The sequence below is a fragment of the Mycolicibacterium houstonense genome (assembly GCF_900078665.2).
Taxonomy (GTDB): domain Bacteria; phylum Actinomycetota; class Actinomycetes; order Mycobacteriales; family Mycobacteriaceae; genus Mycobacterium; species Mycobacterium houstonense.
Genome location: NZ_LT546207.1, coordinates 2,326,024 through 2,383,694 on the forward strand (window position 1 = coordinate 2,326,024; position 57,671 = coordinate 2,383,694).

Here is a 57,671-nt window from a genome sequence, read left to right on the forward strand (position 1 = left end):
GGCGGCGCGTAGACCGTCCAGCAGCAGGGCAATCTGGCGGCGGGCGACGGCAGCGGCGTCCGGGCCGCCATGGTCGGCCAGGCAGGCGTTGAGCCAAAGTGCGGTGAACAGATCATCGACGGTGATGTCGGCGCGCAGCGAACCGTCGGCCTGAGCTTCGGTGATCAATCGCGAGCCGAGTTCCAGGCTGGCCTGGCAGATCTGCTCGATCGCCGGCGAGGCGTACTGCGTGGTGCACATGGCATCGCTGAAGGCATGATCGCCGGCCTGCAGATCACACAATCCGAATACGAAGGTGGCGAAGCGATCCCACGCCGAGTCAGCGGACAGCGCGCGTTCGGACAGGTCCTCGAATGTCTGCGCCAGCAAGGCAGGCAACGTTGCGTCGATGAGTTCCTCGCGAGTCGCGAATCGGTTGTAGAGCGTCCCGATGCTGACCTCGGCGCGCACCGCGATGGCCTCCAGCGGAGCGCCGAGCCCGCGCTCCTGAAACTCGATTCGCGCGGCTTCGAGCAGTTTCTCGCGATTGCGGCGCGCATCGGCGCGTAACGCGCGTTGTGCCGGCATCGCACCTCCAGAACTAAGTTGACACGCACCCTCAATATAGCGCTAGGCTGGCTTGTGTAACTTGAGCCAAACCCTCAACTTGGAGCAATCGTGAAGCTGCCCTGGTACATCAAGCCCGGCAACAAGGCGATCGTCGCGCTGTCCCGGCTCGGATTCCGCTTCGGCCCAAAGGGACCCGTGATCCTCACGGTCACCGGACGCAAATCCGGGCAACCCCGCGCGACACCGGTCACACCGATGTTTGTCGACGGCAAGCAATATGTCGCAGCCGCACCGGAGGCGGCGTGGATCGCAAACGTGCGGGCCGACCAGGCCGCGACGCTGAGCCGGGGGCGCCGGGTCGAGCAGGTACGGGTGGTCGAGCTTTCCGACGAAGACGCCAGACCACTACTTCGTCTACTGCCCAGCCTGATTCCCGGTTGGGTCGGCTTTCTTCGCCAGGGCGGACTCGTGACCGACGGTGACCCCGACGAGTTCGAGGCGCTCCTGGGGCGGATGCCGATCTTCCGGATGGATCCCGCGTAGGTCGCGGCGCAGCCGGAGCCGCCTCACGCGTGGCGGCTGGTCACTCCCCCGTCCACCACCAATTGCGTGCCCGTGATGAACGACGCCTTGGCTGACATCAGGAACGACACGGCCGCCCCCACCTCGCCGGGCTGACCGAGCCGACCCAACGGCGCGGCCTGCTCGAAACCCGCGCGGATCTCATCGACGTCCAAGGCGATCTGCAGCATCGGGGTGTGGATGAAGCCCGGGCACACCGCGTTGACGCGAATACCCAACGGCCCCAACTGCGCAGCCATCGACCGCGTCATGCCGAGCAGTCCGGCCTTCGAGGCGCAGTAGGCCGGGATGAAGGGGTTGGCTGCCAGGCCCTCGATACTGGAGATGCCCACCACCGCGGGCGACCCACCGTCGCGGGCCGACTTCTCCAGGTGCGGTAGCAGCAGCTGCACCAACAACGCCTGCGCACGCAGGTTCACGTCGAGCACCGCATCCCAGGATTCCTCGGTGTAGGCGCCGACCGGTTCGGCGATCACCCGGCCCGCGGCGTGCACCAGGCCGTCGATGCCGTCGAGCGCCTGCGCCGTAACCTCAACCGCTGCCGCCAATGCCCCGGTGTCGCACACATCGATCACCGTCGAGGGCATACCCAGCCCCTCGGCCACCGCCTTCACCTCAGGCGCGATGTCCCACAACGCAACCCGTCGGCCGTCCGCGATGAGCGCCTCCGCGCTGGCCCGGCCGATCCCCGATGCTGCACCCGTCACCACCACACCTGTCATGCCGGACAGGGTAGGTGCCGCACCGCCACGCGGGGGCGATTTTGGTTATATCGGCTAATCGACGAGATCAGCCAGCGCCTGTGCGGTCTGCAGGTCTTCGTACGCCGCCGAATACCGCTGCGCCAGGGCCAGCGCGATGTCGGGGCGCTGCCACAACTCCCCCGCGCTGACGGTCGCGAGCCAGGTCATCAGACCATGCGCCACCGACGCCCGGTAACGCAGCCAGATCTCGTCGGGCGACGGAAGCTCGTCGGCCGGCAACCCGAGCGCGTCCCGGTATTCCTCGAGCAACTCACGCTCGGCCACTCGACGGTCCTCGGTGGTCAGCGCGCCCTGCAGGAAATAGCCCAGATCCAGCGAGAAGTTGCCGCGCCGGGCCACTTGCCAATCCAGGAAACCGACGTCGCCGTCACGCAGCACGTAGGTGTTGCCGATGTGCGGATCACCATGCAGCAGCGTCTGCGAGGAGCCCGACGAGGTGAGGGTCTGAATGAAGGGTTTCCAGATCCCTTCCACCAGACGGTCGATGGTCAGTGCATGAACCGANGGGCCAGCCCACGCACCCCGTGCGCGGCCTGTTCCACGGTCAGCGGCCGGGTGGCATCCCGCGGGTCAGCCGAGCGGGCCGTGAGGTCTTCCATGACCAAGACGAAGTCTTCGTCGCCCTCATCGATCGGCGCCGCGTACACCAATGGATGTTCCAGCGGCAGTTCGACTTTCGAGTTGAACAACCGCGGCTCGTGCAGCAGACCGCTGGTGTACCTGATCATCTCCTTGTGGCCGGGATCGACGGCCTTGGCGAACACCGTGGCGGGCCCCGACCCCGAGGAGTAGGTAACCGACAGCCGTGCACGCCGATTGGTGCCGTCGTCGCGCATGTCGACGGTAACGCGGTCCACCACCGCCTCGGGGTGGTGATCCGCCAGCGCCACCGTCATCCACTCGGGCGTGATCTGCGTCCAATCCTCAGGGACGGTCAGCACGGCGGTCATCGAATGAAGGCCGGCATCGAATCCCAGCCGCGCACCGTCGAGGTCGGCGACAACTCGGCGTTGTCGAGATCGACGTCCCACTCCGGGAACCGCTTGAGCATCTCCTCCAACGCGATCCGGCCCTCCAGCCGAGCCAACGCCGAACCCAGGCAGTAGTGGGTGCCCACGCTGAACGCCAGGTGCTGGCGCTGTTCGCGGTGGATGTCGAAAACCTCACCGTCGGGCGGGAACTGGCGGCTGTCGCGCACCGCCGCGCCGATCAGCATCATCATCACGCTGCCTTCGGGAACGGTCCGGCCGTGGAACTCGACGTCGCGGGTGACGTAGCGGGCCACATGCGGCGCCGGCGGTTCGAACCGCAGGAGCTCCTCGATCGCTTGCGGGATGAGGCCGGGGTTCTGCACCAACTGGCGCCGCTGATCCGGATGCTCGGCGAGCACCTTTGCCGCCCAACCGATCAACCGTGTCGTGGTCTCGTTGCCCGCTCCCGCGACCACGTTGATGTAGATGAGCAGCTCCTCGCGGGTGAGCTTGCGAGTGACGCCGTGCTCATCGGTGAACTCCACGTTGAGTAGATCGGTCATGATGTCGTCGGACGGATTGTTCTTGCGCCAGTCGATGTAGGTCTCGAAGATCGAGCCGTCGACCAGACCCTCCTGCGCCGCCTTCATCGGCTTGCCCGCCTCGGTGCGCAACTGGTCGTTGCCGTGGTCGCGGATCATCTCCTGGTCGTCCTCGGGGATGCCCAGCAGGGCACTGATCACCCGCATCGGCATGATCGCGCCGAAATCCTTGATGAAGTCGATCTTTCCGGCGCCGACCAGTGGGTCCAGCGACTGCGCGCAGAACTCCCGGATCTTGGGCTCGAGCGCATTGATCTTGCGCGGGGTGAACATCCGGGCCAGCAACTTGCGGTGCACGGTGTGGATCGGCGGATCCTCGAAGATCAGGGCTCCGGAGGGGATGTCGATGTTGGCCTTGATCAGTTCGATGATCGCGCCGCGGGCCGAGCTGAACGTCTCGTGGTCGACCAGGCCCTTGTTGACGTCGGCGAACCGACTCAACGCGTAGAAGTCGTGCTGCTCGTTGTAGTACAGCGGCGATTCCTCGCGCAGCCGGGCGAACGTCGGATAGGGGTTGGCGTTGATCTCGACGTCGTAGGGGTCGAAGTACACCTTCTGAGTCGCGCTGGCTGTCACCGGAAATCCACCTCTCTGTGTCCGAGAGCGGAGTTTACACAGCGTTGGTTATGCGCGTAAGTAGATCGCCGACAAACACCGGAGCATCGGCAAAGCCGATGGTCAGGTGGACGCGCGCTGGATCAGCCTGGCCACCTCGGCGCTGCTCGGCTCGGCCTCGGCCGGATACCCGAGTTCCGACATCATCGCGGCCACCGCGACGTCGACGATCGCCTTGGCGTCGAACGCCACCGAGGTCAGCGGCGGCGCACTCACGGCACCCAGGTCGATCGCGTTGACACCCATCACCGCCATGTCTCCCGGGCACCTCAGCCCCGCCTCTCGCAGCCCGTGCAGCACCACGAATGCGGTCTCGTCGCTCTGCGCGCAGATCGCCGTCACCCCGTCGGCCGCCGAGCGCCCGACGATCCCGGCGGCGTTGGACCCGTCGGCCGCGAAACTGGCCACCGCGATCTCGGGGAGCCCACGCCGTTCGGCCGCGGCCCGCAGCCCCACCAACCAATAGTCGCCGAGCGGACGGAGTTCTTCCTCGGTCGTGTAGGCGAACGCCAGCCGGCTGTGGCCGCGCCCCGCGAGGTGATCCACCCGCATCTCGCCGATACTCGCGTCGAGCGAGCCGATCGCATGCAACTGCGAGCTGCCCAGATGAATCTGCGGGATGCCGGCCGAGTTCGCCGCCGCCAGCGCAATACCGGTCAGCGGGAACGTGCTGGTGACCGCCATCGGATTCAGGTCTGCGATCGCGTCGACGACGTTGCGGTCGTCGTCGGTTTCGAACTGCAGGGACAGTACGACGCCGTGCCGCGCAAGCGCCGTGGTGAGCCGACTGCCGACCTCGATGGGCAGGTTTCCCAGCGAGAGCCGGCCGACGATGTAGAGCACCACACCGCTGCCGCCGACCGCGAGGTTGCGGGCCGCCAGGTTGGGCCGGTAGCCGAGGTCGGCCGCCGCTTTGCGCACCGCCGCCTGCGTCTGTTCCGAGATACGTTGCCCTTGAACATTGTTGAGGACGTAGCTGACGGTAGCCGTGGAGACGTTGGCCAGCCTGGCTACGTCGGCTTTCGTGGGGCGGGCCGTCGGTTTGGTGCTGCTCACGGTGACATCGTGACACGTTGCTGATCGGTGGGGTCGGCTATGCCACGCAGCGGCCGTCCGGCACTCTCCCGCAAGGTCAGCACGGTGAGTACCGAGACGACGCCTGCGGCAACGAGATACAGCGCCGGCGCCAGATTGTTATATGTGGCGGTGGTGAGCCAGGTGACCACATACGGCGTGGTGCCGCCGAACAACGCCACCGCGATGTTGTAGCCGATCGAGAAGCCGCTGTAGCGCACCCGGGTGGTGAACAGCTCGACGCCGGCGGTCACCGCGGTCGCCACGTAGACCGATTCGATCGCGGCCAGCAGGCAGTGGCCGATGGTCGCCGCGGCCACCGATCCCGAATTCATCAGCAGGAAAAGCGGATACGCGCACACGACGAAACCCGCCGACCCGGCCAGCAGCAGCGACTTGCGTCCGATGCGGTCCGACAGTGCGGCCAGCGGCAGGATCAGGATCAGGGCAACCAGGCTGGCCAGCGTGATCGAGACGAACGCCTGGGTCTTGCTGAAATGCAGCGCCTTGATGAAGTACGTCGGCAGGAACGTGAAGACGACGTAGTAACCGACGTTGAACACGATGAACAGACCGATGACCTGCAGGATGGCCCGCCGCGCCGTGCCCACCGCTTCGCGCAACGGCGAGTCGGCGACCCGGTCGGCCTTGTCGAGCTCGGCGAATTCGGGAGTGTCGTCGAGCCGCAACCGGATGTAGAGGCCGACGAGTCCGAGCGGGGCGGCCACCAGGAACGGGATGCGCCAGCCGTAGCTCTCCATCGCCTCCGGTGGCAGCAGGGCCTGCAGGAGGGTGACGGTGACCGACCCCAGCAGGAAGCCCAGCACTCCCGACCAGGCGATGAAGGTGACGGTGAGCCCACGCCATCGGGTACCTGCGTATTCAGCCAGATAGACGGCGCCGCCGCCGTATTCACCACCCGCCGAGAAACCCTGGAGGCAGCGCAGTAGGAGCAGAAGCAGCGGTGCGGCCACCCCGATCGTGGCCTAGGTGGGAAGCAGGCCGATGCCGAGGGTGGCCGCCGACATCAGCAGGATCACCACGGCGAGCACTCGCTGACGGCCCAACCTGTCGCCCAGCGGACCGAACACGAATCCGCCGAGCGGCCGCATGAAGAACGCCGCGGCGAAAATGGCGAAAGTGTTGAGCAGGGCCGCGGTTTCGTTTCCGGCCGGGAAGAAGTTGGCCGCGATGTAGGTCGCCAGGAAGCCGTAGATGGCGAAGTCGAACCACTCCACCGCGTTGCCGATGGACGCGCCGGTGACAGCCTTGCGCACCGGGGAATTCACTCGGGTGTCTCGCTTGGTTGCCATCAACAGAAAACTCGCCTCTCGGATCGCGAGAGGCGAGTTTATCCGTTTGGTTATGCGCGTAAGCCAATTTCCTCGAACACCCAGATGGCGCCGCCGGTGGCACCCAGTTGAACGGCGTGCCGTGCCGAACGTCGCCGGGAGCAGGTAGAACTGGCTGGGGTGAATCGCACGAAAGGCGGCTCAAGTGGCGAGGCTTCGCTGGTGGCTCGGTCTGGCCTGTTGCGCGATGGTGTTGGCCGGGTGCGCGGATGCCACGGTCGTCGGGGGCCGGGCGACGTCGATGCTGTTCCTGCCCGACCGCGTGGGCGGGCTGCCGGTGACCGACGGCCACAGCGGAATCCGGCCCGGCGCACCCGCGCCGACCCGGCAGGCCGAGAACACCGACGGCGGTCAGATCGACGACCTGGTTCTGCTGGCCGTCGACGACATCGAGGATTTCTGGTCCGACCACTACACCGGCGGCTCCCTGCCCGGAACGTTCACCCCCGTCTCGCGTCTGGTGTCGTTCAACTCCGATGCATCCCCCGGGCTCGACCTGTGCGGTGAGAACACGGCCGGGCTGACCAATGCCTTCTACTGCTTGACCAGTGACGTGATGGCGTGGGACCGCGGCGTGGCGATACCCGTCGCGGCACAGTACTTCGGACAGATGGGTGTCGTCGGCGTCATGGCCCACGAGTACGGCCACGCCGTCCAGCAGCAGGCCCGGCTGATCAACGAGAGCACTCCCGTGCTGGTGGCCGAACAGCAGGCCGATTGCCTTGCCGGCGTCTACCTGCGCTGGGTGGCCGCGGGCGAATCGCCCCGCTTCGAGTTGAGCACCGGCGACGGGCTCAATCACGTTCTGGCCGGCCTGATCTACATCCGCGATCCGCTGATGACCCGAATCGACGCGGCCCTCACCGGCAACGAACACGGCTCGGCCCTGGACCGGGTCAGCGCGTTCCAGATCGGCTTCAGCGGCAACATCGACCAATGCGCGGCGATGGACTCCGACGAGATCAAGAAGCGCCGCGGGGACCTCCCCAAGTTCCTCGATTTCTTCGGCGTCGACCAGACCGGCAACAGCACCATCACCGCCGACCTGCTGGACCAGACCATGCAATCGCTACAGCATGTGTACGCGCCCAGCAATCCACCGACCCTGAGCACCGAACCCAGCGGCTGCCCGGACGCCGGACCGTCGCCTCCGGCGTCCTACTGCCCGGCGACCAACACCATCGTGGTCGATCTGGACGGGATGAAAGCGTTGGGCGAAGCCAGGAACGAAAACGACGAGCAGGAGCTGCTGCAGGGCGACAACTCGGCGATCTCGGTGTTGACGTCCCGCTACGCGCTGGCCATCCAACACGAGAAAGGCCTCACACTGGACACCCCCGTGGCCGCCATGCGCACCGGCTGCCTGACCGGTGTGGGGCAGGCCCGGATGGCCGAACCCGGTCAGCCGATCACGCTGTCGGCCGGTGACACCGACGAGGCGATCAGTGGCCTGCTCACCAATGGACTGGCGGCCAGCGATGTCAACGGCAGGGTGCTGCCGGCCGGGTTCACCCGCATCCTGGCCTACCGTTCCGGNGCGCCGATGTCGCCGGCACTCAGCTCGACGTCCGGCAGGCCGAGGCCGGCGTGGCCGAAATCCTGTCTGACCCCATCCACGGCTACGGGGCCAACCGCGTCGTGGCGGTGGCATGCAACAACGGCGACAACCCCGTCGTACGGACGGGGGCGACGTTCACGTGCGCGGTCGAGATCAACGGAACGCTGCGTAGGGTGGTCGTGGAGTTCACCGACAGTAACGGGACTTATGCAGTTGACGGGCCGCGATAGCGAGACGCACGACACAATTGCGGCGGCGCGTGAGAACACCCACCCGACCAGGCTGCCAGGCATAATTAGGGGCGCTATTAGTCTTACGGCATGGGTCGGGATCCCTTAGCAACCAGTGCTGTTGATTCGTCGACGTCGAACATCGAGAACTACGTTCGCGACGACGGCACCATCGTTGTACCCGACGGCGTCACACTGACGTCGTTCCTCGATCGCAACCGGTTCACCTTCGGGGACGAGCCGTCCTACCGATTCCTCGACTACTCCACCGATCCCGACGGCCGCGCCGTCGAGCTCAGCTGGAATGCGCTGTGGGCACAGGTGTGCGCGGTCGGCGCCCGCTTGCAGCAGGTTTCCGCGCCCGGAGACCGGGTGGCGATCCTGGCTCCCCAGGGTGTGGAGTACGTCGCCGCGTTCTTCGCGGCCATCCACGCGGGCAACGTCGCGGTGCCGCTGTTCGCCCCGAGCCTGGCGGGGCACGCCGAGCGGCTCGCGGCGGTGCTGGCCGACGCCAAGCCCACCGTGGTGCTGACCACAAGCGCGGCGTCGGAGTCGGTGCGGAACTTCCTGCGCACCCTGCCCGCCGCGGAGCGCCCACGGCTGATCGCGGTGGACGCCGTCCCGGACACGCTGGCATCGATGTTCCAGGCGCCGACGGTCGACACCGATGACATCGCCTACCTGCAGTACACGTCGGGATCGACCCGCACCCCGGCCGGCGTGGAGATCACCCACCGCAACGTGTGTACCAATGTGCTGCAGATGATCCTGGCCGGCGATCTGAGCATGGGCATCCGCAGCGTCAGCTGGCTGCCGCTGTACCACGACATGGGCCTGATCATGATCATGTTCCCGGCGCTGTGCGGCAGCCACATCACGTTGATGGATCCGATGGCCTTCGTCCGCCGGCCCTACCGGTGGATCAAGCAGCTCGGCGTCGAGGCCGCCCACGGCCGCACCCTGGCCGCCGCGCCGAACTTCGCCTTCGAGCTGGCCGCCGAGCGGGGCCTGCCGCCGGCCGGCGAGGCGCTGGACCTGACCAACGTGGTCACGCTGCTCAACGGATCCGAGCCGGTGACCATGGCCGCCGTCGAGAAGTTCACCGCGGCGTTCGCCCCGTACGGACTGCCCGCCACCGCCGTCAAGCCGTCCTACGGCATGGCCGAGGCCACCCTCTCGGTGGCCAGCATCGCCCCGAGCGCCGCCGCCAGCGCGGTCTACCTCGACCGTGATCAGCTCAGCGCCGGACGCGCGGTGATCGTGGAGCCCACCGACGAGGGGGCCGTGGCCCACGTGTCATGCGGTCAACCGATCCCGAACCAGTGGGCGGTGATCGCCAGCCCCGACGGCACCGAGGCACCTGACTGCACCGTCGGGGAAATCTGGCTGCACGGCAACAATGTCGGCCGCGGCTACTTCGGCCGACCCGACGAGAGCGAGCGGGTGTTCGGCAACAAGCTGCAGACCCGCCTCACGACCGGCAGCCACGCCGAGGGCGCGCCGGACAACGGCTACTGGCTGGCCACCGGAGACCTCGGGGTCTACATCGACGGCGAGCTGTACCTGACCGGCCGCATCAAGGACATGATCCTGATCGACGNCGGCGCCGGCCGCGCCGAGCCAGGGCCGATCGTCGACGCGATCCGCGCGGCCGTGTCACGTCAACACCAGATCCGGGTCGCCGACGTGCGGATGGTCGCCGCCGGGGTGATCCCCCGCACGACCAGCGGCAAACTGGCCCGAAATGCCTGCCGCGCCGAGTATCTGAGCGGCAAGTTCAACAAGTAGGGCTTGGTTGGCGCTGCGCCTTCGCAGTTCCGAGTACGACGCTATGGTCGTTTCGCGTTACCCGACACGACGTTTGCGTTGCGCTCGCGGAGCTAGTTGACGACCGCTGGGCGTGGAGGCGCCCACTTCGTCAGAATGTCATTGACCGCAACGCGATTGAACCCGAAGAAGTCGTGGGTGGTCTTGCCGGCCGGCTGCCAGTCACCGGTCACGACCTGGCCGTTGTATTCGTAGAAGGCGAATTCCCCGATATTGGCGCCGAACGCCTTCCGGAAGTCGGGTTCGGCAGCCGGATCTCTCGCTTCGAACGTGATCCGGGCCGGACCTTCGCTGTCGGTGACGGTGTACTTCAACGGATTGTGCAACTCGGTGGCCCCGACGTTCATGATGAATATGCCCTTGCCGTCCGGCCCCAGTTGAATGCGGGCGGTACCGGAGGCGTTGGTGAACTGACCGCCGTTCCCGGTAGCTTCGGCAAGTGTCGTTGCCACCGTGGTGCATTCAGCGGACGGTGTGCCACAGGCCTGGACGGGACGCACCTTGGGTGCGGCATTGCGCTGCGGAATGCGGTCGAGCGTGAACTCCGGGTCGACGGCGGTGTGCGCCATATCGAACGCGACGGCGCCGGCACTGAAGGTGGCGGCGGTGACCGGCTCGGGGAGCACCGCTCCTTCACTCATCGCCCGTTTCAGGCCGTCGGGCAACGGTGCACCACTCAGATCGGTCCGGTACAGCGTGTAGAACCCGGTGCCGGACGCGCCGACGGATTCGACGGTCGGCCAACCGCTGCCACCCTGAGGTCCCGCGGACACGGTGAAGCTGCGATCGGATTCCACCCACTCGCCCTTGCTCGGCGAAAAGATAAGCTGCGACACATCTTTCGGTTGCCATGATCCGTCGGCGAAAATGAACGTGCTGGTCTTGAGCGAATCTCCGGTGGCGATCAGCGACTGATAACCGCCGATTTCGGCCGGGGTGGCCCTGGCATCACGCGTCACCATGAAGACGCCGTCGGCCAGCGCCGTCAACGGATCGGTCTCCGCTACGGCCCCGTGTTCGGGCGCGGGCTGGTCGAGCGTTGCCGACGGCGCGGACTCTGGCGGTGCCGAGGTTTGCTTCATAGGGCCATGCTCCGCAGATTCGCCACCGCCGCAGGCCGTCACCAGAGCAAACACACCAACAACGCCCATGACTCGAAACTTCATGATTGCTACCCCCTCGCGGGCAATATATCTCGCCCGTTGCTAGGTCGGCAGCGGATTAGCTCAGGCTGCGGCCCATTCCTTTGCCGCATCGAGATCCCCGAGGCCAAATACCTTGAGTTCGCCGGGGATCATCCACGCGAACGCGTGCATGGCGTGGGCGACCCACTCAAGGTCGGAAACGACAGCGATCCGCTTGAACACAGAGTGATGGCTCAGCAATACACCGAGTCCGAGCTTCAGATCCTCGACCAGCCCGCCGGGCCCGAAGCCTTCGTAGTCCGGTGAGATCACCTCGACGATGCGGATCTCACCGGTCCTGAGCAGTTCGTCCATCGTCGGCCGGAATTCGCGCAGGTCGTCACCGCGCACGCGACCGGACACTCGGATCCCGAACACGCCCTTGGGCATATCGGGAAGGACATCGATCATCGTTCTCCTCCTGCCTACTGTTCGATGGCACCAGTGTGCCTCTGCCAGACGCATCTACTGCCAGGGTTGCGAAGTCAATTCCGCGACCATGCCGCACACTTTGTGACGTGACGACGCGCCTCGATAGCTGGGAACACCGCGCCGAGTGGCCACTTGCCGCGGTCGCGGCGGTCTTCCTGGCCGCCTACACCGTCGAAGTCCTCGTGCAGCCGCGCGGCCTGGGCGCACACGCGATCACCCTGGCCACCTGGTTGTCCTGGGCCGTATTCAGCGCCGACTACGCCGCCCGCCTGTACCTCGCCCCCGACCGCAGGCAGTGGTTCGTGCGTCATCTCGCTGACCTGGCGATCGTGCTACTGCCGCTGCTGCGACCGTTACGGTTGCTACGACTGGTCGTGTTGATCGGTGTTTTTCAGAAAGCCATCGGCAACGCCATCCGCGGCAAGGTGATCCTCTACACGATCTCGGGTGCGGTCCTGCTGGTCTACGTCGCCTCATTGGCCGTGCTGCAGGCCGAGCGCGGCCACCCCGACGCCCACATCACCGATTTCGGCGATGCCGTCTGGTGGGCGATCACCACGATCACCACCGTCGGTTACGGCGACATGTTCCCGGTCACCACCACCGGGCGAGTCATCGCCGCGCTCTTGATGATCGGCGGGATCAGCCTGGTCGGCTCGATCACCGCGACGATCGCGTCCTGGATCGTGCAGAGCGTGACCGTCGACGACGCCGCCACCGCGGCGGCCACGGCGGCGCACATCAACGAACTGCGCGCCGAGATCGCGTCGCTGCGCGAGGAGTTGCGGCAGGTACCTGCCGCCGAGGGCTCGGGAACCGACCACGGACCGTACAACTGATAGCGCAAATAGAGTGCGGGCGGTGGGACTCGAACCCACACGCTCTTTCGAACACGGGCACCTAAAGCCCGGGCGTCTGCCAGTTCCGCCACGCCCGCAGTGCCCCGATCGTACAGCTCGCATCGCAGCGAACACGAAGGTGCCCGAGGAGTCCGCCCCGGGGCTGATTCGACGCAGGCGGCACCGAGTCGTTGCCGACGATCGCGGTCGCTTGGACACGCCCGGCAAGCACGACGTCGCCGTGCAGCGCAAGGCCACCACCGCGCGCTCGGCGAGCTCGTCGGACTCAAGATCTAGTGCCGTGAGCTGGCCCGAAGCACCGCGCCGTACCATGGACGAATGTCCACTACACGGCGTAGGAGACCAGCGCTCATCGCGCTGGTGATTCTCGGCGCCGCCGGCTGCCTGGCGCTGGCGTGGTGGCAGTGGACCCGCTACGAATCGGCCTCGGGCACCTTCCAGAACCTGGGCTATGCCCTGCAGTGGCCGATGTTCGCGGGATTCTGCTTCTACGCGTATTACAAGTTCGTCCGCTACGAAGATGCGCCGCCGGAGCGCCCCAGCGATGAGCTCACTGAGATCCCCGCAGGCCTGCTGCCCGAGCGGCCCAAGTCCGCGCCCCCGGACGCCGGCGACCACGAACTCTCCGAGTACAACGCCTACCTTGCCGAGCTGGCCAAGTCCGACGCCCAGTCCGAGAAGAAAGACAGGACCGATAGATGACCGAACCGCAAGCCGAGGTCACGCCGCCGGTTTCGACTCCCAAGGAGACAATCCGCAAGGCATTGCTGGGCTACCGGGTGTTCGCGTGGGCAACCGGCCTCTGGCTGATCGCCCTGTGCTACGAGATGGTGCTCAAGTACATCGTGCAGGTCGACAATCCCCCGGGCTGGATCGGTGTGGTGCACGGCTGGGTGTACTTCATCTACCTGATGTTCACCGCCAACCTCGCGGTCAAGATCCGCTGGCCCATCGGCAAGGCGATCGGCGTTCTGCTGGCCGGCACCATCCCGCTGCTGGGCATCATCGTCGAGCACTTCAACACCCGCGATATCAAGAAGCGCTTCGAGCTGTAAAGCCGGGCTGCGCTCTTACCCCATCGAAGCCAGTCGCTGAAGCAGCGGCGCGGCTTTGATCAATGCCGCCACCTCCTCGTCGGTCATCTGCGCCAACTGCTCGCCCACGCCACCGGCCCACGCCGCGTCGATCATCTTCTTGTGCTCGGCGGCCTTGGCCGTTAGGCGCAACCGAATGCAGCGGCGGTCGCGTGCGTCGGGCGCGCGGTCGATCAAGCCACGCTCGACCAGTTTCCGCACGGTGGTGCTGACGTTGCTGGGCTGCAACGCGAGGACATGGGCGGTCTCCGACACGCTGATCCCCGGATGGTCGCTCACGGTGCGGATGACTTCGAATTCCGAGTGCGGCAACGGTTCCAGACCGACCTGTTTTTCACCGAACCGCCGCAGCGACCACACCAGCGTCCGCACGGCGGTGGCGATGTCGCGCACATCACGTGCCGGGGTGGGCACTCGAGGGGGCGTCATGTCGGCTATATTACCTATATATTTATATATAAATCCATGACTTAAGGCCTGAATGAGCACGCGAACCACCACCACCGAGCACACCTCCCAGGCACCGGCGCTGCCATTGAGCTGGCTCGGGGTGCTCGCCCTGTTGACCGCCGTCGCGCCACTGTCGATCGACATGTACCTGCCCGCCTTCCCGGCGATGGCCCAGGAGTTCGGCACGTCGGCCTCGGCCGTGCAGTTCACGCTGACCTCGTTCATGGTGGGCCTGGCCAGCGGCCAGTTGATCATCGGACCGCTCTCGGACCGATTCGGCAGACGCCCTCTGCTGCTGGCGGGCACCGTTGTCTGTGTACTGGCCGGCGTCGCCTGCGCGATGGCGCCAAATATCGCGGCGCTGACGGCGTTCCGCTTCGTGCAAGGGTTCAGCGGCGCCGCAGGTGTCGTGCTGAGCCGCGCCGTGGTGGCCGATCGCGTGCACGGCCCCCTGGCCGCGCGGGCTTTCAGTCTGATGATGATCATCAACGGTGCCGCACCGGTGCTGGCCCCGCTGATCGGTGGATCGCTGATGGGCGTGATCGGCTGGCGTGGCATCTTCTGGATCCTGACGGGACTTGCCGTCGCCATGTTCGTCGGTGTCGTCGTCGTTCTCCCGGAGACCCACCCGAAAGACCACCGCCACACGGGCGGCGTGACCGCGATGCTGCGCGACGCCCGGTCAGTGCTCACCAACCGCGGTTACCTCGGCTACACGCTGGCCTTCGCCTTCGGCTTCACCGTGATGTTCGCCTACATCTCGGCGTCCCCGTTCGTGCTCCAGAATGTGCTCGGGCTGTCCCCACTGCACTACTCGTTCGCATTCGCCGCGAATGCCGCGGGCATCGTGATCGTGAACGCCCTCAACGCCAGGATCGTGGGGCGGTTCGGCCAGCGTCGACTGCTGCACCTGGGCATCGGTCTACTGGTCTTCTTCTCGGTTCTGCTGCTGGTGGATGCCCTACTCGGCCCGGTGCTGTGGGCGTCGCTGGTCCTGTTGTGGGGCGCCGTCGCGAGCCTCGGCCTGGTGGCGGCCAACGCAACCTCGTTGGCGCTCGACAAGGTTCGCCATGCGGCCGGCACCGGATCTGCGGTGTTGGGCGCCTTGCAGTTCGGTCTGGCCGCGGCGGTGTCACCGCTGGTCGGGCTCGGCGGGGACCACACCGCCCTACCGATGGCCATCGCCATGGTGGTCAGCGCCGGCATCAGCGCGGCCGCACTGTTGCTGACCCGGGGCGAGCGGTCTGCCGATTGACGCGTTGTCACGCCAGAGTGACGCTGGAGCGCCGACGCCACTCCAGCGTGACAATGGCTGGACCGCAACCAATTCCGCGCACGCCAGCGTGACGCTCGAGGTCGACGGCCACGCTAGCGTGACAACGTGGGCAGCGACAACGTGGGCAGCGTGACAACGCGGGCAGCACGACAAACACCGGCGAACACGGCACCGGCCGGAGACAGCCGACGACCCCTACGACGCCGCCAACTCCCGCAGCGCGGGCACCAACAGCGCCAAGGCCCGGCCGCGGTGCGATGCGGCGTCTTTCTCGGCGGGCGTCAGCTCGGCGGCGGTGCGATCGAACCCTTCAGGCAGGAAGACCGGGTCATACCCGAACCCGCCCTCGCCCCGGGGCGAACGGGTGACGGTCCCGGGCCACTCCCCCCGCACCACGGTGTGACCCGACGCAGAAACCAAGGCGCACGCCGACACGAAGGCCGCTCCGCGCCGCTCGTCGGGCACGTCGGCCAACTGGCCCAGCAGCAGGGCGGTATTGGCGGCGTCGTCCCCGTGCCGCCCGGACCAGCGCGCCGACAGAACGCCCGGCATCCCGTTCAGGGCAGCGACCGAGATCCCCGAATCGTCTGCTACACAAGCCAATCCGGTGGCCCGAAAGCCGTCGGTGGCTTTGGCCAGGGCGTTCTCCTCGAACGTCGCACCGGTCTCGGGTGCCTCGTCGTACGCGGGCACGTCGGCCAGCGACACCAACTCCAGGCCGACTATCCCGGCGGCGTCCAGCACCCGCCGGAGCTCGGCCAGCTTCTTGGGGTTACGGCTGGCGACAAGTAGCGAAGGCACTCAGCTTCCAAACGCCTTCTTGGGTGCCGGCCCTTCCGGCAGCACGCCCGGATACGGCAGTTCCAGCGCCTCACGCTGGATCACGAACAGCTGCTCGCAGGCGCCCAGCGCGGCGTCGAGCATCTTGTCCAGCGTGGAGCGTGGGAAGGTGGCGCCCTCGCCGGTGCCCTGGATCTCCACCAGAGTGCCGGTGTCGGTGGCGACGACGTTCATGTCGACCTCGGCGCGCGAATCCTCGACATAAGGCAGGTCGACGCGGACGCGTCCGTCGACCACGCCCACCGAGACCGCGGCGATCGCGCACGACAGCGGTCGCGGATCGGAAAGCCGGCCGGCCGCAGCGAGATACGTGACGGCATCGGACAGGGCCACGTAGGCCCCGGTGATGGCGGCGGTGCGGGTGCCGCCGTCGGCCTGCAGAACATCGCAGTCGATCGCGATGGTGTTCTCCCCCAGCGCGCCGAGGTCGATGCACGCCCGCAGCGAGCGTCCGACCAGTCTGCTGATCTCCTGGGTGCGCCCGCCCACGCGGCCCTTCACCGATTCACGGTCGGAGCGATCGTGGGTGGCGGCGGGCAGCATGGCGTACTCGGCGGTCAGCCAGCCCTGCCCCGAACCCTTACGCCAGCGCGGCACCCCTTCGGTGACCGAGGCGGTGCACATGACGCGGGTCTGGCCGAACTCCACCAGCACCGAGCCGGCGGGGTGCGTCGTGAATCCGCGGGTGATGGTTACCGGACGCAGCTCGTCATCGAGACGGCCGTCTTCTCGCTTGGACACCCGGCCAACCCTAGCGGAGTCAGCCGCGGGTGACGTCGAACGTCTCGCCGCACACCACGGCGTGTACCGGGCCGTCGAACTCGGCCTTGGCTTCGCTGATCACATCCTCGCGGGAGGTCCACGGCGGAATGTGGGTCAGCAGCAGTTCGCCGACCCCGGCCGCGGCGGCGGCCCGGCCGGCCTCGGTACCGGACAGGTGAAGCTTGGGCGGACGCGACGGATCGTGTGTCCACGACGCCTCGCACAGGAAGACGTCAGCGCCGCGAGCCAGTTCGACGAGCGCATCGCAGTATCCGGTGTCGCCGCTGTAGACGAGCGTCGCGCCGGAGGGATCGGTGAAACGCATGCCGTAGGACTCGGTCGGATGACACACCAGGCGCGGGGTCACGTTGAGCGTGCCCAACTGCACCGGGGAGCCGTCCACCCACTGCTTCACCTCGAAGATGTCGGTGAAATCGTCGATCTCACCACCCTCGGGCGACGACGCCGCACCCAGCCGGGCCCAGGTGTTGGCCGGCCCGTACATGAGCCCACGCTCGGTGGCCGGAATGGGGTGATACCGGCGCCACACGAACAGGCCGGGCAGATCGAGGCAGTGGTCGGCATGTAGGTGCGACAGCAACACGTTGACCGTGTTCGGGTCGGCGTAGCGCTGCAGCGCACCCAGTACGCCGCCGCCGAAATCGACGACCATCGGAACCGTGTCCGGTGCGGTGACCAGATAACCAGAGGCTGCCGAATCCGGGCCGACAACGCTGCCGGAGCATCCCAGGATGGTCAATCGCACAGTGTCTAGCTTGCCATGCCTGCTGCGCGCGTTGCCAAGACATCGCCGGTTTGGGCGATGGAGATCATTTTCCGACGCCGGCGTGACGCCGGACCTGACGCGCGCCGTCCAAGCCCGGCCCCAGGAAACGGGCGGCCAGCGCGGTGAAAGCCTCCGGATCTCCGGTGGCCTCGAATGCCCGTCGGGCCGGACCGGATTCGTGCGGTTTGAGCAAATCGAGTTCGGTCAGTACCCGGAGCAGGTCCTTGGCGGTCTCTTCGGCCGAGGACACCAGCGTCACGTTGTCGCCCATCGCCAACTGGATGAGCCCGGACAGCATCGGGTAGTGCGTGCACCCCAGCACCAGGGTGTCCACCTCGGCCCGCTGCAAGGGCTCGAGGTAGCCCTCGGCCAACCCGAGGACCTGACGTCCGCTCGTCACCCCGCGCTCGACGAAGTCGACGAACCGCGGGCAGGCCACGCCGATCACCTCGGTGTCGCGGGCCGCGGCGAAGGCGTCCTGATAGGCACCGGAGGCGATGGTGGCCGCAGTGCCGATCACCCCGATCCGCCCGTTGCGGGTGGCGGCCACCGCACGCCGCACCGCGGGCAGGATCACCTCGACCACCGGCACGGGCGAGTAGCGTTCACGCGCGTCGCGCAGGCAGGCCGACGACGCGGTGTTGCAGGCGATCACCAGGGCCTTGACGCCGCGGGCGACGAGGTCGTCGCCGATGGCCAGCGAGTGCGCCCGGATCTCGGGGATGGTCAACGGGCCGTACGGGCCGTTGCCGGTGTCGCCGACATAGATGATGTCCTCGTCGGGCAACTGGTCGATGATCGCGCGGGCGACGGTCAGGCCACCGACGCCGGAGTCGAAGATGCCGACGGGTGCGAGTGCGTTGTTCATGAGGTGAGCTGGTTGGGGCGCCTGCGCGCTTCCCGTGCCTTGCGCTCCGGGCCCGACAGCAGGTACGCCGCGATCAGGCCGGCGACGGCCCCGCTCAGGTGGCCCTGCCACGACACCCCTGCATTACCCGGCAACACACCGAACAGCACGCCGCCGTACACGAACAGCACGACGACGCCGATGACGATCTCCCACGCATTGCGGGTGAAGAAGCCGAACACGATCAGGAAGGCCAACCAGCCGAAGATCAGACCGGATGCGCCGATGTGAGTGCTCGTGCACTGCACCGTCACGTACGGACAATGCAGGCCGATATTGCCGATCACCCAGGTGCCGAACCCGCCGAGAATCCAGATGATCGCGGTCGCGGCGATGAACCGACCCATCCCCGCCAGCGTCATGAGAAACCCGAGCACCAGCGCGGGCACGGTGTTGGCGATCAGATGCGCCCAACCGCCGTGCAGCAGCGGCGCCCACAGGATGCCCCACAGCCCGTCGGTCTGCAGCGGCCGGATCCCGTCCTGGTCGAGCCGGTGGCCCATCGCGGTGTCGACGATCTCGATGACCCACAGCAGCACGACGAAGCTGATGATCGTCAGGCCGCCGACCAGCCATGCGGGTCGTTTCTTCGGCGCGGTCGAAGGAAGGTTGGTCATACCCGCCCGCTCACGCCCATAGCTGCCCTTCCAACGCGTCCTCGGCGTCATCCAGGCTACCGGCGTAGGCGCCCGTCGACAGATACTTCCAACCGGCGTCGGCCACCACGAACGCGATGTCGGCCCGCTCGCCGGCCTTGATCGCCTTGGCCGCCATCCCCAGCGCGGCGTGCAGCACCGCGCCGGTGGAGATGCCGGCGAAAATGCCTTCGCGGGTGACCAGATCGCGGGTGCGCTTGACGGCGTCGTAGGAGCCCACCGAGAACCGGGTGGTCAGCACGTCGGCGTCGTACAGCTCGGGGATGAAGCCCTCGTCGATGTTCCGCAGCGCGTACACACCCTCGCCGTACCGCGGTTCGGCGGCCACGATCTGGACGCCGGGCACGTGCTCGCGCAGAAACCGGCCGGTGCCCATCAGGGTCCCGGTGGTGCCCAGCCCGGCGACGAAATGCGTGATCTCGGGCAGGTCGGCCAGCAGCTCCGGGCCGGTGCCGTAGTAGTGCGCGTCGGTGTTGGCCGGGTTGCCGTACTGGTACAGCATCACCCACGACGGATTCTCCGCAGCGAGTTCCTTCGCGGTGGCCACCGCGGTGTTGGACCCACCCTCGGCCGGGCTGAAGATGATCTTGGCGCCGTAGAGCTCGAGGATCTGACGCCGCTCGATGGAGGTGTTCTCGGGCATCACGCAGATCATGTTGTAGCCCTTGAGCAGCGCCGCCATGGCCAGCGAGATCCCGGTGTTGCCGCTGGTCGGTTCCAGGATGGTGGCACCCGGGCTCAGCAGCCCGTCGCGTTCGGCCTGCTCGATCATGCGCAGGGCCGGCCGGTCCTTGATCGACCCGGTCGGGTTGCGGTCCTCGAGCTTGGCCCACAGCCGCACATGTGGCCCGTCCGGACCGTCCTCCCACCGCGGCGACAGGTGCTGCAACCCGACCAGCGGGGTGTTGCCGAGGGCCTGCAGCAGCGAGTCGTATCTGGTCATGGAGCGCCGGGCCTATCCGCCCGCGACGGCAGGCAGGATCGTCACCGAATCGCCGTTGGCGATGGTGGTGTCCAGGCCGCCGGAGAACCGTACGTCCTCGTCGTTGACGTAGATGTTGACGAAGCGGTGCAGCTTGCCGTCATCGACCAGCCGGTCGGAGATCCCGGCGTAGTTGGCCTCCAGATCACTGATCACCGCCGCGAGCGTGGCACCCGAGGCGCTGACGCGCTTCTGCCCGCCGGTGTGCGGACGCAGGATGGTCGGGATGGAGACGGTGACGGAAATGGGCTCGGTCATGCGGACGCCTTTCTAATACTGCTCGACGATGTTGACGGGTTCCTCGGTGACGACGCCGTCGATGATTCGGTAGCTGCGCAGCTCGTGCTCCTCCGGGTCTCGGGTGGAGACCAGCACGTAGTGCGCGTCGGGTTCCTGGGCCAGCGAGATGTCCGTGCGGCTCGGGTACGCCTCGGTCGCGGTGTGCGAGTGGTAGATGACAATCGGAGCGTCGCCTGCCTCTTCTAAGCCGCGCCACACCTTGAGTTGCTCGCCGGAGTCGAAACGGTAGAAGGTCGGCGAGCGCTCGGCGTTGACCATCGCGATGAACCGCTCGGGACGGTCGGAGCCCTCCGGTCCGGCGATCACCCCACATGCCTCGTCGGGGTGGTCGGCGCGGGCATGCGCCACCATCGCCTCGACGAGATCCCGGCGGATCACCAGCACGTCACAACTCCTTCATTCGGTGTCCTCACCGCGAAACTGTATTCCGGCAGGAAGACGTCGAGTCGACCCAGCCTGGAATGCGGTTTCGGCGGAGCGCCGATTTCATTCGAACGCTCCCGGCAACATGTCACGGTAGGTCGGTATTCCGGCAACCGACTCGGCGGCCAGCAGCCCGACCATCACCGCCCGGGCCAGACAGTCCGCGGCGGCGGCCCCGACGCGGGTGACAAGCGCTGTCTCCGGTGACATCGCCACCGGGGTCTTCTCGTCCGGCTCGACGGTGATCGCACCGGTCGCCAGCGCGAACACCGTATCGCCGTCCAACGGGGTGTGGCACGGCGAGATGGTGCGGGCCAGCCCGTCGTGCGCGGCGACCGCCATCCGGCGACAGCCGGCCGGGCTGAGCGCGGCGTCGGTGGCGACAACGGCGATGGTGGTGTTGAGCGGACCCAGTTCCCGGTGCAGGTCGGCATAGCCGGCCAGCTCGGCGGCCGGCGGCGCGATCAGCCCGAACTCCTCGATCAACTGGGCCATCCAGGGCAACCCGGTCGCCGGGTCCACGACGTCGCCTGCGGCATTGAGCACCACCAGGGCACCCACGGTGACCCCGCAGTCCAGCACCACCGAGGCGGTGCCGACACCGCCCTTGAGCACACCGGCCCGGGCACCGACGCCGCCACCGACGGTCCCGAGCGCGAACTGCGGGCCTGCCGCGGCGGCGGCCGCGTAGCCGAACTCGGCGGTCGGACGGTTGCCCCAGCCCCCCACGGGCAGGTCGAAGATCACCGCGGCGGGCACGATCGGCACCACGCCGCCGTCCATCGCCACGCCCCGGCCCTGCTCCTCCAGCCAGGTCATCACCCCATCGGCGGCGGCCAGACCGTAGGCACTTCCTCCGGTCAGCACCACGGCGTCGACGTGGCGCACGGTGTTGATCGGGTCGAGCAGATCGGTCTCGCGGGTACCCGGTGCGCCCCCGCGCCCGTCCACGGCGCCGACGGTCCCGGGCGGGGTGAGCACCACTGTCGAACCCGACGCCCACCCCGAGCCCAGCGACACGTCCGGGTCGATGCGGTGGTGGTGGCCGACCAGGATGCCGCCCACGTCGGTGATCGAGCCGGTCACCGACTCACCTCCCCATGAGTCCGAGCACGAGGTACTCCTGCAGCACGGTCAGCCACTGATAGACGTCGAGGTGCCCGGCCATCGGATGCTCGGTGGGCAACTGGTCGGGGCCCTGCGGACCGATGTCCAGCATGGTCCCCAGTGCGAGCCGGATGTCGTTGACCGCCGCCGCCCAGGCCTCGGCGTCGTCCTCGGTGAGCTCGAACTTTCCGCCGCCGTGCGGCAGGGTGTCCAACAGTCGTTGGGCGGCTTGACGTTTGGCATCGATGATGCCCGGCTCGTGCAGGCCGCGCAGCGCGCTGTTGAGGCTCTCGGCCGTTCCCGATCCGGCAGGATGCTCGGTCTGCGGCCGGAAGAAATCCGGGAGCAGACGCTTCATCGTGGCGTCCTCGGGCGGCTGCGGATTGCCGGTCTTCATGCCGGTGATCATCTCGAGTTCGTCTGTGGGTCCAGATGATCCGCGCTCCTCGAGCATCCCGAGCATCGACGTGCTCAGGCTGGACAGCAGCGTGACCTCGTGTGCCTCCAATGCCGAGCGGAACCGCACACCACGGGCGGTCTCGACCCGTTTCCATTTGCGCACAGTCGATCAGCGGTCCTGTTGCATGGTGGCCCACAACCCGGCGGCGTGCAGTTTCGACACGTCAGTCTCCATCGACTCACGACTTCCCGCCGACACCACCGCCTTGCCCTCGTTGTGCACCTGCAGCATGAGCTTGGTGGCGTGCGGCTCGCTGTACCCGAACAGTTTCTGGAAGACGTAGGTGACGTAGGTCATCAGGTTGACCGGATCGTCCCAGACGATGGTCACCCAGGGGCTTTCGGTGGCCCCGACTTCCTCGACCTCACGCTCCTCACGGGTCCCCGGTCGGGCCTTCGCCGGTGTAACCATGGGCCCACAATACCGGCAGGGGAGCCTCGATATTAAAGCAGCTGCGAACAGCTACGGTTGCTGATGTGACCGTCGCGCTGCTGACCGACAAGTACGAGCTCACCATGCTCGCCGCCGCGCTCCGCGATGGCACGGCGCACCGCCGCACCACATTCGAGGTCTTCGCCCGCCGACTGCCGGAAGGCCGCCGCTACGGCGTGGTCGCCGGCACCGGACGGTTCGTTGAAGCGTTGGCACAGTTCACCTTCTCCCCGGAGGAGCTGGAGTCGCTGTCGGAGTTCTTGGACCCGGCGACACTGGATTTCCTGGCCGGCTACCGGTTCGGCGGGGACGTCGACGGCTACCCCGAGGGCGAGCTCTATTTCCCGGGTTCTCCGGTGCTTTCGGTGCACGGAACCTNCGGCGTCCCAGTCGAAGGACACCACCCGGCCGACGATCTGGCCGCCGCACGGGAGCGGGTCGCCGCGGGGCTGCACAGCCTGCCGTGGGACGGCCTCAAACTCTCGCGCGGCGAGCCTGCGGTCCCCACCCGCGTCGTGCCACCCGTGCAGGACCGTTAGTTCTCCGACATGGCAAGCCCGACCAAGCCATCCCGCGAGGTGGCGAATGTGGTGACCAACCTCCTCAAGATCGCGGTCAAGGGACTCGGCGGCGCGAGCCGTCCGGGGCAGGTCGAGATGGCCGAGGCGGTGGCGCACGCCTTCGAGTCCGGCGAGCATCTGGCCGTGCAGGCCGGCACCGGCACCGGCAAGTCGCTGGCCTACCTCGTACCATCGATCGCCCGGGCACTGCAGACCGAACAACCGGTGGTGGTCTCGACGGCCACGATCGCCCTGCAACGTCAGCTCGTCGACCGCGACCTGCCCCGGCTGGTGAACTCACTGGCCGACGCCCTGCCCCGCAAACCCACCTTCGCCTTGTTGAAAGGGCGAGGAAACTATCTGTGCCTCAACAAGATCCACAACGGCGCCGCGGAGGAGCCGGCGGACCGGCCACAAGAAGAGCTGTTCTCCCCCATGGCGGTCAGCGCGATGGGTCGCGATGTGCAGCGGCTGACCGAATGGTCGTCGGACACCGAGACCGGTGACCGCGACGAGCTGACCCCCGGGGTACCGGACCGGTCCTGGTCCCAGGTCAGCGTGTCCGCACGGGAGTGCATCGGAGTGTCGCGATGCCAGTTCGGTACCGACTGCTTCGCCGAGCGGGCGCGGGAGAAGGCCGGTGCGGCCGATGTCGTGGTGACCAATCACGCGCTGCTGGCCATCGACGCGCTCTCCGATTTCGCGGTGCTGCCCGAGTACGAGCTGCTGGTGGTCGACGAGGCGCACGAACTGGCCGACCGCGTCACCGGGGTGGCCACCGCGGAGTTGTCGGCGACGTCCATGGCCGTGGCGCACCGCCGGATGGCGCGGTTGGTGGATGACGAACTGGCACAACGGTTCGAGGCCGCGGTCGCGACGCTGTCATCGATGCTGCACGAGACCGAGGCAGGCCNGGTGTATAAGAGACAGGCCCGCAGCTGGGCGCGGTGCGCATCGACTCGGGTGACCTGGGCGTGCTGGCTCGTCAGGTGCGCCAGCAGCTCGACGATCTGGGCGCCACCGGCACCCAGATCGTGGTCTCCGGAGACCTCGACGAGTTCGCCATCGCCGCGCTGCGCGCCGAGCCGGTCGACAGCTACGGCGTCGGCACCTCGGTGGTCACCGGTTCCGGCGCCCCGACCGCGGGCATGGTCTACAAGCTGGTCGAGGTCGACGGGATGCCGGTGGCCAAGCGCAGCAGCCACAAGGAATCCCACGGCGGACGCAAGCAGGCGCTTCGGCTGGCCAANCGCGCTGCGTGACGCGGCCAACGCGGCGCGGACGGCGATCGACACCTCCCCCAGCGATCCGCAGGCCGCCTCGGCCCGCACCGAGGCCGTCACCGCGCTGAACGACGTCAGCGACACCGCCACCCGCATCCTCACCTCGTTCGTGCCGCCCATCCCCGACCGCGTCGACGTGGTCTGGGTGGAACAGTCCGAACCGCCCAACGCCGGCAATGCGGCCGCGCCGCGAACCGGAGGCCGAACCCTGCTGCGGGTGGCGCCGATGTCGGTGGCGGGACTGTTGCGCACCAGATTGTTCGCCCACACCACGGCGGTACTGACCTCGGCCACCCTCACCTTGGGCGGGAATTTCGATGCGATGGCGCGCAACTGGGGATTGGGCGGTTTCGACACCGGTGACTCCGGCGAGCCGGCCAAACCGGGCGGGACCGGCGAGTCCGCCAAACGGGGCTGGCGTGGGCTCGATGTCGGCTCCCCGTTCGACCACGCGAAGTCGGCGATCCTCTACGTCGCCAAGCACCTACCGCCGCCGGGGCGCGACGGCACCGACACCCGGACGCTCGATGAGATCGAGGGCCTGATCACCGCGGCAGGTGGCCGCACCCTCGGGCTCTTCTCGTCGATGCGCGCGGCCAAGGCCGCCGCCGAGGTCATGCGCGGGCGGCTGGCCACCCCAGTGCTGTGCCAGGGTGAGGACACCACTTCGGCTCTGGTACAACAGTTCTCCGACGATCCGGAGACCTCGTTGTTCGGCACCCTGTCGCTGTGGCAGGGCGTCGACGTGCCCGGCCCGTCGCTGTCGCTGGTGCTGATCGACCGCATTCCGTTTCCCCGCCCGGACGATCCGCTGCTGACTGCCCGTCAACGGGCCATCAGTGCGCACGGCGGCAACGGTTTCATGGCGGTGGCCGCCAACCATGCCGCGCTGCTGCTCGCCCAGGGCACCGGAAGATTGCTGCGCCACACCGACGATCGCGGGGTGATCGCCGTACTGGACTCCCGGCTGGCAACCGCCCGCTACGGCGGCTACCTGCGCTCGTCGTTGCCACCGTTCTGGTCCACCACCGACCCCGACCGGGTGCGTCAATCGCTGAAGCGGCTTCGCGGCGCGGGCTGATAACGCCACCCGGTGCACGCTGAGTTAACTAGTGTGTGCGGCAATTACCCGTGCGGGCGATTGCGGCCGCCTGAGTACAGCGGAAGGCGACAACATGAGCCGACGTACCCGGTTCGGCATCGCTGTCGCGGCGTGCGCGGTCGCGTCACTCACCGCGTGCTCGTCTCTGGTCGGCGGCACGGCGGTTTCGGTGTTCAGCGATCCTTTCTCGGTGGCCGGCATGCGGGCCACCGACGGCCCCAGTGGGCTGCGGCCGGATGCGGCCGAACCCACCCGCAAGGTCAACCACACCGACGGCGGCGCGATCGACAATCTGGCCGCCAGCGCGGTCAGCGACCTCGAAGAGTTCTGGTCGGGCACCTACTCGGAGGTGTTCGAGGGTGATTTCCAGCCCGTGCGCGCGCTGATCTCGTGGGACGCCGAGAGTTTCGACGGTGAGTTCTGCGGGATGGAGACGTACGGACTGGTCAACGCCGCGTTCTGCAAACCGGACCGGACCATCGGCTGGGACCGTGGCGTGCTGATGCCCGGGCTGCGCCAGCACAACGGCGACATGGGCGCCGTGATGGTGCTGGCCCACGAGTACGGCCACGCGATCCAGCAGCAGTCCGGTCTGGTGAACCGCAAGACGCCCACCCTGGTCGCCGAGCAGCAGGCCGACTGCCTGGCGGGCACCTACATGCGGTGGGTGGCCGAGGGCGATTCGCCGAGGTTCTCGCTCAGCACGGGCGACGGGCTCAACAACCTGCTGGCGGCGGTGATCGCGTTCCGGGACCCGCTGCTGACCGAGGCCGAGGCCCGGTACGGGATCGACGAGCACGGCTCGGCGTTCGAGCGGGTGTCGGCCTTCCAGTTCGGATTCACCGACGGTCCCGCAGCCTGCGCCGCGATCGACGTCCAGGAGATCAACCAACGCCGCGGCGAACTGCCGGTCTTGTTGCCGGAGAACGAAAGTGGCGATCTCGAGATCACCGAACGCTGGGTCCGCTCGATCGTCGATGCGCTCAACACGCTGTTCAAGCCGGCCGATCCCCCGAAGCTGAGCTTCCGGCCCGACAGCGCGGTCGACTGCCCGAGCGCGCGGCCCAGCCCGCCGGCCTCGTACTGCCCCGATACCAATGCCATCGTGGTCGACCTGCCCGAACTGCAGGTGCTGGCGACGCCTCCGGATGACTTCGCCGTCGGCGGCCTGGCCGGTGGCGACAACAACGCCTTCTCGGTATTGATCTCGCGCTACATGCTGGCGTTGCAGCACGCGCGTGGGCTGGTGCTCGACAACGCCGCGGCGGCGCTGCGGACGGCGTGCCTGACCGGGGTGGCGACGGCCAAGATGACCAAGCCGGTGACCTTGCCCAGCGGCGACACGATTCTGCTGACCGCAGGCGACGTCGACGAGGCGGTGTCGGGCATCCTCACCAACGGGCTGGCGGCCAGTGACGTCAACGGCGAATCGGTGCCGTCGGGCTTCGCCCGCATCGACGCCTTCCGGGTCGGCATCCTCGGTGACGAGCAGCGCTGCCTCAAACGGTTCGCCTGACGCGCCGGCTCACACCACCTTCGTGGTCCCGTACCACGCCAGCACCGCCTCGGATTCGTCGGTCGAGCGGGTGAGCACCGCGTAGGACCGGATGAAGGACTGGCCCACGCAGCCGTCGATCTTGACCCGGAAGTTGCTGATCATCACCCATGGCTCGGTGCCCTTGAATTCCTTCTCCGCCACGGGGATGAGGTTGATGATGCCGGGCTTGAGGCCGATGGTGATGCCGCCGCCGATATTGGAGCCGACACCAGGCAGGATCCCCTCGGGCCAGGGCGTGACCACGTCGGTGCCGAGAATCCCAACGGACGAGTTGAGGCCGACAGTGCCGGTCAGCGCGACGCCGTTGGAGGTGCTCATATCGATGCCGCAACCGATCTGAAATCCGGCCTCCAAAGTGCCACCCGGTTCGTCACCCGCGTCGGGACCCACCATCGAACCGCGGTACGTGCCGCCGACCACATATTCGCGGGAAGAGATCGCGGTGGTCAGCGGCTCCACTGCGGCCTGGGTCTCATCACTGGCCGACACCGTCAGGTTCCAGCCGTCCGGGGTCGTGAGGTGGGCCGGCGGGGTCGACTCGACCCGGTCGGCGGCGGCCGGTTCCCCCGGTGCCGGCACCACGTCGGCGACGACCTCGACGTTGGGCGGGACGGCGGGATCGGCCCATGCCGGTGACACGGATGCCGCGCCTGCCAGGCACACGGCGGTGAGCAGTCCGAACGAGCGAATCAACACGGGCGGCCTCTCGTTACGGTTCCCTTCGGGAACGTATCGCCACGTTCCTGGAGGGAACAAGACTGCCTATGTCTTTACCCGACCGTTATCCCCGGCCGGCACTCAGGTGGGCATTTTGAGGACGAACCCGGATTCCAGCGCCACCCAGCAGGCGCCGTCCGGGCCGATCGCGAGCCCGTGCGGTTCGCTGCCCGCGGGCAGGTCGATGGTCACCACGTCGCCGTCGCCGGTGACCCTGGCGATCTGGTCGGCACCCCACAGGCTGACCCAAACCCCGTCGTCCGGATCGGCGACCACGGCGTGCGGTTTGCCCGGCAGGTCCAGCTCCTGGATGGCGTCGTCAACCGGAATCCGGCCGATCTTGCCGGCACGGATCTCGGTGAACCACACCGCGTCGTCATGTGTCGCTGCGATGCCGACCGGACCGGCTGCGGCAGTGGGCAATTCGCGCAATGTGAGGCTTCCGTCGACGGTCAGCCGGCCCACCGCGCCGGTCTCGTTGAGGGTGAACCACAACGCATCGTCGGGCCCCTTGGTGATCATCGACGGCATCCCGCCGACCGCGGCCACACTGGTGACCTCCCCGTCTGCGCCGATGCGGCCGATCGTCCCGGACGACATCGTGGTGAACCACATCGCGTCGTCGGGACCCGCGGTGATCCCGAACGGCGAACTGCCCTCGGGCAATTCGAACGTACGCAGCTCACCGGCCGTGGTGATCCGACCGATCCGGTCGTCGCCGGACCGGGTGAACCACAGGGCCCCATCCGACCCGGCCGCGATGATCGAGGGACGCGAGCACTCGCCGACCGGGAACCTGGTGACCTCACCGGTCACCGACACCCGGGCGACCTCGCCGCTGTGTACCAGCGTCACCCACATCGCGCCGTCGCCGCCTGCGGCCAGCGCGTACGGCCCACCGTCGAGCTGAACTTTGAGCGCTTTACTCAAGCCAGCGTCACCAGGCCCAGTTCGTTGTCCGCCGTGAGCAACCGGTGGTGCGGCAGCACCCGCACGGTGTAGCCCACCGGCCCGGCCACCGGCAGCGGCGTACTGGTCGAGAACACATCGGCACCCCCGTCGGCCGAGCCGGTGTGGGTCATCGGCACGGTCACCGGGTTCACGATCACGTCACTGGCATCCACCCGACCCAGGACGGCCTGCACGGTGACCTCGTCGGGGCGCAGGCCCGCCAACTGCACGGTGGCGCACAGGGTCAGCTCTGAGCCCAGCAACGGGGTGTCGGGCAGGCCGTAGCTGTCCACGTCGGTGACCTGGATCTTCGGCCAGGCCTCCTGTGCCCTCCGCCGGTAGTCGGCCAGTTCGCGGGCGGCGCCGAACGGCTCGCCCGAGGTGGCCTCGACGGTCTGGCGCAACGAGAGCGCGGCAGGCAGGTAGTACTGCTCGGTGTAGTCCCGCACCATGCGCGAGGCCAGCACCTTGGGCCCGAGCACCTGCAGGGTGTGACGCACCATCTCGACCCACCGGGTCGGGACCCCGTGCTCGTCGCGCTCGTAGAACTTCGGCGTCACCGCATGTTCGAGCAGGTCGTACAGGGCCGCGGCCTCCAGATCGTCGCGCCGTGCCTCGTCGTCGACACCGTCGGCGGTCGGGATCTCCCAACCGTTCTCGCCGTCGTACCACTCGTCCCACCAGCCGTCGCGGATCGACAGGTTCAGCCCGCCGTTGAGCGCACTCTTCATCCCCGACGTGCCGCAGGCTTCCAACGGGCGCAGCGGATTGTTGAGCCAGACGTCGCAACCCCAGTACAGCAGGCGGGCCATCGACATGTCGTAATCCGGCAGGAACGCGATGCGGTGGCGTACCTCCGGCCGGTCGGCGAACCGCACGATCTGCTGGATCAGCGCCTTGCCGCCGTCGTCGGCCGGGTGCGACTTGCCCGCCACGATCAGCTGCACCGGGCGCTTCTCGTCGAGCAGCAGCTTCTCCAGCCGCTCCGGATCCCGCAGCATCAAGGTCAGGCGCTTGTAGGTGGGCACCCGCCGGGCGAAACCGACAGTCAGCACCGAGGGATCGAAAGCCGTTGCGATCCAGCCCAGTTCGGCCTCGGATGCACCGCGCTCCAGCCAGGAGCGCCGCAACCGGTCACGGACGTCGGCGATCAGCGTCTCGCGCAGCTGCGAACGGATCCACCACATGTGCCCCGGGTCGACCTCCTGCAGGCGCTCCCACACCGCCGGTTCTGCGGCCTCCGACCCGATCAGCTCGCGGCCAAGGGCCAGCCATTGCGGGGCCGCCCAGGTCGGGGCGTGCACCCCGTTGGTGATCGACCCGATCGGCACCTCGGCGCGGTCGAATCCCGGCCACAGGTCGTTGAACATGGCCCGGCTGACCCGACCGTGCAGCAGCGACACCCCGTTGGCCCGCTGCGCCAACCGAAGGCCCATGTGCGCCATGTTGAACTTCGACGGATCGTCCTCGGCACCGAACGCGATCACCCGATCCAGCGGCACCCCCGGCAGCAGCCGACTGTCGGCCGGACCGCCAGGTGGGCTGCCGAAATAGCGCCGGATCATCTCGACGGGGAACCGGTCGATCCCGGCGGGCACCGGGGTGTGCGTGGTGAACACCGTAGAGGACCGCACGACGGTCAATGCGGTGTCGAAGTCCAGCCCGGCGGCGACGAGTTCGCGGATACGTTCCACGCCGAGGAAGCCTGCGTGGCCCTCGTTCATGTGGAACACCTCAGGGGCGGGCAGGTTTTCGATCTCGGTGAACGCGCGGACCGCGCGGATACCGCCGATACCGGCCAGGATCTCCTGCTTGATGCGGTGTTCCTGATCGCCGCCGTAGAGCCGGTCGGTGACCCCGCGCAGCTCGTGCTCGTTCTCCGGGACATCGGAATCGAGCAGGAGCAACGGGATCCGGCCCACCTGCGCGACCCACACCCGGGCCCGCAGTTCGCGGGCGTCCGGAAGCGCCAGCGTCACCAGCACCGGCGCTCCGGACGCGTCCGTGAGCAGGCGCAACGGCAACCCTTGGGGGTCCAGCGACGGATAGGTCTCGTGCTGCCAGCCATCGGCGGTCAGGGACTGCCGGAAGTAACCCGAGCGGTAGTACAGGCCGACCGCGATCAGCGGCAGGCCCAGATCCGAAGCTGATTTCAGATGGTCGCCGGCCAGGATGCCCAGCCCGCCCGAGTAGTTGGGCAGCACCTCGGCGACGCCGAACTCCATCGAGAAGTACGCGATCCCCTTGGGCATCGCGACGCCGTCGGCGATCTGCTGCTGGTACCACAGCGGCCGCTCGAGGTAGTTGTCCAGATCACCGGCAAGCTCGTCGAGGCGATTCAGGAACGACTCGTCACCGGCGAGTTCGTCGAGCCGTTGCGGACTCACCGCCCCGAGCAACGCCACCGGGTCGCCACTGGTCTGCTGCCACAGCCCGGAATCGACCTCAGCAAACAGATCCTGGGTCGGCTTGTGCCATGACCAGCGCAGGTTGATCGACAGTCGTTCCAGCGCCGCCAACCGCTCGGGAAGGTGCGTGCGGACAGTGAACCTTCTCAGGGCTTTCACGCGAACCAACCTTACTGACAATTCCGGTTCGCGCAGCCGGGAGCGACGCCCGTACAGACGGTGTTAATCCGGACGAGCGGCGGTCACCTTGCGCTTAGCGCCCGCGAGATTGGGCAGCCCACTACGGTGGGTATCAGACGCGACGAGGCGAGTGAACCAGAGGCAGCCGCTTGACCGTTGACGACGTGAGGAGTGGATGGGTGGCCGGTCGTATCGGAATCGACGATGTCGCGCCAGTGGTTCTCGGCGGACAGTTCCCGGCAAAAGCCGTCGTCGGCGAGGTGGTGCCGGTGCGGGCGACGGTCTGGCGGGAAGGGCATGACGCGGTGTCGGCCACCCTGGTGGTCCGTTACCTCGGCACGGACTATCCGCGACTGGCCACCGGTCCGGGCACCGCATCGGTGCCGGTGCCCATCGATACGGTCGTGCAGCCGGCCCCGCGGATCAAACCGCAGGCGTTGCCGATGGCACAAGGCGAAGTCCCTGATGTTTTTCATGGCCAGTTCACCCCCGACAGCGTGGGGTTGTGGACCTACCGGGTCGACGGCTGGGGCGACCCGCTGGCCACCTGGCGGCACGCGGTCGAGGCCAAGCTCGGCGCCGGCCAGAGCGAGGCCGAGCTGTCGAACGACCTGCTGGTCGGCGCGCGCCTACTGGAGCGCGCCGCCGCCGGGGTCCCCCGCAAACTGCGCGATCCGCTGATCGAGGCGGCCGCGGCGCTGCGCACCCCCGGTGACCCGTTCCTGCGGGCAGGCGCAGCGCTGTCGGAGGAGGTCACCGAGCTGCTGGAGCAGTATCCGCTGCGCGAGTTGGTCACCCGCGGTGAGCAATACGGGGTCTGGGTGGACCGGCCCCTGGCCCGGTTCTCGGCGTGGTACGAGATGTTCCCGCGATCCACCGGCGGCTGGGACAAGGCCGGCCATCCCGTCCACGGCACGTTCGCCACCGCCGCCGAGCAACTGCCCCGGATCGCCCGGATGGGTTTCAACATCGTCTACCTGCCGCCCATCCACCCGATCGGCAAGGTGCACCGCAAGGGCCGCAACAACGCCGTCACCGCCGGGCCCGGCGATGTCGGGTCACCGTGGGCCATCGGCAGCGACGAGGGCGGCCACGACGCCGTGCACCCGGCGCTGGGCACCATCGAGGATTTTGACGCCTTCGTGTCGGCGGCCCGCGCCCAAGGCGTCGAGGTGGCGCTGGACCTCGCCCTGCAGTGCGCGCCGGATCACCCATGGGCCGCAGCACATCCGGAGTGGTTCACGGTCCTGCCCGACGGCACCATCGCTTACGCCGAGAACCCGCCGAAGAAATACCAGGACATCTACCCCCTGAACTTCGACAACGATCCCGCCGGTCTCTATCACGAGGTGCTGCGGGTGGTGCGGTTCTGGATCTCACACGGGGTCAAGGTCTTTCGCGTCGACAATCCGCATACCAAGCCGCCCAACTTCTGGGTCTGGCTGATCGCCGAGGTCAAGAACGAGGACCCGGACGTGCTGTTCCTGTCGGAGGCCTTCACCCGGCCGGCCCGGCTGTACGGGCTGGCCAAGCGCGGATTCACCCAGTCCTACACGTATTTCACCTGGCGTACCAACAAGTGGGAACTCACCGAGTTCGGCAACGAGATCACCGCCAACGCCGACAACGCACGACCCAGCCTGTGGGTCAACACGCCTGACATCCTGCACGAATCGCTACAGCACGGCGGTCCGGGCATGTTCGCGATCCGCGCGGTGCTGGCCGCCACGATGAGCTCGTCGTGGGGCATGTACTCGGGCTTCGAGCTGTTCGAACACCGGGCGGTTCGAGAGGGCAGCGAGGAGTACCTGGACTCCGAGAAGTACGAACTGCGCCCCAGGGACTTCGCGGCAGCGCTGGCCGAGGGACGCTCGCTAGAACCGTTTGTCACCCGCCTCAACGAGATCCGCCGTCTGCACCCGGCGCTGCGCCAGCTTCGCACCCTCCATTTCCACCACGTGGACAACGATGCACTGCTGGCCTACAGCAAGTTCGATCCCATCACCGGGGACACCGTGCTCGTGGTGGTCACGCTCAACCCGTTCAGCGCCGAAGAGGCCACGTTGTGGTTGAACATGGAGGCGCTGGGTATGGAATGGCATGACCGGTTCTGGGTACGCGACGAGATCACGGGCGAGGAATACCAGTGGGGGCAGTCCAATTACGTGCGCATCGACCCCACCAAGGCGGTGGCACACGTGCTGAACATGCCGCTCGTACCCTATGAGCAACGACTGGGCTTGCTACGCAGGGAATGAGATCACGATGACGAGAAGCAATCACCTGACCGACACGCATCTGCGACCCGACCCAGCCGACATCCAGCGACTGGTGATCGGCCAGCACCATGATCCGCACTCGGTGCTCGGTGCTCACGAATATGCCGGGCGCACCGTGATCCGGGCCTACCGGCCCCACGCCGCCAAGGTGGTTGCGGTGATCGGCGGGGACCGTTACCCGTTGCAGCACATCGAATCCGGGCTTTTCGCGGTGGCCGTGCCGTTCACGAACCTGGCCGACTACCGTCTGGAGATCGGCTATCCGGGCGCCGACGACACCATCTTCACCCACACCACCGCCGACGACACCATCTTCACCCACACCACCGCCGACGCCTACCGGTTCCTGCCCACCCTCGGTGAACTCGATCTGCACCTGTTCGCCGAGGGGCGCCACGAGCGGCTGTGGGAGATCCTCGGGGCCCACCCGCGCAGCTTCACCACGCCCGACGGAGTCGTGGACGGCGTCTCATTCGCCGTGTGGGCGCCGAATGCCAAGGGCGTCAGCGTGATCGGTGACTTCAACCACTGGGACGGCAACGAGGCCCAGATGCGGGTGATGGGCAGCTCGGGCGTCTGGGAGTTGTTCTGGCCCGGGTTCCCTGCCGACGGCTTGTACAAGTTCCGGGTGCACGGGGCCGGTGGCGTCACCACCGACCGGGCCGATCCGATGGCCTTCGCCACCGAGGTGCCCCCGCAGACCGCATCGCGGGTCACCACCAGTTCCTACACCTGGCGTGACGGCGAGTGGATGACCCGGCGCGCCGCACAGAACCCGGTGTTCGAGCCGATGAGTACCTACGAGGTGCACCTGATGTCCTGGCGTCCGGGGCTCAGCTATCGGCAATTGGCCACCGAACTCACCGAATACGTTGTGGAGCAGGGATTCACCCACGTGGAGTTGCTCCCCGTCGCCGAGCATCCGTTCGGGGGATCGTGGGGTTACCAGGTCACCTCCTACTACGCGCCGACGTCCCGGCTGGGCACGCCCGATGATTTCCGGTACTTGGTCGACAGCCTGCACCAGGCCGGGATCGGCGTGATCGTGGACTGGGTGCCGGCCCACTTCCCCAAGGATGCCTGGGCGCTGGGCCGTTTCGACGGCACGCCGCTCTACGAGCATTCTGACCCCAGGCGGGGCGAACAGCTGGACTGGGGCACATATGTTTTCGACTTCGGCCGGCCCGAGGTACGCAACTTCCTGGTCGCCAACGCGCTGTATTGGCTGCAGGAGTACCACGTCGACGGCCTGCGGGTGGACGCCGTCGCCTCGATGCTCTACCTCGACTACTCACGCCCCGAGGGCGGCTGGACGCCCAACATCCACGGCGGTAGGGAGAACCTGGAGGCCGTTCAGTTCCTGCAGGAAATGAATGCCACGGTGCACAAGCTGAGCCCGGGCATCGTCACCATCGCCGAGGAGTCCACCTCCTGGCCCGGCGTCACCCGGCCGACAAACCTTGGCGGCCTTGGCTTCTCGATGAAGTGGAACATGGGCTGGATGAACGACACGCTGGACTACGTCAGCCACGATCCGGTACACCGCAGTTATCACCACCATGAGATGACGTTCTCGATGCTGTACGCATTCAGCGAGAACTATGTGCTGCCGATCAGCCATGACGAGGTGGTGCACGGCAAGGGCACGCTGTGGGGCCGGATGCCGGGCGACGATCACGCCAAGGCGGCCGGGCTGCGCAGCTTGCTCGCCTACCAGTGGGCCCACCCGGGCAAGCAGCTGCTGTTCATGGGCCAGGAATTCGGGCAGCGAGCCGAGTGGTCGGAGGAGCGCGGGCTGGACTGGTTCCAGCTCGACGAGCAGGGCTTTTCCGGCGGTGTGCAGCGGCTGGTGCGTGACCTCAACGGGATCTACCGCCGCCACCCGGCGTTGTGGAGCCGCGACACCAGCCCCGAGGGCTACTCGTGGATCGACGCCAACGACTCGGCCAACAACGTGCTGAGCTTCCTGCGGTTCGGCTCCGACGGTTCGGTGCTGGCCTGTGTGGTCAACTTCGCCGGCAGTGAGCACAGCGAGTACCGGCTGGGCTTGCCACACGCCGGCGCCTGGCAAGAAGTGCTGAACACCGACGCGACCATCTACAACGGCTCAGGCATCGGCAACCTGGGCGCCGTGCAGGCCACCGACGAGCCGTGGCATGGCCGTCCCGCGTCGGCGGTGATGGTGTTGCCGCCGCTGGCGATGCTCTGGTTCGAGCCCGCCTGACGGGCTCTAGTACAGCGCGTTGGCCAGATTGCGCCGACCCGCGACCACCTCGGGGTCGGCCGGGTCGAACAGGTCGAACAACTCGACGAGCCGGGTCCGCACCTTGGTCCGGTCGTCGCCTGCGGTGCGCTTGATCAACGCGATGAGCCGATCGAAGGCCGCCGATACCTGTTGGGCGAGGATCTCGGCGTCGGCCGCGGCGAATGCGGCCTCGATGTCGTCGGGCGCCGCGTCGGCGGCTGCCACCGCATCGGGGCGCTGTGCGCTGGCCCGCTCCAGGAACGCGATCTGGCGCACGGCGCCCTTGGCCTCGGTGTGGTTGGGCTGGGCGTCCAGAATCGCCTGATACGCGGTGCGCGCCGCTGCGAAGTTGCCCTCGTCCAGGTGCGCTCGGGCTGCGGCCAGCTCGGGGTCGACCTGATCGGGCTCGCCGTCACCGCCACCGGTCAGCTTGCCCGCGGTCGCTTCGAGCAGCGAATCGATCCAGCGCCGTAGCTGGTCGGCCGGCTGCGTGCCCTGGAAGCTGGCGACCGGCTGGCCGCCGGCGAGCGCCACCACCGTCGGCACACCCTGGATGCCGAACATCTGCGCCACCCGCGGGCTGGTGTCGACGTTGACCAGCCCCAGCGACCACTTGCCGCCGTCGGCGTCGGCCAAGCCCGCCAGGGTGTCCCCCAGCGCCAGGCTGGCCTCGCTGCGCGGCGACAGCAGCAGCACCACCACCGGGACCTGACCGGACCGGACCAGCACCTCGGCCTCGAAGTTGGCCTCGGTGACCTCGGTGACGTTCGGGCCGCCGGGTGCACCGGGGCTGTCGCCGGCCGCCGTGGGCCGCTGCTTGAGTGCCGAGAGATCAACCGCACCGGCCAGCGCCGGGCCGACAGAAGGTCGTGGACGAGTCACGCCATCAAGTCTGTCACGTCGTTTCCGGAACAGCCCCGCCCGGTTGCACCGCCGCCGTCGCTGCCGCACCCGGTTCCAGCCGGGCGGTCCGGTCGGCCCACATGACGAAGATCACACTGCCCAATGGCACGATGCTGGCCAGCAACGCCAGAACCCAGGTGCGGATGTCCCACTTGCGGGCGACCCCGACCAGAATCGCGGCGATCACGAATGCGACGAAGATGCCGCCGTGGATCGGCCCGAACACCTTGACACCGATCTCGGTACGGGGACTGCCGAGGTACTTGAAGTACATCCCGACCAGCAGGCCTGCCCAGCTGAGCGCTTCAGCGAGGGCGATCAGCCGAAACCAGCCGGGGATCGAGCGCAGGTCGAATGAGCTTGTCATGGGCGCCATTGTGCCCGACCCGCCGGCTGGCTACTACACGCTGTCGTTGATTGCTGTCAGCGACGCAAGATCAGGGCATCGCCCTGGCCACCGGCGCCGCAGAGAGCGGCCACCGCGTAGCCGGACCCCTTGCGGGCCAGCTCCAGCGCCGCGTGCAGCGTGATCCGGGCGCCCGACATGCCGATCGGGTGGCCGATCGCGATCGCGCCGCCGTTGACGTTCACCTTGGCCGGGTCCACGCCCAATTCCTTGGTCGAGGCCAATGACACCGCGGCGAACGCCTCGTTGATCTCCAGGACGTCCAGCTGGTCGACGCTGATGCCCTCACGCTCGACGGCCTTCTTGATCGCGTTGGCCGGCTGGCTCTGCAGTGTCGAGTCCGGGCCGGCGACCACGCCGTGCGCCCCGATCTCGCACAGCCAGTCCAGGCCGAGTTCCTGCGCCTTGGCCTTGCTCATCACCACGACGGCCGCGGCACCGTCGCTGATCTGCGACGACGAGCCGGCCGTGATGGTGCCGTCCTTGCGGAACGCGGGCCGCAGGCCGGCCAGCGATTCGGCGGTGGTGTTGGCGCGGATGCCCTCGTCCTCGGCGAATTCGATCGGGTCGCCCTTGCGCTGCGGGATCGACACGGGAACCACCTCGTCGGCGTACACCCCGTCCTTCCAGGCGGCGGCGGCCTTCTGGTGCGACTGGGCGGCGAATTCGTCCTGCTCGGCGCGGGTGAACTTGTCGGTGTCGTTGCGCTGTTCGGTGAGCGCACCCATCGGCTGGTCGGTGAACACGTCGTGCAGACCGTCGTAGGCCAGGTGGTCGACCAGCGTCGCATCGCCGTACTTGTAGCCCTCGCGGCTCTTCGGCAGCAGGTGCGGGGCTTGGCTCATCGACTCCTGCCCGCCGGCGACCACGACGTCGAACTCACCGGCCCGGATGAGCTGGTCGGCCAGCGCGATCGCGTCGATGCCCGAGAGGCACATCTTGTTGATGCTCAGCGCGGGCACGTCCCAGGGGATTCCGGCGGCCACCGCGGACTGGCGAGCGGGCATCTGACCGGCCCCCGCGGTCAGCACCTGGCCCATGATCACGTAGTCCACCAGCGAAGCATCGACCTTCGCCTTCTCCAGAGCGCCCCGGATCGCGATCGCGCCCAGGTCACTGCCGGAAAAATCCTTCAGCGAGCCCATCAATCTGCCGACCGGAGTCCGTGCTCCAGCAACGATCACCGACGTGCGAGCTTCCGCAGTCATTTCCTACCTCCAAAGCCAGGGTTGAAGAGCTGTGTGGGCGATCACACATGCGCAAACGTTCAGGTTGAGGTTACCGTTACGTTATGACCGCCGATCAGGTTGATGCCCGTCCCGCACTCGCTTCCGCGCTGGTGACGGCGATCGATCACGTCGGTATCGCCGTGCCGGATCTGGATGCCGCCGCCAAGTGGTACCACGACAACCTCGGCATGATCGTCCTGCACGAGGAGATCAACGAGGAGCAGGGCGTGCGCGAGGCCATGCTCTCGGTGCGCGGCGCCCCCAAGGGCAGCGCCCAGATCCAGCTCCTGGCCCCGCTCGACGAGAAGTCGACGATCGCCAAGTTCATCGATCGAAGCGGCCCCGGCCTGCAGCAGCTCGCCTACCGGACCAGCGACATCGACGCCCTGAGTGAGCGTCTGCGCAGCCAGGGCATTCGGCTGCTGTACGAGGCCCCTCGTAAGGGCACGGCCAACTCGCGCATCAACTTCATCCACCCCAAGGATGCGGGCGGCGTGCTGATCGAGCTGGTCGAGCCGGCCGCCGATTCAGAGCACTAAGACCATCTCCGCGTCGGGCCCCGATTAGCCCGGTTCGTCCAGCAGGCGGTATGCCAATGCCTGCGGTCATCGACATCACCGACATCGATCGGCAGCACCACCACGTGCGTGGTGCCCACGCGGATCTCATGGTCACACCCGGGACATCGGTAGACCTTCACCGCACGCGATGCGTTGACCACCCGGACCTCGTAGTCGAAGCCGTCGGCACCGGTCTCGACGCGCCGGGTCGGCAGTGGCGCGAACCGCCGGTGCTCGCGACGCCTACGAGGCATCAGAACAGCCGGTATTCGTCGCTGTCCATTCCCCGCATCTGGTCATAATCCAAAGTCACACAACGAATTCCACGATCGGTGGCCAACGTCCGGGCCTGCGGCTTGATCTGCTGGGCGGCGAACACCCCGGTCACCGGCGCCAGTACGGTGTCTCGGTTGAGCAACTCGAGGTAGCGCGTCAGCTGCTCCACCCCGTCGATCTCGCCGCGGCGCTTGATCTCCACGGCAACCGAGCGGCCCAACTCATCGCGGCACATCAGATCCACCGGGCCGATCGCGGTCGGATACTCGCGGCGCACCAGGGTATAGCCGGCGCCGAGTAGCTCGACGTGTTCGGCCAGCAGTGCCTGCAGATGAGCCTCCACCCCGTCTTTCACCAGACCGGGATCGATGCCGAGTTCATGGCTGGAATCGTGCTCGACGTCCTCGACGGTGATGCGCAGCTGCTCACCGGCCTTGTTCTCGACCACCCAGAGCGGCACGCCGTCCCGGTCGTCCTCGACCAGCCAGCAGGGCGGGCTCATCCAGTTCAACGGCTTGTAAGCGCGGTCGTCGGCGTGGACGCTGACCGATCCGTCGGACTTGAACAACAACAACCGGCGGGCCGACGGGAGGTGGGCGGTCAACCGCCCGACGTAGTCGACGGTGCACTGGGCAATCACGAGGCGCACCCGATCCACCTTAAGGGCATCCGCGACGAACTAGGCTGACGCCACAATGAACTCCGACAAATCGCTGGCACGGCGGCTGGGCCGGGTGCTCGAAGGCGTCACCCGCCAGAACAGCAGGCTCCCCACCACGCCGGAATACGGATCGTGGGTGCTGGGCCGGGTGTCGGAGAGCCAGCGGCGCCGCAGGGTGCGCATCCAGGTGATCCTCACGACGTTCGTGATCTTTGCGAACCTGCTCGGCATCGCCATCTCGCTGATCATCGTCACCCTGCTGTTCCCGTCGCCGGCCGTGTTCGATCCATCGGTCCGTTGGATCACCTTCATCGTGGCGCCGGCCTACATGGCCACGGCGCTGATCGTCGGGGTGTTCTGGGCGACGACGCGGGTGATCGACAACGTGCGCTGGGCCCTAGAAGAACGTCCGCCCACCGTCGCCGATCAACGGAACACCTTTTTCGCACCCTTCCGGTTGACCCGCGTGCTGCTGATCCTGTGGGGCCTCGGTACCGCGTTGCTGACCACGCTCTACGGTCTCGTCGACACCAATTACATTCCGAAGTTCCTGCTGGGCATCAGTTTTCCCGGCATCGTGGTGTCCGTCAGCTGCCACCTGTTCACCGAGTTCGCGCTCCGGCCGGTGGCCGCGCAGGCCCTGGAAGCCGGCCCGCCACCGGCGCGGCTGGCTCCCGGCATCATGGGCCGCACGATGGTGGTGTGGGCACTGAGTTCCGGCGTGCCGATCCTGGGCATCATGCTGGCGGCGATGTTCGCCGTGACGCTGAACAACCTGACGCCGACCCAATTCGCCTATGCCGTCATCGGTCTCGGCTCGTTCGCCCTGGTGTTCGGCTTTCTGCTGATGTGGATCCTGTCGTGGCTCACCGCCACACCGATCCGAGTCGTGCGCGCCGCCCTCAACCGTGTCGAGCAGGGTGACCTCAATACCAATCTCGTGGTGTTCGACGGCACCGAACTGGGCCAGCTGCAGCGCGGATTCAACTCGATGGTGCACGGGCTCCGCGAGCGCGAACGGGTCCGCGATCTCTTCGGCAGGCACGTCGGCCGCGAGGTGGCCGCGCTGGCCGAGCAGGAGAAGCCCGTCCTCGGCGGTGAGGAGCGCCACGCCGCAGTGATTTTCGTCGACGTGATCGGATCGACGCAGTTGGTGACGACGCGGCCCGCGGTCGAGGTGGTCGACCTGCTCAACCGGTTCTTCGCGGTGATCGTCGACGAGGTCGACAATCACCGCGGCCTGGTGAACAAGTTCGAGGGCGACGCGATCCTCGCCGTATTCGGTGCGCCGGTGTCGCTGGACAATGCCGAGGACGAAGCGCTGGCCGCCGCCCGGGCGATCGCGCGGCGGCTACGTGCGGAGGTGCCCGAACTCGAAGCGGGCATCGGAGTTGCGGCCGGCCAGGTGGTGGCGGGCAACGTCGGCGCCAAACAACGGTTCGAGTACACGGTGATCGGCGAGCCGGTCAACGAGGCGGCGCGGCTCTGCGACTTCTCCAAGCAGGTACCAGGACATCTCGTCGCCTCGTCGGACACCATCGCCAACGCATCCGAAACCGAAAGGGCGCGTTGGTTGCTCGGCGAATCCGTGACGTTGCGCGGCCTGGGCGAGCCGACCCGGGTGGCCGTGCCCGCCTAATCGGCACCCAACTGCCGAGCCGCCTCGAGCGCCTGGTCGACGGTGCGGAACACTATGCCGTCATAATCATCGCGCCGATCGGCCGGCACCAACCTGCCATCCGGGTCGACGAGGAAGGCCTCCTTGCCTGCGGCCAATAGGCCGGCCCGCATGCCGGTCAGCATCCTGCGCGCGGCATCGTCGATGTCATCGACCCGGGTGACGTCGAGCACGGCCGCGTCGTAGCTCCCAGAATCTTGCTGGGCAGTACGCAGCACCTGTTCGGCCCCCGCGAACAACAGGTCGCCCTGGACCTCGTACACCCGCACGCCCGGGCCCACGTCGAACACCGCCCGCAATGTCGCCGACGACTCGCGACTGACGGTGAGAAAGTGCAATCCCAGCTGCGAGGACAGGTTTCGGCACACCTCCACCCCGCGGACACTGTTGCCGCGGGAATCCAGGCGGGGTGAGTAGACACCGATACCGAGCTGCCCAGGGAGCACCGCGACGATGCCACCGCCGACCCCGCTCTTGGCGGGCATGCCCACGGCGCTCACCCAGTCCCCTGCCGCGTCGTACATCCCGCACGTCACCATCACGCTCAGCGTGCGACGCACCACGTTCGCATCCACGATTCGGCGACCGGTCAACGGGTTGAACCCGCCTCGCGCCAGCGTTGCCGCCATCCGCGCCAGGTCCGTGCTGGTCACCTTGACCGAACACTGCCGAAAGTAGACGTCGAGAACCTCATCCGGATCACCTTCGAGCACACCGAAACTGGCGAGCATGTAGGCGATGGCCCGGTTGCGATTCCCGGTCGCCTTCTCCGATGCGTACACGCCCGAGTCGACATCAAGACTGCGGCCGGCGCATGCCGAGTAGAACTGGTGGATCCGATCGAAACGCTCGTCGGCGTCGGCCCCGGGGATCAGCGAAACCGCAGCGATGGCACCGGCATTGATCATCGGGTTCTTCGGCGTCTTGGTGACTTTGTCGACGCTGATCTCGTTGAATGCCTCACCGGAGGGTTCTACACCGATCCTGGAGTCGACGGCCTCCTGGCCGAGCTGATCCAATGCCAACGCGTACGTGAACGGCTTCGATATCGACTGGATGGTGAATTCCAATGCGCTGTCGCCGGATTCATACACGAAACCATCGGAGGACGACAAGCTCAGCCCGAATCCGTCGGGGTCGACATTGGCGAGCTCCGGGATGTAGCTTGCCGGGGCGCCGTCGCGCAGGTCGATCTGCTCGGCACGAATCTGGTCCAGGTACTGCTGCACCAGCGCGGCCACGAGATGCAGTCTAGTCGGGCACGGCGCCGCACTACGATGTCGTTTTTCCGCTAGTCGTGGACCGTCGGGCGTGCCATCGTTGAGGACATGCACGAGGATTTCGACCGCTGCTACCGCGCCGTCCAGTCCAAAGACGCGCGGTTCGACGGCTGGTTCGTCACCGCCGTGCTCACCACGGGCATCTACTGCCGCCCCAGCTGCCCGGTGCGGCCGCCATTCGCCCGCAACATGCGTTTCTATCCGACGGCGGCCGCCGCCCAGGCTGCGGGCTTCCGCGCCTGCAAGCGGTGCCGGCCCGACGCCTCCCCGGGCTCACCCGAGTGGAATGTGCGAGGCGACGTCGTTGCCCGGTGCATGCGGCTGATCGCAGACGGGACCGTGGACCGCGAAGGTGTGACGGGGCTGGCCGGCCGGATCGGCTACACCACCCGGCAGTTGCAGCGCATCATCCAGGCCGAGCTGGGCGCCAATCCCCTGGCGCTGGCCCGCGCCCAACGGGCCCAGACCGCCCGGGTCCTGATCGAAACCACCGAATTGCCGTTCGCCGACGTGGCATTCGCCGCCGGGTTCGCCAGCATCCGTCAGTTCAACGACACCGTCCGCGCGGTGTGTGACCTGACGCCGACGCAGCTGCGGGAGCGCGCTCGCCAGCGGTTCGCCGCCGATGCCTCGGCATCTCCCGGGGTGCTGTCGCTTCGGCTGCCGGTGCGGACGCCGTTCTCCTTCGAGGGGGCGTTCGGCCATCTGGCCGCCAGTGCCGTGCCCGGCCTGGAGGAAGTGCGTGACGGCCAGTTTCGGCGGACCTTACGGCTGCCGCATGGCCATGGTGTGGTCGGCCTGGCCCCACAGCCCGACCATGTGCGATGCCAGCTGGTGCTCGACGACTTCCGCGACCTGTCGGCGGCCATCGCCCGGTGCCGGCGCCTGTTGGACCTCGATGCCGATCCCGAGGCGGTCGTGGAGACGTTGCAGGCCGATCCAAGCCTCGCCGCGGTGGTGGCCAAGGCGCCCGGGCAGCGCATCCCGCGCACGGTGGACGAAGCCGAGTTGGCGTTGCGGGTGGTGATCGGCCAGCAGGTGTCGATCAAGGCGGCGCGAACCCATGTGGGGCGTCTTGTCACCCGGTACGGAACACCGATCACTGACGAGGCGGGTGCGTTGACGCACGTGTTCCCCAGTAACGCCGATCTGGCCAACCTCGACCCCGACCACCTGGCCATGCCTGCGTCAAGACGCCGAACGGTGGCCGCCCTGGTCCGGGCGATCGCCGACGGTGAAGTCGTGCTCGACCCGGGCTGCGACTGGGACCTGGCGCGTGAACAACTGCTTGCCCTCCCCGGAGTAGGGCCGTGGACCACCGAAGTGATCGCCATGCGGGGTCTGGGCGATCCAGATGCCTTCCCCGCCACCGACCTCGGGGTCCGGGCAGCCGTCGCCTCCCTCGGCCTTCCGCCCGGCGGTCTGGTGGAGCACAGCACCCGATGGAGACCCTGGCGCGCGTATGCGACACAACACCTCTGGACCACACTGGACCACGCGGTGAACGACTGGCCCCCGCACGATCAACAGGAGAAGTCATGACGACCCTGCAATGCCGCACCGTGGACAGCCCGGTAGGTCTTTTGACCTTGGCCGGCCGCGACGGACGCCTGATGCACCTGCGCATGGTCGATCAGACGTATGAGCCGAGTCGGACGGGCTGGGAAACCGACGACTCCGCCTTCCCGGAAGCCGTCGAACAGTTAGCCGCATACTTCGCCGGCGAACTCACCGAGTTCGACCTCGAGCTGGACATGGTTGGGACACAGTTTCAGCGCCGGGTGTGGGAAGCACTGCGCACGATTCCATACGGGGAAACGTGCTCGTACGGCGAGATCGCCCGCCAGATCGGTTCACCGGCCGCTTTTCGCGCGGTGGGTCTGGCCAATGGCCACAACCCGATCGGGATCATCGTGCCCTGCCACCGCGTGATCGGCGCCAATGGCAGTCTCACCGGGTACGGCGGCGGGCTCGACCGTAAGCGAGCATTGTTGGAATTGGAGAAAAGCCGGACGACGCCGGCGCTTTTCAACTGAGCGTCGAGGGGGTTCTCAATTCGCCGATTGAAAATCCCCTCAATACACAAATGCCCGAGCCCCCCAATCGAAATTGGAGGGCTCGGGACTTAATTTGTGTTCGGCGGTGTCCTACTTTTCCACCCGTGTGGGTAGTATCATCGGCGCTGGCAGGCTTAGCTTCCGGGTTCGGGATGGGACCGGGCGTTTCCCTGCCGCTATGGACCGCCGTAACTCTATTCACTCGTTTGTGAGTGCAAATCCTGTGTGTTTTGGTGGTGGGGTGCGGTGCACTCCGATCACACGAGGTGTGGGTGTTTATGGATGTGGTTGCGAGGCGTGTGCAATAACCAATTNCTAGATCACTCTGCTGCTTCACCGGATGCAGGACGCTCCCCTACCCAGCCATAAATGGCTGCCGCGGCTTCGGCGGTGTGCTTGAGCCCCGCTACATTATCGGCGCACAATCACTTGACCAGTGAGCTATTACGCACTCTTTCAAGGGTGGCTGCTTCTAAGCCAACCTCCTGGTTGTCTTCGCGACTGCACATCCTTTTCCACTTAGCACACGCTTAGGGGCCTTAGCCGGCGATCTGGGCTGTTTCCCTCTCGACGCACGGAGCTTATCCCCCGCCGTCTCACTGCCACACTCTTGGACTTGTCGGCATTCGGAGTTTGGCTGACGTCAGTAACCCTGTGGGGCCCATCGGCCATCCAGTAGCTCTACCTCCAACAAGAAACATGTGACGCTGCACCTAAATGCATTTCGGGGAGAACCAGCTATCACGGAGTTTGATTGGCCTTTCACCCCTACCCACAGCTCATCCCCTCAGTCTTCAACCTAAGTGGGTTCGGGCCTCCACGCGGTCTTACCCGCGCTTCACCCTGGCCATGGGTAGATCACTCCGCTTCGGGTCCAGAACACACCACTACACCACACACTATTGTGTGGATACGCCCTATTCAGACTCGCTTTCGCTGCGGCTACCCCACCCGGGTTAACCTCGCGACATGTCCCTGACTCGCAGGCTCATTCTTCAAAAGGCACGCCATCACCCCACGACAAAGTCGAAGGCTCTGACGGATTGTAAGCGCACGGTTTCAGGTACTATTTCACTCCCCTCCCGGGGTACTTTTCACCATTCCCTCACGGTACTAATCCGCTATCGGTCACTGGGAAGTATTCAGGCTTACCGGGTGGTCCCGGCAGATTCACAGCAGATTTCACGGGCCCGCTGCTACTCGGGAACACCGTTCAAGGTAGATGTCAGGTTTTCACGTACCGGGCTCTCACCGTCTACGGCAGGTCATCCCAAACCACTTCCGCTAACCACAACATTTTCTCACTACCCTCCAGCCAGGTAGAACTGGAAAAACAGGTCCCACAACCCCGCACACACAACCCCTACCCGGTATCACATGCATACGGTTTAGCCATCCTCCGCTTTCGCTCGCCACTACTCACGGAATCACATTTTGTTTTCTCTTCCTACGGGTACTGAGATGTTTCACTTCCCCGCGTTCCCTCCCAACACCTATGTATTCAGTGCAGGGTGACACGACATCACTCGTGCCGGGTTTCCCCATTCGGACATCCTCGGATCAACGCTCGGTTGGCAGCTCCCCGAGGCATATCGCAGCCTCCAACGTCCTTCATCGGCTCCCAGTGCCAAGGCATCCACCATGCGCCCTTAAACACTTACAACACAAAAACCAAAAATGAGTTTCAAAAGAAATTGCACATCAACACACAAACGCGACCAGAAACCCGAAGGCCCCCAGCCACACTCTGCGTGCTAGATGCTCGCAACCACTATCCACAAATCAAACACCACACCCCACCACCAAAGTGAGGCAACAACACACCCCCTGCCCCCAACGGGACAGGACCGCGGGCCTGTTGTCTCAAAGCCCAATAGTGTGTTCGGCAGTCCATCACCAACGCTTTCCCGCGCCAGCTCAACGTTTGTCATTTGCACCCACCAGACACCCACTACAGATGCTGGCTGAAATATCCCAACCGCACTACTGCCCACGACATCGCGGACGGCGGGGGAATCGAATCGGTGCTCCTTAGAAAGGAGGTGATCCAGCCGCACCTTCCGGTACGGCTACCTTGTTACGACTTCGTCCCAATCGCCGATCCCACCTTCGACGGCTCCCTCCACAAGGGTTAGGCCACCGGCTTCGGGTGTTACCGACTTTCATGACGTGACGGGCGGTGTGTACAAGGCCCGGGAACGTATTCACCGCAGCGTTGCTGATCTGCGATTACTAGCGACTCCGACTTCACGGGGTCGAGTTGCAGACCCCGATCCGAACTGAGACCGGCTTTGAAAGGATTCGCTCCACCTCACGGCATCGCAGCCCTTTGTACCGGCCATTGTAGCATGTGTGAAGCCCTGGACATAAGGGGCATGATGACTTGACGTCATCCCCACCTTCCTCCGAGTTGACCCCGGCAGTCTCTCACGAGTCCCCACCATAACGTGCTGGCAACATGAGACAAGGGTTGCGCTCGTTGCGGGACTTAACCCAACATCTCACGACACGAGCTGACGACAGCCATGCACCACCTGCACACAGGCCACAAGGGAACCGACATCTCTGCCGGCGTCCTGTGCATGTCAAACCCAGGTAAGGTTCTTCGCGTTGCATCGAATTAATCCACATGCTCCGCCGCTTGTGCGGGCCCCCGTCAATTCCTTTGAGTTTTAGCCTTGCGGCCGTACTCCCCAGGCGGGGTACTTAATGCGTTAGCTACGGCACGGATCCCAAGGAAGGAAACCCACACCTAGTACCCACCGTTTACGGCGTGGACTACCAGGGTATCTAATCCTGTTCGCTCCCCACGCTTTCGCTCCTCAGCGTCAGTTACTGCCCAGAGACCCGCCTTCGCCACCGGTGTTCCTCCTGATATCTGCGCATTCCACCGCTACACCAGGAATTCCAGTCTCCCCTGCAGTACTCTAGTCTGCCCGTATCGCCCGCACGCCCACAGTTAAGCTGTGAGTTTTCACGAACAACGCGACAAACCACCTACGAGCTCTTTACGCCCAGTAATTCCGGACAACGCTCGGACCCTACGTATTACCGCGGCTGCTGGCACGTAGTTGGCCGGTCCTTCTTCTATAGGTACCGTCACTTGCGCTTCGTCCCTATTGAAAGAGGTTTACAACCCGAAGGCCGTCATCCCTCACGCGGCGTCGCTGCATCAGGCTTGCGCCCATTGTGCAATATTCCCCACTGCTGCCTCCCGTAGGAGTCTGGGCCGTATCTCAGTCCCAGTGTGGCCGGTCACCCTCTCAGGCCGGCTACCCGTCGTCGCCTTGGTAGGCCATTACCCCACCAACAAGCTGATAGGCCGCGGGCCCATCCCACACCGCAAAAGCTTTCCACCACACACCATGAAGCGCGTGGTCCTATCCGGTATTAGACCCAGTTTCCCAGGCTTATCCCAAAGTGCAGGGCAGATCACCCACGTGTTACTCACCCGTTCGCCACTCGAGTACCCCGAAGGGCCTTTCCGTTCGACTTGCATGTGTTAAGCACGCCGCCAGCGTTCGTCCTGAGCCAGGATCAAACTCTCCAAACAAAAACTCCCAGACCAAAGCCCAGGCAGAATTCGAATCAGAAAAATCCGATCACAAACAAAAGACACCAAAACTGGCATCAAAAAACAAAACCACACCCTAAACGGGAAAAAGAGCGTGGCCAAAAACAACAAACAAAACCACCAAACACACTATTGAGTTCTCAAACAACAGGCTTTTCTGCTTTGTCGCCCTGTTTTGGGGCAACCCCGCCAGCTTAATTCGAGTCTTGCTGGCGAGTCAATTTGCCTCGTTTCGGTTTGTTTCATCCGGTCTGAGGCAACCTCGCCAGCTTAGTACGATCTCGGCTGGCTTGTCAAGTCGCTCTGGTCCGGGCTGTTTCCATCCGCTCCGCGGCGACTTCAAAAGATTAGCGCGGGCCGGCCTACAAGGTCAAATCGGCTGGTCAGCGCGATTTCGAACCCACAGACCAGCCCGAACCGCTGCCTACGAGCCTACTCTTTCGATCTCGGCTCCGAGGCTCAACAGGTTCTCCACGAACAACGGGTACCCGCGATCGATGTGGAACACGTCGTGGACCTCGGTTTCACCGTCGGCCACCAAGCCCGCGAGCACCAGGCCCGCGCCGGCCCGAATGTCCGAGGACCACACGGGCGCACTCGACAACTGGGGGATGCCGCGCACCACGGCATGGTGACCGTCGGTCCGGGCGTCGGCTCCGAGCCTGATCATCTCCTCGACGAACCGGAACCGCGCTTCGAACACGTTCTCGGTGATCATCGAGGTGCCGTCGGCGACGGCCGCGAGTCCGATCGCCATCGGCTGCAGGTCGGTCGGGAAACCCGGGAACGGCAGGGTCGCCACGTTCACCGCCTTCGGTCGCTCGTACTGGACCACCCGGAAGCCGTTGTCGTTCTGGGTCACCGTCGCTCCGGCGTCGTGCAACTTGTGCAGCACCAGCTGGAGGTGTTGTGGGTCCACCCCCGTCACCGAGATGTCGCCGCGCGTCATCGCGGCGGCTATCCCCCACGTGGCCGCCACGATCCGGTCGCCGATCACCCGGTGCTGGGTCGGATACAGCCGATCGACACCGGTGATGGTCAGGGTCGAGGTGCCGGCGCCGCTGACCTTGGCGCCCATCTGGTTGAGCATCGCGCAGATGTCGACGATGTCGGGTTCGCGCGCCGCGTTGTGGATCGTCGTGACTCCCTCGGCCAACACCGCGGCCATCAGGATGTTCTCGGTCGCCCCCACCGACGGGAACTCCAGCTGGATCTCGGCCCCGCGCAGATGATCGGCCTCGGCCACCACACAACCGTGCTCGATATTGCAGGTCGCGCCGAGTTGACGCAGGCCGGCCTGATGCATGTCCAACGGCCTGGACCCGATGGCATCGCCACCCGGAAGGGCCACCTTCGCCTTCCTGCAACGCCCCACCAGCGGCCCGAGGACACAGACCGAAGCGCGGAACTGCCGGACCGCGGCGAAGTCGGCGTCGTACTTGGGTTCATCGGGTGAGGTGATTCGGACGGTGTCGCCGTCCAGCTCCACCGTCGCACCCAGCCCCCGCAGCACCTCGGCCATCAGCGGAACATCGAGAATGTCGGGGCAGTTGGTGATCGTGCTGGTGCCCTCGGCCAGCAACGAGGCTGCCATCAGTTTCAGCACACTGTTCTTGGCGCCACCGACAGCAACTTCGCCTGATAACCGGTTCCCCCCAGTCACCAAGAAACGCTCGCTCACGCCGGTTAGTGTAAACAGCCCGACCGCGAGTTTCCGCCCGTCTGGCACAGATCGGGCGAGCTCCGATCGGCCGCCCCAAGGCCCGGTACGGTTCAGCTATGGCGGTTCATCTCACCCGTATCTATACCCGCACCGGCGACGACGGCACTACCGGGCTGAGTGACTTCAGCAGGGTGTCGAAGAACGATTCGAGGTTGTCGGCCTACGCCGATTGTGACGAAGCCAACGCGGCCATCGGAGTTGCCGTCGCACTCGGCGCGCCTGGTGAGCAAATGTTGGCGGTATTGCGCCAGATTCAGAATGACCTCTTCGACGCGGGCGCCGATCTGTCCACGCCGGTGGTCGAGAATCCCGAATACCCGCCGCTGCGGATCTCCCAGTCGTACATCGACCGGCTGGAGAAGTGGTGCGACGAGTTCAACGAGCCGCTTCCGGCGCTGAATTCGTTCATCCTGCCCGGTGGCACTCCGCTGTCTGCGCTGCTGCATGTCGCCCGCACCGTGGCCCGCCGCGCTGAGCGGTCAGCCTGGATCGCGGTTCAGGAGCACGGTGACTCGGTGAGTGTGCTGCCGGCGAAGTACCTCAACCGGCTGTCAGATCTGTTGTTCATCCTGTCGCGGGTCGCGAATCCGGATGGGGATGTTCTCTGGAAACCCGGAACGGGTCAGTAGGTCCGGCGCCGGGCTCGGGGCGACGGCCGTGACTCCAGCCACGAGGTGAAGGCCGTCAAAGCGCCCCGGTCCAGGGCGATCTCGTAGCCTTGCCGGCGCTCGGGACTGGTGTCGCGCAATTCGAGGATCGCGATCTGGTCGGTCATGATGTCGAATTCATCGCCGCGCGGGCTTCGTCGCGACACCACTTCCAGCCCCCGCCGGCTCAGACGTCGGTCGGGCCACCACCGCATGCTGGAGAGCCGGTAGAAGCCCGCTTCCCCACCCCGGTAGCGCATGACGCCGTGCCGCCAACCTGTGCCACCCTCGGCGGGGAAATCGCGCAGGATCGCAGCAGTGCCGCCGACCTGGCGCAACTTCCACAGCCGGTAGCTCAGCGCGCCGACCAACAGGAGCAGAACGCAGATGAGCGCGACCATGCCGATCATGGGCGCGCTCATCTGTCGTCTCTATCGTCAGTCGATCTGGCCCAAGGCGCGCAGCCGCGCCCGGCCCCATGCCGCTGTCTGCTCGTCGTCGGACTCCGCGTCCCGCTTGGCCGAGTCGGCGTCGATCTCGGATTCGAACTGAGCGTTCTCCACCAGGATCCGGACCGTCTCCTCGGTCACCGACAGGAAGCCGCCGTCGACGGCGATACGCAGGTCGTCCTCGCCTTCGCGCTCGACCCGCACCATCGCGTCGTCGACCAGCTGCGCCACCAGCGGAATGTGCCGCGGCAAGATGCCGATCTCACCGGCGGTGGTCCGGGTGAAGACGAACGTTGCGTTGCCGGACCACAACTCACGCTCGACGGCGACGATCTCGACGTTCAAATCAGCCATGTCACACCGCCTCTCGCACTCGCATGTCTACCGGGATCACAGCTTGGCGCCGAGGCTTTCGGCCTTCTTCGCCAGGTCGTCCAGACCACCGATGAGGAAGAACGCCTGCTCGGGCAGGTGATCGAACTCGCCCTTGGCCAGCTTGTCGAAGGCCTCGATGGTCTCCTTGAGCGGCACGGTCGAACCCGGCTGACCGGTGAACTGCTCGGCCGCCATCATGTTCTGGCTCAGGAAGCGCTCGATCTTGCGCGCGCGGTACACCAGAACCTTGTCCTCTTCCGACAGCTCGTCGATACCGAGGATGGCGATGATGTCCTGGAGGTCCTTGTAGCGCTGCAGGATCCGGATGACTTCCTGGGCGACGCGGTAGTGCTCGTCACCCACGATGCTCGGGTGCAGGATCGTCGAGGACGACGCCAGCGGGTCCACCGCCGGGAAGATGCCCTTGGAGAACACCGCACGCGAAAGCTCGGTGGTGGCATCCAGGTGGGCGAACGTGGTGGCCGGCGCCGGGTCGGTGTAGTCGTCGGCGGGCACGTACACGGCCTGCATCGAGGTGATGGAGCGACCACGGGTCGAGGTGATGCGCTCCTGCAGCTCACCCATCTCGTCGGCCAGCGTCGGCTGGTAACCCACGGCCGAAGGCATACGACCCAGCAGGGTCGACACCTCGGAACCGGCCTGGGTGAACCGGAAGATGTTGTCGATGAACAGCAGCACGTCCTGGCCCTGCTCGTCGCGGAAGAACTCGGCCATGGTCAGGGCCGAGAGCGCGACGCGCATACGGGTGCCTGGCGGCTCGTCCATCTGGCCGAACACCAGGGCGGTGTCCTTGAGCACGTTGGCATCGGCGAGCTCGACCCACAGGTCGTTGCCCTCGCGGGTGCGCTCACCCACGCCGGCGAACACCGAGGTACCACCGAAGTTGCGGGCGATGCGGTTGATCATCTCCTGGATCAGAACCGTCTTGCCCACGCCGGCACCACCGAACAGGGCGATCTTGCCGCCACGCACGTACGGCGTGAGGAGGTCGACGACCTTCAGACCGGTCTCCAGCATCTCGGTGCGGGGCTCCAGGTCGGCGAAGGCCGGCGGCTTGCGGTGGATCGACCAGTGCTCGAAGTCCTTGCCGTAGCCCGGGTTGTCGAGGCAGTCGCCGAGGGCGTTGAACACGTGGCCCTTGACGCCGTCGCCGACCGGCACCGAGATCGAGGCGCCGGTGTCGCTGACCTCGACGCCGCGCACCAGGCCGTCGGTGGGCTGCATGGAGATGCAGCGCACCAGGTTGTCGCCGAGGTGCTGGGCAACCTCGAGCGTCAGGGTCTTGGCCAGCGCGCCGAAGCTGATCTCGGCGTGCAGCGCATTGAACAGTTCGGGCACCGCGCCGCGCGGGAACTCTACGTCCACCACCGGGCCGGTGATGCGGACAACGCGGCCCGCCGTCTTCTCTGCAGTAGCAGTCATTCTCTCTTCGCTTTCCTACGAGGCTTTCGTCTTTATCCGGCTAGCGCGCGTCGGCCAGCGCGTTGGCGCCGCCCACGATCTCGCTGATTTCCTGAGTGATCTGTGCCTGACGTTCGCGGTTGGCCGCGAGCGTGAGTCCCTTGATCAGTTCGTCGGCGTTGTCGGTGGCCGACTTCATGGCGCGCCGGCGCGAAGCCGACTCCGAGGCCGCTGCCTCCAGCAGCGCCGCGTACACGCGAGTGGCGATGTAGCGCGGCAGCAGCGCGTCGAACAGGGTCTCGGCGCTCGGCTCGAACGAATACAGCGTGTGCGGACCGGTTTCCACCTCACCGACGTACTCGACGACCATCGGTGCGATGCGCAGCGCATTGGCGGTCTGCGAAAGCATGGACCGGAACTCGGTGGAGACGATGTGCAGTTCGTCGACACCGAGGATGCCGTCGGCTCCCGCGTCGTCGCCCTCGTCGTCGGCGCCGGACATGAACGCCGTCACCAGCGTGTCGGCGATCGCCTTGGCGTCCTCATAGGTGGGCCGCTCGGAGAAGCCGGTCCACGACTCGGTCACCGTGCGCTGGCGGAAGCTGTAGTAGCCCAGAGCTTTCCGGCCGACGACGTAGAGCACCGGGTTCTTGCCCTCTTCCCGCAGCAGCGAGAACAGTTCTTCGGCCCGGCGCAGCACGTTGGCGTTGTAACCGCCGCAGAGACCGCGGTCCGAGGACACCACCAGCACACCGGCCCGCTTGGGGTTCTCCCGCTCTACGAGCAACGGGTGATCCAGCGCGCTGGCCCCGGCCAGCTCGGTAAGCATGTTGGTGATCTCGTTGGCGTAGGGCCGAGCCGCATCGACTCGGGCCTGCGCCTTGGCGATCCGCGACGTGGCGATCAGCTCCTGCGCCTTCGTGATCTTCTTGATCGACGAGGCGGAGCGGATACGCCCGCGTAGCTCGCGAAGTGTGGCTGCCATTGGTTACCTAGGCCTTCTTCGGAGCCGGCTTGCGGACCTTGACCGATTCCTTCTCAAGGTCCTCGGGGTCCAGGGCCTCGGCGTCGGCCTCGTTGGCCACGACCGAGCTGCCGTCAGAGGCGGCGAAGCCCTTCTTGAACTCGTTGATGACCGAGACCAGCTTCTCCTCGTTCTCCTCGGAGAGCTTCTTGGACTCCTTGATGCCCTTGAGGATGTCGGCGTGGCTGGCCTTCACGTGCTCCAGCAGTTCGTCGACGAAGCGGGTCACGTCCTCGGCCGGAACCGAGTCGAGGTGGCCCTGGGTACCGAGGAAGATCGCGACAACCTGGTCCTCGACGGCCAGCGGGCTGTACTGCGGCTGCTTGAGCAGCTCGACCAGGCGCACACCGCGATCCAGCTGCGCCTTCGACGCGGCGTCCAGGTCGGAGGCGAACGCGGCGAAGGCCTCCAGCTCGCGGTACTGCGACAGATCCAGACGCAGCGAGCCGGCCACCTCCTTCATCGCCTTGATCTGGGCGGCACCACCGACGCGGGACACCGACACACCGACGTTCACGGCCGGGCGCACACCCTGGTTGAACAGGTCGGACTCCAGGAAGCACTGGCCGTCGGTGATCGAGATGACGTTGGTCGGGATGTAGGCCGAGATGTCGTTGGCCTTGGTCTCGATGATCGGCAGGCCGGTCATCGAACCGCCGCCGAGCTCGTCGGACAGCTTCGCGCAACGCTCCAGCAGACGGGAGTGCAGGTAGAAGACGTCACCCGGGTAGGCCTCGCGGCCCGGCGGGCGGCGCAGCAGCAGCGAGATGGCGCGGTAGGCCTCGGCCTGCTTGGTCAGGTCGTCGAAGACGATCAGCACGTGCTTGCCGTTGTACATCCAGTGCTGGCCGATGGCCGAACCGGTGTAGGGAGCCAGCCACTTGAAGCCGGCCGCATCCGAAGCGGGGGCCGCGACGATGGTGGTGTACTCCATGGCGCCACCCTCTTCCAGCGCGCGCTTCACGCTGGCGATGGTGGAACCCTTTTGGCCGACGGCGACGTACACGCAGCGCACCTGCTGCTTCGGGTCGCCGGTCTCCCAGGCCTCACGCTGGTTCAGGATGGTGTCGACGCAGAGCGCGGTCTTGCCGGTCTTGCGGTCACCGATGATCAGCTGACGCTGGCCACGGCCGATCGGGGTCATGGCGTCGACGGCCTTGATACCGGTCTGCAGCGGCTCGGACACGCTCTGGCGCTGGACCACCGACGGGGCCTGCAGCTCCAGCGCGCGCCGCTCCTCGGCGGCGATGTCGCCCTGGCCGTCGATCGGCTGGCCCAGCGGGTTGACGACGCGGCCCAGGAAGGCGTCGCCGACGGGCACCGAGAGCACCTCTCCGGTGCGCTTGACCTGCTGGCCCTCTTCGATCTTCTCGAACTCACCCAGGATCACGGCGCCGACGCTGTGCTCGTCGAGGTTGAGCGCCACACCCAACACACCGCCCGGGAACTCGAGCAGCTCCTGGGTCATGACCGAGGGCAGGCCCTCGACGTGAGCGATGCCGTCACCGGCGTCGACGACGGTGCCGATCTCTTCACGCTCGGTGTCGGCGGAAAACGAGGATACGTAATCCTCGATGGCACCTTCGATATCAGCAGCCGAGATTGTCAACTCTGCCATGGTTTTTCGTCTTCCTACCTTGTTCTTGGGTGGTTCGTGGGGGTTATCAGTCCGGCAGCTGGGTCGCCGCTGCGGCCAGTCGGGACGAGATGGAGCCGTCGATCACCTCGTCACCGACGGTGATCGACAGACCACCGAGCAGTTCCGGGTCGACGTGCAGCTGCACCGAAACCGGTTGGCCGTAGATGCGGGTGAGCACCTGCGACAGCCGGGTCCGCTGGGCGTCGGTGAGGTCGGCCGCGGCGGTCACGTGCGCGACGACCTCGCCACGGCGGGCCACGGCGAGCTCGGCGAGGTCGATCACGGCCTCGTCGGCACGCTCACCACGCAGCAGGCCCACGGTCTGGGTCAGCAGCGCCGCTGCGGTTCCGTTCACACCCGTGTTGCCGCCGAGCACCTTGTCCAGCAAGGCAACTCGACCGTCGGCCGGGGTGGTGTAGTCGCTCAGCAGGGCCGAGAGCTTGGGCTCGGCGTCGAGCAGACGGCCGAACCGGAACAGCTGGTCCTCCACCTCGTCGACTTCACCTGCGGTCTCGGCGCGCTTGAGCAGCGCCAGACGTGCGGCATGTTCGATAGCGTCGACCAGATTCGATTCGATCGACCAGCGCTGCGAGACGGCGGTCCGCAGCACGTCCAGCGCGGCATCGCTGACCTTGCCGGACAGCAGCCGTTCGAGCAGCTGCACCTTGGGGGCGGGGTCGTCGGACGGCTCGGCGAGGTGCTTGGTGAGCACCGACTCCGACACCAGCAGCTTGGCCACCGAGCTCAGGTCGTCGGCGAGCGTGGTCAGCCCGTCCGCGTCCAGACCGCCTGCGACCGAGTCGAACTTGTCGACCACGACCGTCAGCGATTCACGGCTGGCCGCGCGCAGCTTGGCGGTCGCGGCGGTGTCGATCACCACGGCAGACGGAGCCATCTGGTCGAGCTCGGCCAGGAACCGGTCGACGGTGGCCGCCTGCGCGGCCGGATCGGCGACGTGTGCCCGCACCAGGGCGTCGGCCTTGGCGACCGACTCCGATCCCAGGCCGGTCCGCAGCTGGCGGATGAGCTGCTGGCGCATCAGCTGTATCTGCTGTGCCCCCTGAGCCTTGATCCGCTCGGCCTCCGTGCCCGCCTGCTCGGCCAGCTGAGCGGCGATCCGCTCAGAGTCCTGCGTGGCCTCGTCGGTCACCTTGGCCGATTCGGCCTTGGCGTCGGCGAGTGCCTTGGCATGCATGTCATCGGCTTCGGCGAGTTTCTTCGCCGCTTCAGCACTCTCTGCGAGGGCGACCCGCACGGCTTCCTGTTGCTTCTGCATCAGGTTCCGCACCGGAGGCACCACCCACTTGATGATGATGAATGCGATGACGGCAAAGCCGATCAGCTGCCCGATAAAAATCGACATTTACTGCGTCCCACCTGATTTCACGTCGACGCCCAAAATTCGGCTG

The 57,671-nt window shown here is 66.5% G+C and carries 49 protein-coding genes, 1 tRNA gene, 2 rRNA genes, 7 pseudogenes and 2 other annotated features (1 of these 61 running past the window's edge); of the genes and pseudogenes, 19 read left to right on the plus strand and 40 right to left on the minus strand.

The window, feature by feature from the left end; genetic code table 11:
* On the minus strand, positions 1-567 hold a 567-nt coding region (locus tag BN4332_RS11605), incomplete at its 3' end, for a TetR/AcrR family transcriptional regulator (protein WP_066898592.1).
* A 90-nt stretch (positions 568-657) separates the two neighbouring features.
* On the opposite strand from BN4332_RS11605, the gene BN4332_RS11610 reads away from it, so the two are divergent.
* Positions 658-1,092, plus strand: a complete 435-nt coding sequence (locus BN4332_RS11610; RefSeq protein WP_235654071.1) for a nitroreductase family deazaflavin-dependent oxidoreductase — start codon at positions 658-660, stop codon at positions 1,090-1,092.
* 23 nt (positions 1,093-1,115) lie between these two features.
* On the opposite strand, the gene BN4332_RS11615 is transcribed toward BN4332_RS11610, so the two are convergent.
* From BN4332_RS11615 to BN4332_RS11635, 5 genes and pseudogenes are all read right to left on the minus strand, one after another.
* The gene (locus BN4332_RS11615; protein WP_066898594.1) at positions 1,116-1,853 is read right to left on the minus strand and encodes an SDR family NAD(P)-dependent oxidoreductase; all 738 of its coding nucleotides are present in this window, start codon (positions 1,851-1,853) and stop codon (positions 1,116-1,118) included.
* A 54-nt stretch (positions 1,854-1,907) separates the two neighbouring features.
* A pseudogene (locus tag BN4332_RS11620) lies at positions 1,908-2,845 on the minus strand (phosphotransferase).
* The gene (locus BN4332_RS11625; protein WP_066898595.1) at positions 2,842-4,044 is read right to left on the minus strand and encodes a cytochrome P450; all 1,203 of its coding nucleotides are present in this window, start codon (positions 4,042-4,044) and stop codon (positions 2,842-2,844) included. Before BN4332_RS11625 ends, BN4332_RS11620 begins: the two are co-directional and overlap by 4 nt.
* A 102-nt stretch (positions 4,045-4,146) precedes the next feature.
* Complete coding sequence (locus tag BN4332_RS11630) at positions 4,147-5,139, minus strand: LacI family DNA-binding transcriptional regulator (protein ID WP_066898596.1); 993 nt, start codon at positions 5,137-5,139, stop codon at positions 4,147-4,149.
* A pseudogene (locus tag BN4332_RS11635) lies at positions 5,136-6,470 on the minus strand (MFS transporter). The gene BN4332_RS11630 and the pseudogene BN4332_RS11635 overlap by 4 nt, the downstream one beginning before the upstream one ends.
* Positions 6,471-6,696: 226 nt before the next feature.
* Here BN4332_RS11635 and BN4332_RS11640 point away from each other — a divergent pair.
* Both BN4332_RS11640 and BN4332_RS11650 read left to right on the plus strand, forming a co-directional pair.
* Positions 6,697-8,043 (plus strand): annotated as a pseudogene (locus BN4332_RS11640) (neutral zinc metallopeptidase); the annotation flags it as partial.
* Between the two features lie 344 nt (positions 8,044-8,387).
* Positions 8,388-10,085, plus strand: a complete 1,698-nt coding sequence (locus BN4332_RS11650; protein WP_066898597.1) for an AMP-binding protein — start codon at positions 8,388-8,390, stop codon at positions 10,083-10,085.
* Positions 10,086-10,177: 92 nt separating this feature from the next.
* Here the strand turns inward: BN4332_RS11650 and BN4332_RS11655 are convergent, their stop codons facing one another.
* Together BN4332_RS11655 and BN4332_RS11660 are read right to left on the minus strand one after the other, a co-directional pair.
* Positions 10,178-11,206, minus strand: a complete 1,029-nt coding sequence (locus tag BN4332_RS11655; protein ID WP_066898598.1) for a hypothetical protein — start codon at positions 11,204-11,206, stop codon at positions 10,178-10,180.
* A 144-nt stretch (positions 11,207-11,350) separates the two neighbouring features.
* Positions 11,351-11,719, minus strand: a complete 369-nt coding sequence (locus tag BN4332_RS11660) for a SpoIIAA family protein (RefSeq protein WP_066898599.1) — start codon at positions 11,717-11,719, stop codon at positions 11,351-11,353.
* A gap of 107 nt (positions 11,720-11,826) precedes the next feature.
* On the opposite strand from BN4332_RS11660, the gene BN4332_RS11665 reads away from it, so the two are divergent.
* A complete protein-coding gene (locus tag BN4332_RS11665; RefSeq protein WP_084459246.1) occupies positions 11,827-12,579 on the plus strand; it encodes a potassium channel family protein in 753 nt (250 codons plus the stop codon).
* 14 nt (positions 12,580-12,593) lie between these two features.
* Here the strand turns inward: BN4332_RS11665 and BN4332_RS11670 are convergent.
* Positions 12,594-12,677, minus strand: a tRNA-Leu gene (locus BN4332_RS11670).
* 241 nt (positions 12,678-12,918) lie between these two features.
* Between BN4332_RS11670 and BN4332_RS11675 the strand changes: the two genes are divergently transcribed.
* Both BN4332_RS11675 and BN4332_RS11680 read left to right on the plus strand, forming a co-directional pair.
* Entirely contained in the window at positions 12,919-13,302 is a 384-nt protein-coding gene (locus tag BN4332_RS11675; protein ID WP_066898600.1) for a hypothetical protein, read from the plus strand.
* Positions 13,299-13,655, plus strand: coding sequence for a DUF3817 domain-containing protein (locus BN4332_RS11680; RefSeq protein WP_066898601.1), 357 nt, complete (start codon positions 13,299-13,301; stop codon positions 13,653-13,655). Before BN4332_RS11675 ends, BN4332_RS11680 begins: the two co-directional genes overlap by 4 nt.
* Positions 13,656-13,670: 15 nt before the next feature.
* On the opposite strand, the gene BN4332_RS11685 is transcribed toward BN4332_RS11680, so the two are convergent.
* Positions 13,671-14,087: a MarR family winged helix-turn-helix transcriptional regulator gene (locus BN4332_RS11685; RefSeq protein WP_096867072.1), complete on the minus strand. Its 417-nt coding sequence runs from the start codon at positions 14,085-14,087 to the stop codon at positions 13,671-13,673.
* Between the two features lie 88 nt (positions 14,088-14,175).
* Between BN4332_RS11685 and BN4332_RS11690 the strand changes: the two genes are divergently transcribed.
* The gene (locus tag BN4332_RS11690) at positions 14,176-15,399 is read left to right on the plus strand and encodes a multidrug effflux MFS transporter (RefSeq protein WP_066898603.1); all 1,224 of its coding nucleotides are present in this window, start codon (positions 14,176-14,178) and stop codon (positions 15,397-15,399) included.
* Positions 15,400-15,615: 216 nt separating this feature from the next.
* Here the strand turns inward: BN4332_RS11690 and rdgB are convergent, their stop codons facing one another.
* The 11 genes from rdgB to clpS form a co-directional block, all read right to left on the minus strand.
* Positions 15,616-16,221: an RdgB/HAM1 family non-canonical purine NTP pyrophosphatase gene (gene rdgB, locus BN4332_RS11695; protein ID WP_066898604.1), complete on the minus strand. Its 606-nt coding sequence runs from the start codon at positions 16,219-16,221 to the stop codon at positions 15,616-15,618.
* Complete coding sequence (rph, locus tag BN4332_RS11700) at positions 16,222-17,001, minus strand: ribonuclease PH (protein WP_019344250.1); 780 nt, start codon at positions 16,999-17,001, stop codon at positions 16,222-16,224. It lies immediately after the preceding gene.
* 19 nt (positions 17,002-17,020) lie between these two features.
* Entirely contained in the window at positions 17,021-17,788 is a 768-nt protein-coding gene (locus BN4332_RS11705; RefSeq protein WP_066898605.1) for a cyclic nucleotide-degrading phosphodiesterase, read from the minus strand.
* A gap of 64 nt (positions 17,789-17,852) precedes the next feature.
* Positions 17,853-18,677 carry a glutamate racemase gene (murI, locus tag BN4332_RS11710; protein ID WP_066898606.1) on the minus strand — a complete coding sequence of 275 codons (825 nt, stop codon included), beginning with the start codon at positions 18,675-18,677 and terminating at the stop codon, positions 17,853-17,855.
* On the minus strand, positions 18,674-19,333 hold the full coding sequence (locus BN4332_RS11715) for a rhomboid family intramembrane serine protease (RefSeq protein WP_066898607.1): 660 nt from the start codon (positions 19,331-19,333) through the stop codon (positions 18,674-18,676). Before BN4332_RS11715 ends, murI begins: the two co-directional genes overlap by 4 nt.
* Before the next feature lie 10 nt (positions 19,334-19,343).
* Positions 19,344-20,315, minus strand: coding sequence for a cysteine synthase (locus tag BN4332_RS11720; protein ID WP_066898608.1), 972 nt, complete (start codon positions 20,313-20,315; stop codon positions 19,344-19,346).
* A gap of 12 nt (positions 20,316-20,327) precedes the next feature.
* A complete protein-coding gene (locus tag BN4332_RS11725; protein ID WP_066898675.1) occupies positions 20,328-20,600 on the minus strand; it encodes a MoaD/ThiS family protein in 273 nt (90 codons plus the stop codon).
* A gap of 24 nt (positions 20,601-20,624) precedes the next feature.
* Positions 20,625-21,038: a M67 family metallopeptidase gene (locus tag BN4332_RS11730; RefSeq protein ID WP_066898609.1), complete on the minus strand. Its 414-nt coding sequence runs from the start codon at positions 21,036-21,038 to the stop codon at positions 20,625-20,627.
* A 102-nt stretch (positions 21,039-21,140) separates the two neighbouring features.
* Positions 21,141-22,163 (minus strand): P1 family peptidase, encoded by a 1,023-nt coding sequence (locus tag BN4332_RS11735; protein WP_066898610.1) that lies wholly within the window; start codon positions 22,161-22,163, stop codon positions 21,141-21,143.
* A 4-nt stretch (positions 22,164-22,167) separates the two neighbouring features.
* On the minus strand, positions 22,168-22,746 hold the full coding sequence (aosR, locus tag BN4332_RS11740) for an oxidative stress transcriptional regulator AosR (protein WP_066898611.1): 579 nt from the start codon (positions 22,744-22,746) through the stop codon (positions 22,168-22,170).
* Positions 22,747-22,752: 6 nt separating this feature from the next.
* Positions 22,753-23,055, minus strand: a complete 303-nt coding sequence (clpS, locus tag BN4332_RS11745) for an ATP-dependent Clp protease adapter ClpS (RefSeq protein WP_066898612.1) — start codon at positions 23,053-23,055, stop codon at positions 22,753-22,755.
* A 104-nt stretch (positions 23,056-23,159) separates the two neighbouring features.
* Here clpS and BN4332_RS11750 point away from each other — a divergent pair.
* The 5 genes and pseudogenes from BN4332_RS11750 to BN4332_RS11770 form a co-directional block, all read left to right on the plus strand.
* Positions 23,160-23,445 (plus strand): annotated as a pseudogene (locus BN4332_RS11750) (nicotinate phosphoribosyltransferase); the annotation flags it as partial.
* A 179-nt stretch (positions 23,446-23,624) separates the two neighbouring features.
* A pseudogene (locus tag BN4332_RS35435) lies at positions 23,625-24,548 on the plus strand (ATP-dependent DNA helicase); the annotation flags it as partial.
* 17 nt (positions 24,549-24,565) lie between these two features.
* Positions 24,566-24,883, plus strand: a pseudogene (locus tag BN4332_RS35440) (nicotinate phosphoribosyltransferase); the annotation flags it as partial.
* Between the two features lie 4 nt (positions 24,884-24,887).
* Positions 24,888-26,000: pseudogene (locus tag BN4332_RS35445) on the plus strand (ATP-dependent DNA helicase); the annotation flags it as partial.
* A gap of 94 nt (positions 26,001-26,094) precedes the next feature.
* Positions 26,095-27,537: a neutral zinc metallopeptidase gene (locus BN4332_RS11770; protein ID WP_066898614.1), complete on the plus strand. Its 1,443-nt coding sequence runs from the start codon at positions 26,095-26,097 to the stop codon at positions 27,535-27,537.
* Between the two features lie 9 nt (positions 27,538-27,546).
* On the opposite strand, the gene BN4332_RS11775 is transcribed toward BN4332_RS11770, so the two are convergent.
* The 3 genes from BN4332_RS11775 to BN4332_RS11785 all read right to left on the minus strand — a co-directional run bounded on the left by BN4332_RS11775 (position 27,547) and on the right by BN4332_RS11785 (position 31,814).
* Positions 27,547-28,275: an MspA family porin gene (locus BN4332_RS11775; RefSeq protein WP_066898615.1), complete on the minus strand. Its 729-nt coding sequence runs from the start codon at positions 28,273-28,275 to the stop codon at positions 27,547-27,549.
* Positions 28,276-28,377: 102 nt separating this feature from the next.
* Complete coding sequence (locus tag BN4332_RS11780; protein WP_066898616.1) at positions 28,378-29,226, minus strand: Vgb family protein; 849 nt, start codon at positions 29,224-29,226, stop codon at positions 28,378-28,380.
* Complete coding sequence (locus tag BN4332_RS11785) at positions 29,223-31,814, minus strand: glycosyltransferase family 1 protein (RefSeq protein WP_066898617.1); 2,592 nt, start codon at positions 31,812-31,814, stop codon at positions 29,223-29,225. The genes BN4332_RS11780 and BN4332_RS11785 overlap by 4 nt, the downstream gene beginning before the upstream one ends.
* Before the next feature lie 200 nt (positions 31,815-32,014).
* Between BN4332_RS11785 and BN4332_RS11790 the strand changes: the two genes are divergently transcribed.
* Positions 32,015-34,093, plus strand: coding sequence for an alpha-1,4-glucan--maltose-1-phosphate maltosyltransferase (locus tag BN4332_RS11790; RefSeq protein WP_066898618.1), 2,079 nt, complete (start codon positions 32,015-32,017; stop codon positions 34,091-34,093).
* A 7-nt stretch (positions 34,094-34,100) separates the two neighbouring features.
* Entirely contained in the window at positions 34,101-36,338 is a 2,238-nt protein-coding gene (gene glgB, locus BN4332_RS11795; protein ID WP_066898619.1) for a 1,4-alpha-glucan branching protein GlgB, read from the plus strand.
* 6 nt (positions 36,339-36,344) lie between these two features.
* Here the strand turns inward: glgB and BN4332_RS11800 are convergent, their stop codons facing one another.
* The 3 genes from BN4332_RS11800 to BN4332_RS11810 are packed head-to-tail and all read right to left on the minus strand — an operon-like array spanning position 36,345 to position 38,876.
* Complete coding sequence (locus BN4332_RS11800; RefSeq protein ID WP_066898620.1) at positions 36,345-37,241, minus strand: tetratricopeptide repeat protein; 897 nt, start codon at positions 37,239-37,241, stop codon at positions 36,345-36,347.
* Positions 37,242-37,254: 13 nt separating this feature from the next.
* Positions 37,255-37,638, minus strand: coding sequence for a DUF3817 domain-containing protein (locus BN4332_RS11805; protein WP_096866886.1), 384 nt, complete (start codon positions 37,636-37,638; stop codon positions 37,255-37,257).
* Positions 37,639-37,685: 47 nt separating this feature from the next.
* A complete protein-coding gene (locus BN4332_RS11810) occupies positions 37,686-38,876 on the minus strand; it encodes an acetyl-CoA C-acetyltransferase (RefSeq protein ID WP_066898621.1) in 1,191 nt (396 codons plus the stop codon).
* Between the two features lie 83 nt (positions 38,877-38,959).
* Here BN4332_RS11810 and mce point away from each other — a divergent pair, with 83 nt between their 5' ends.
* Positions 38,960-39,436, plus strand: coding sequence for a methylmalonyl-CoA epimerase (gene mce, locus BN4332_RS11815; RefSeq protein ID WP_066898622.1), 477 nt, complete (start codon positions 38,960-38,962; stop codon positions 39,434-39,436).
* Here the strand turns inward: mce and BN4332_RS11820 are convergent.
* On the minus strand, positions 39,433-39,711 hold the full coding sequence (locus tag BN4332_RS11820; protein ID WP_066898623.1) for an Rv1322 family protein: 279 nt from the start codon (positions 39,709-39,711) through the stop codon (positions 39,433-39,435). The two genes, mce and BN4332_RS11820, sit on opposite strands and share 4 nt — an antisense overlap.
* Positions 39,711-40,382: an endonuclease NucS gene (gene nucS / locus BN4332_RS11825; protein ID WP_066898677.1), complete on the minus strand. Its 672-nt coding sequence runs from the start codon at positions 40,380-40,382 to the stop codon at positions 39,711-39,713. Before nucS ends, BN4332_RS11820 begins: the two co-directional genes overlap by 1 nt.
* Before the next feature lie 46 nt (positions 40,383-40,428).
* On the opposite strand from nucS, the gene BN4332_RS11830 reads away from it, so the two are divergent.
* A complete protein-coding gene (locus BN4332_RS11830; RefSeq protein WP_066898624.1) occupies positions 40,429-42,033 on the plus strand; it encodes an adenylate/guanylate cyclase domain-containing protein in 1,605 nt (534 codons plus the stop codon).
* Here BN4332_RS11830 and glsA read toward each other — a convergent pair.
* Positions 42,030-43,313 (minus strand): glutaminase A, encoded by a 1,284-nt coding sequence (gene glsA / locus BN4332_RS11835; protein WP_066898625.1) that lies wholly within the window; start codon positions 43,311-43,313, stop codon positions 42,030-42,032. The genes BN4332_RS11830 and glsA overlap by 4 nt on opposite strands.
* Positions 43,314-43,400: 87 nt before the next feature.
* Between glsA and BN4332_RS11840 the strand changes: the two genes are divergently transcribed.
* Together BN4332_RS11840 and BN4332_RS11845 are read left to right on the plus strand one after the other, a co-directional pair.
* Complete coding sequence (locus BN4332_RS11840) at positions 43,401-44,894, plus strand: DNA-3-methyladenine glycosylase 2 family protein (protein ID WP_066898626.1); 1,494 nt, start codon at positions 43,401-43,403, stop codon at positions 44,892-44,894.
* The gene (locus BN4332_RS11845) at positions 44,891-45,388 is read left to right on the plus strand and encodes a methylated-DNA--[protein]-cysteine S-methyltransferase (RefSeq protein WP_066898627.1); all 498 of its coding nucleotides are present in this window, start codon (positions 44,891-44,893) and stop codon (positions 45,386-45,388) included. The genes BN4332_RS11840 and BN4332_RS11845 overlap by 4 nt, the downstream gene beginning before the upstream one ends.
* Positions 45,389-45,486: 98 nt before the next feature.
* Here BN4332_RS11845 and rrf read toward each other — a convergent pair.
* The 3 genes from rrf to murA all read right to left on the minus strand — a co-directional run bounded on the left by rrf (position 45,487) and on the right by murA (position 50,664).
* A 5S ribosomal RNA gene (gene rrf, locus BN4332_RS11850) occupies positions 45,487-45,600 on the minus strand.
* Positions 45,601-45,706: 106 nt separating this feature from the next.
* Positions 45,707-46,449: a sequence feature (23S ribosomal RNA rRNA prediction is too short), on the minus strand.
* A 7-nt stretch (positions 46,450-46,456) separates the two neighbouring features.
* Positions 46,457-47,058 (minus strand) — a sequence feature (23S ribosomal RNA rRNA prediction is too short).
* Positions 47,059-47,444: 386 nt separating this feature from the next.
* Positions 47,445-48,962 (minus strand): 16S ribosomal RNA (locus BN4332_RS11855).
* Between the two features lie 445 nt (positions 48,963-49,407).
* On the minus strand, positions 49,408-50,664 hold the full coding sequence (gene murA, locus BN4332_RS11860) for a UDP-N-acetylglucosamine 1-carboxyvinyltransferase (protein WP_066898628.1): 1,257 nt from the start codon (positions 50,662-50,664) through the stop codon (positions 49,408-49,410).
* Positions 50,665-50,762: 98 nt separating this feature from the next.
* Here murA and BN4332_RS11865 point away from each other — a divergent pair, with 98 nt between their 5' ends.
* Positions 50,763-51,335: a cob(I)yrinic acid a,c-diamide adenosyltransferase gene (locus BN4332_RS11865; RefSeq protein ID WP_066898629.1), complete on the plus strand. Its 573-nt coding sequence runs from the start codon at positions 50,763-50,765 to the stop codon at positions 51,333-51,335.
* Here BN4332_RS11865 and BN4332_RS11870 read toward each other — a convergent pair.
* The 7 genes in view from BN4332_RS11870 to BN4332_RS11900 are tightly spaced (at most 46 nt apart) and all read right to left on the minus strand, a layout consistent with a single transcriptional unit that may run on beyond the window.
* Positions 51,329-51,775: a DUF2550 domain-containing protein gene (locus BN4332_RS11870; RefSeq protein ID WP_066898630.1), complete on the minus strand. Its 447-nt coding sequence runs from the start codon at positions 51,773-51,775 to the stop codon at positions 51,329-51,331. The two genes, BN4332_RS11865 and BN4332_RS11870, sit on opposite strands and share 7 nt — an antisense overlap.
* A gap of 15 nt (positions 51,776-51,790) precedes the next feature.
* Positions 51,791-52,156 (minus strand): F0F1 ATP synthase subunit epsilon, encoded by a 366-nt coding sequence (locus BN4332_RS11875; protein WP_066898631.1) that lies wholly within the window; start codon positions 52,154-52,156, stop codon positions 51,791-51,793.
* A gap of 36 nt (positions 52,157-52,192) precedes the next feature.
* Positions 52,193-53,620, minus strand: coding sequence for a F0F1 ATP synthase subunit beta (atpD, locus tag BN4332_RS11880; protein ID WP_066898632.1), 1,428 nt, complete (start codon positions 53,618-53,620; stop codon positions 52,193-52,195).
* A gap of 40 nt (positions 53,621-53,660) precedes the next feature.
* Positions 53,661-54,584 (minus strand): F0F1 ATP synthase subunit gamma, encoded by a 924-nt coding sequence (locus tag BN4332_RS11885; RefSeq protein ID WP_066898633.1) that lies wholly within the window; start codon positions 54,582-54,584, stop codon positions 53,661-53,663.
* Between the two features lie 7 nt (positions 54,585-54,591).
* Positions 54,592-56,241, minus strand: a complete 1,650-nt coding sequence (gene atpA, locus BN4332_RS11890) for a F0F1 ATP synthase subunit alpha (RefSeq protein WP_066898634.1) — start codon at positions 56,239-56,241, stop codon at positions 54,592-54,594.
* A gap of 46 nt (positions 56,242-56,287) precedes the next feature.
* Positions 56,288-57,625: a F0F1 ATP synthase subunit B/delta gene (locus BN4332_RS11895; RefSeq protein ID WP_066898635.1), complete on the minus strand. Its 1,338-nt coding sequence runs from the start codon at positions 57,623-57,625 to the stop codon at positions 56,288-56,290.
* Positions 57,626-57,671, minus strand: the final stretch of a protein-coding gene (locus tag BN4332_RS11900) for a F0F1 ATP synthase subunit B (RefSeq protein WP_066898636.1). Its footprint extends 452 nt past the window's final position; the window shows 46 of its 498 coding nt (coding positions 453-498); its start codon lies beyond the right edge, outside the window — the gene reads right to left on this strand; its stop codon occupies positions 57,626-57,628.

Bases quoted from the DNA above. Each gene is read 5' to 3' on its own strand.
- BN4332_RS11820 (WP_066898623.1), bottom strand. From the start codon at position 39,711: ATGCCTCGTAGGCGTCGCGAGCACCGGCGGTTCGCGCCACTGCCGACC.
- murI (WP_066898606.1), bottom strand. From the start codon at position 18,677: ATGAACAACGCACTCGCACCCGTCGGCATCTTCGACTCCGGCGTCGGT.
- BN4332_RS11715 (WP_066898607.1), bottom strand. From the start codon at position 19,333: ATGACCAACCTTCCTTCGACCGCGCCGAAGAAACGACCCGCATGGCTG.
- BN4332_RS11680 (WP_066898601.1), top strand. From the start codon at position 13,299: ATGACCGAACCGCAAGCCGAGGTCACGCCGCCGGTTTCGACTCCCAAG.
- glgB (WP_066898619.1), top strand. From the start codon at position 34,101: ATGACGAGAAGCAATCACCTGACCGACACGCATCTGCGACCCGACCCA.
- BN4332_RS11805 (WP_096866886.1), bottom strand. From the start codon at position 37,638: ATGGCGCCCATGACAAGCTCATTCGACCTGCGCTCGATCCCCGGCTGG.
- BN4332_RS11690 (WP_066898603.1), top strand. From the start codon at position 14,176: ATGAGCACGCGAACCACCACCACCGAGCACACCTCCCAGGCACCGGCG.
- BN4332_RS11660 (WP_066898599.1), bottom strand. From the start codon at position 11,719: ATGATCGATGTCCTTCCCGATATGCCCAAGGGCGTGTTCGGGATCCGA.
- BN4332_RS11675 (WP_066898600.1), top strand. From the start codon at position 12,919: ATGTCCACTACACGGCGTAGGAGACCAGCGCTCATCGCGCTGGTGATT.
- BN4332_RS11830 (WP_066898624.1), top strand. From the start codon at position 40,429: ATGAACTCCGACAAATCGCTGGCACGGCGGCTGGGCCGGGTGCTCGAA.
- BN4332_RS11845 (WP_066898627.1), top strand. From the start codon at position 44,891: ATGACGACCCTGCAATGCCGCACCGTGGACAGCCCGGTAGGTCTTTTG.
- BN4332_RS11895 (WP_066898635.1), bottom strand. From the start codon at position 57,625: ATGTCGATTTTTATCGGGCAGCTGATCGGCTTTGCCGTCATCGCATTC.
- BN4332_RS11840 (WP_066898626.1), top strand. From the start codon at position 43,401: ATGCACGAGGATTTCGACCGCTGCTACCGCGCCGTCCAGTCCAAAGAC.
- clpS (WP_066898612.1), bottom strand. From the start codon at position 23,055: ATGGTTACACCGGCGAAGGCCCGACCGGGGACCCGTGAGGAGCGTGAG.
- BN4332_RS11810 (WP_066898621.1), bottom strand. From the start codon at position 38,876: ATGACTGCGGAAGCTCGCACGTCGGTGATCGTTGCTGGAGCACGGACT.
- BN4332_RS11770 (WP_066898614.1), top strand. From the start codon at position 26,095: ATGAGCCGACGTACCCGGTTCGGCATCGCTGTCGCGGCGTGCGCGGTC.
- atpD (WP_066898632.1), bottom strand. From the start codon at position 53,620: ATGACTGCTACTGCAGAGAAGACGGCGGGCCGCGTTGTCCGCATCACC.
- BN4332_RS11655 (WP_066898598.1), bottom strand. From the start codon at position 11,206: ATGAAGCAAACCTCGGCACCGCCAGAGTCCGCGCCGTCGGCAACGCTC.
- atpA (WP_066898634.1), bottom strand. From the start codon at position 56,241: ATGGCAGAGTTGACAATCTCGGCTGCTGATATCGAAGGTGCCATCGAG.
- BN4332_RS11615 (WP_066898594.1), bottom strand. From the start codon at position 1,853: ATGACAGGTGTGGTGGTGACGGGTGCAGCATCGGGGATCGGCCGGGCC.
- BN4332_RS11885 (WP_066898633.1), bottom strand. From the start codon at position 54,584: ATGGCAGCCACACTTCGCGAGCTACGCGGGCGTATCCGCTCCGCCTCG.
- BN4332_RS11875 (WP_066898631.1), bottom strand. From the start codon at position 52,156: ATGGCTGATTTGAACGTCGAGATCGTCGCCGTCGAGCGTGAGTTGTGG.
- BN4332_RS11870 (WP_066898630.1), bottom strand. From the start codon at position 51,775: ATGAGCGCGCCCATGATCGGCATGGTCGCGCTCATCTGCGTTCTGCTC.
- BN4332_RS11720 (WP_066898608.1), bottom strand. From the start codon at position 20,315: ATGACCAGATACGACTCGCTGCTGCAGGCCCTCGGCAACACCCCGCTG.
- mce (WP_066898622.1), top strand. From the start codon at position 38,960: ATGACCGCCGATCAGGTTGATGCCCGTCCCGCACTCGCTTCCGCGCTG.
- BN4332_RS11865 (WP_066898629.1), top strand. From the start codon at position 50,763: ATGGCGGTTCATCTCACCCGTATCTATACCCGCACCGGCGACGACGGC.